Source organism: Pseudactinotalea terrae (assembly GCF_009733845.1).
Classification (GTDB): Bacteria; Actinomycetota; Actinomycetes; order Actinomycetales; family Beutenbergiaceae; genus Pseudactinotalea; species Pseudactinotalea terrae.
This window is the reverse complement of sequence record NZ_WNXZ01000004.1, coordinates 287,067-344,737: the sequence shown is the minus strand read 5'-3', so window position 1 is coordinate 344,737 and position 57,671 is coordinate 287,067. Positions and strand designations below refer to the sequence as shown.

Here is a 57,671-nt window from a genome sequence, read left to right as displayed (position 1 = left end):
ACGGGTGATGAGCGTGTCGATCTGCTGCAGCACGTCGTTGCCGAGCTGCAGGTGCCCGGTGCGGCGGTCGTTCGCCATCACGGGAAGCCCCTGCACGCGGATCGCTGCAGGATCAGGCTGCACCGGTTCGCCGGCCGCGTCGCGCTGCTCCACCTGCAGGTACTGGAAGCCGTGATAGCTGAAGCGAGGCTGCCAGGTGGTGTCGGCACCGTTGCTGGTGAAGGTGTCCCACACCTCCATGCCGATCGACTTCTGGTCGATGGTGCCGTCGTCCCAGATGAACTCCGCGGGCCGCAGCGTGAGGGACTCGCCCGCCCCCAGTCCGGTGACCTCCACGCGCGGGAACCCCGCGACGTTGTACCCCAGGTCCACGACGAACGACAGGTCGTGCTCGAAGGTGCGGACCGGGCCCAGCACCGTGAGGACCCGCATGCCGGGCGCCCGCCGGTCCCAGGGCTGCGGCCCGTCGGCCGGCGTGCCGACGACGGCCACGCTCACCCAGCCCTCGTCGTCGGAACCCTCCGGGGTCATCCAGCCATGCGGCTCGAGGCGGGCGTCGTAGTCCTCGCCGCCGTACCAGTGCGCCAGCGTGGTGGGCCCGAGCCGGGCCTGCCAGCTCGCGTCGGAGGCCAGCAGCCGCACCTGGTCCTCGTCCTCGATCTCGAGCACCACGCGCGCCCGCGGGCCACCCGCGGGGCTGCCGACGAACTTGGTGTAGCGCCCTGGCGCGCGCCGCACGTGGGCCGGGCCCTCGCCGAGCTGCACCACCAGCTCGTTGCTGCCCGCCCGCAGCAGGTCGGTGACGTCGTAGGACCGAGCGCTCACCCGCACGTCGAACCGGCTCTGCCCGGGTTCGAGCACGTCCTCGCTGACCGACACCCCGCCGATCGTCGCGTGCCACACGCCGAGGCCCAGCACGTGCAGGGTGGCGCGCCGTGGCAGCCTCTCGAGGGTCCAGCGGGTGCGGAGCGTCGGCTGCTCCCACGGCGGGTCGTCGCTCGCCCACGCCGGGTGCGTGACCCAGTCGCCGTGCGTCGTCAGGGCATCGCTGCTCATCGGACCGAGGATAACGATTGTTCACGTTGGCGTGGGCGTCGTGGGAGCCCCCGACTGCTGGCCGAGTGGTAGTCGGGTGACACAAAGTCGTGGCCAGATGGCACCACAGCCGGCTTTGTCGCCCGTTCGCCGCATCTGGCCACGAGTCTGTGTCACCTCAGCCGCGGGCCGGGGCGAGGCATCCCCGACCGGCTACGGGCGCGCGGGGAATCCCTCGACCTCGGCGACCCAGCCCTCGGGCAGCTCGACCCGACGAGGCGACCCGTCGCCGTCGACCCAGCCCGCGAACAGCAGCGCGGCGGCCATCAGCAGGCCGCCGTTTCCGGGCAGGTACAGCGGCATCCGGTGCGGGACCTGCTGGTTGTGCCCGTTCGCGAGGTAGGTGTTCTTGGCCTCCGGCCGCAGCAGCGCGTCGAGCGCGATGTCGGAGCGGTCGAGCCGGGTGGCACACATCGCGATCATCGGGAAGTCCCAGCCCCACGCGCTGCGCCAGTCCCATTGCTCGCAGGCGCGCTCGAGGGTGCGCAGCATCGCGTCGTGGTCGAGGACGCCGGTATCGGGCACCACGCCGAGCGCCCCGAGCATCGAGGGGTGGTCGCGATAGGCGGTGCGCGGCGGGTTCTGGACCGCGTCGTAGTGGCCGTCCTCGCTGATCACCGGCCGTAGCCCCTCGGCCACGGCGGCCCACTCGGCCGGCTCCTCGCGGCCGTCGGCCCGCCGCCACGCCAGCGCGGTCTGCAGCGCCCACCGCACGTACGCCACCTCGAACAGCGGGTCCCACGTCTCGCGCGCGCCGTACACCTCCTGCGCCGGCATCAGCGGCGGGGGCAGGTGGAACGCCCCCTCCTGCCCCGCGAACGCGAACGAGGCGAGAAACTCCGCGGTCTCGTCGACCAGCTCGCGGTAGCGCTCGCGCACGGCGCCGACATCCTCGGCACCCATCCGCAGCAGCTCGGCATAGCTGATCACGTGCGGCTGCTGCCACAGCAGCAGCGGCCCGATGACGTTCGGGCTCTCGATGCCCTCCGGTCCCACGTGCTTGGGCCAGCGGGCGCCACGGAAGCCCTGGTCGGCAGCGATCCGCTGGGCGACCGGGAGGATGTCGGCGTACCAGGCCAGGCTGCGCTCGAGCAGCTCGCCCCGACCCCAGGCCGGGAAGTGGGCCGCGTGCCACCAGTGCATCTCGAGATGGAACGTGCCGCCCCAGCTGTTGCAGATCAGGCCGGTCTCCTGCGGCGGCGTGCTGCCGGAGCTGTGCACCTTGGTCTGGTACTGCGACAGCACGATGCGGCGCTCGAGCTCGTGGGCGCGCTCGTCGGTGCTGCCACTGAGATCGAGCGCGGCGCCGCTGCGCCAGAAGGCCTCCCACCCACTCGCCGATCGCGCGAAGACCGCCTCGGCGTCGACCAGCACGTCCGCACCCAGCGCCGGGGCGAGCTCGACCACGGCATGCAACGCATCGCCGGCGGCGGTCAGCCGCCAACGGTGCCCCTCCCCCGAGACCACCACGTCGCCCGCCGCGCGCACCTGGTAGCTGGCGTCGTCGATCCGGCGGTCCCACACGTGCGCGTCGCCCTCGCGGCGCAGCGTGGTCGTGTGCGCCTCCGGCTCGTCCCACACCGGCGGTGCCTCGAAGCTCTCCTCGATGGAGGGGAAGGCGATCTCGACGGCGAGCCGGCCGCCGTCGAGCAGGTCCGAGGAGATCGCGAACGCGATCGCGTCGCGCTCGGGGTCGACGGCGGTGCGCACCTCGACCGGGACGCCCACCACCTCGAAGCGGCTGGTCACGATCCCCGTCCAGAGGTCGTGCACCTGCGAGCGCACCACGACCTCGCCCCACTCGGGGGTGCGGCCGTCGAGGAGCAGGCCGATCTTGGCGAGGTGCAGGCGCTGCGGGTTGACCCAGTAGTAGTAGCCCGCAGCGCGGCCGGAGGCTGCCGACTGCTCGCGGTCCTCCATGTAGTCGTAGGCGGTCGGGTACGAGATCGGGCCGCGTGGGCTGTCGAAGCTCTCGAGGGTGTCGCTCAGCTCGTGACCGGGGTTGGGCTCCCAGTGGTAGCCCCACTGCGCCTGAGTGCCGAGCGGCATCGCGACCTCGCCGCGAGCGCGCGCGGCGTTGCGCTCGTAGCGGTCGGCGAAGGTCTGCAGCCCGGTGTGGTCGACCGTGAACGCCAGCTCGCCGTTGCCGACCGAGAGCGGCGCCTCGGGGCGCGGGCTCTCGTACCGGATCGTGTGGCGGCGGACGACGGCTGCTCTGTCGATCACGTGCGCTGGCTCCAGTTCTCTCACCATGACCTCTGGTGAAACGTTTGTGTTGGGTGCTTGCCCACGCTATTACGATCCAGGGATGGTGACGCTACGAGATGTGGCCGGGCACGCGGGCGTGTCGGTCTCCGTCGTGTCCCGCGTACTCAACTCGGACCCCTCGATCAGGATCCGACCCGAGACGCGGGAGCGAGTGCTGGAGTCCGCCCGGCTGCTGCGGTACGCCCCGAACATGGCGGGGCGGTCGCTACGGCGCTCACGCACCAACCTGCTCGCCCTCGTGGTGCCCGATGTCACCAATGCCACGTTCACCGATCTCGTGGCCGGCGTGGAGTCCCGCGCGCTCGACAAGGACTACTCGGTGCTGCTCGCCTCGAGCCCCCGCATGCAGCCCGGCAGCGACGGCTTCACCCGGCTGCTGAGCGAACGACTGGTCGACGGCGTGCTGCTGCAGAAGGGCGACGACGCCCCGATCGACCTGGTCTCGCGCGCGCTCTCCCACCCCGAGCGCACCGTGCTGATCAACTCCGGCCCCGTGCCCGGGGTGTCGACGATCGCGATCGACGACGTCGCCGCGGCCACGCTCGCCACCCAGCACCTGCTGGACCTCGGCCACCGCACGATCGGCTACATCGGTGGCGTGCCGACCTCGGACTCCAACGACAGACGACGCAGTGGCGTCGAGAAGGCCCTCGCCGACGCCGGGCTGACCCTGGCTCGGGAGCACACCACCTCGCTCGGCTACACCTACCGCTCTGCCCGCGACGCCGCCCGGCTCCTGCTGAGCCGCCGCAACGCACCGACGGCGCTCGTGGTCGGCAACGTCAACGCCGGCATCGGGACGATCACCGAGGCCGCCGAGATGGACGTACGGGTCCCGGACGACCTCTCGGTGGTCGCGATCCACGACATCTGGCCCGCGATCACCTGCGCCCCGGCGCTGACCACGGTGCGGCTGCCGATGAAGCGTCTCGGCGCGACCGCCGTCGACGTGCTCCTCGCCGGCATCGACAAGGCAGAGCCGAGCGCCCGCACGGTCGACGACCCGGCGCCCGAGCTGATCGTCCGCGACTCGACCGCTCCGCCTCGTTCCTGAGGCTCAGCCCGTGGTGAGCCTGTAGAGCGAGTGCCCGGCGGTGACGTACCAGCCGCCGGGGTACGGGGTGAGGTTGGAGACGGGTTCGCCCACGTCGACCGCCTGCCGCAGGTCGCCGTCGGGCGCGTAGACCCGCACCTGCGTGCCTGCGGAGGTCCAGATCAACCCGGCGGGATCCACGCGCAGCCCGTCCGGGAAGCCCGGGTCGATCTCGGCGAAGACCTCGCCGGTGCCGGTCGCGAGGTCGTAGACCCGCAGGTGGTGCGGACCGTGCGGGTCCCAGACGCGCGCGGAGTCGGCCACGTACAGCCGCGTGAAGTCGTTCGAGAACGCCAACCCGTTGGGGTGCACCATGTCGGTGATCACGGGAACCGCGACGCCGTCGGCGTACCTGAACACGTAGCAGCCCTCGTACTCCTGCTCGCCGGGGTAGCCCTCGCGGCCGGAGGGGTGCAGCCCGTACGGCGGGTCGGTGAACCAGATCGCGCCGTCGGCGGCGACCACGACGTCGTTGGGCGAGTTGAAGCGGACCCCCTCGCCCCAGGTGGACACCACGGTCGTGGTCACGCCACCGGCCACCCGCTCGACCGCGCGGCGCCCGTGGCTGCACTGCAGGATCATGCCGTCCAGGTCCAGCGTGCGGCCGTTGGGGTACTCGGCGGCGTCGTCGACCACGGTCATCGACCCGTCGGCCGGGTCGATGTCGAGGATCCGGTTGTTCGGGATGTCGCTGAGGCGCACCCGACCGGTGCTCGCCAGCCACAGCGGCCCCTCGGCCCACTCGGCTCCGGACCACACCTGCTCGACCTGCATCGTTGCTCCGTTCATCCAGCCAGCTCCGCGAGGCGCCGCGCCGCCGTGTGCATGTGCGCCGCCATCGTCGAGGCGGCGGCGTCCGGGTCGCGGGCGGCGATCGCAGCGGCGACGGCCGCGTGCTGCTCGATCGCCTCCCGTGCCTCCGCGGGACTCTGCGCGGCCCGGTCCGCCCAGACCCGCAGCAGCGAGCGGATGGTCTGCAGCAGCTCCAGCAGCACCTCGTTGTCGGTGCCCTGCGCGAGCTCGAGGTGGAACTGCAGGTCCGCCTCCACGAACGCGGGCAGATCCTCCTCCGCGCCTCGCATGGCGTCGAGGTGCTCGCCGAGCCGCGCGACGGCGGCCTCGCTCATCCGGGTCGCGGCCACCCGGGCGGCGTAGATCTCGAGCGCGCTGCGCACCTCGATCAGCTGTTCGGTCTGCCGCGCCCCGAGCGCCAGCCCCCAGCTGAGCGTCTGCGGCAGCAGCTCGCTCGTACGCCCGCGCAGATACGTTCCTGCGCCCATGCGCACGGTCACGATGCCGAGCATCTCCAGCGCAGCCAACGCCTCGCGCACGGCGGACCTGCCCACGCCGAGCGTGGCGGCGAGCTGCCGCTCCGGGGGGAGCCGGGTGCCGGGTTCGATCTCGCCCGTGGTGAAGATCGCCAGGAGCCTGCTCGCCACCGAGGTGTTCGCGCGCGAGTCGACGGCTCCGATGCTGGCCGCGATGTCCGCGGTGACGTCGTCTCGGAAGGCGGGCATGCCGGTAGCGTAGCCGCGATCTAGAACCTATCAACCGGTTGCTAGGATCGAGTCGATGAGCATGATCGGCCTCGGCAGCTACGCCTACTTCTGGCGCCACCGCGCGGGCATGTCCCTCGAGGACGCGTTGCGCGACACCGCCGCACTCGGCGTGCCGCTGTTCCAGATCTGCGACTACCCGCCGATCGAGACCGCCGACCTCGGCGCCGTCCGCGCGGTCGCCGACGAGCTGGGTCTGGTGCTCGAGCTCGGCACCCGTGGGCTCGAGACCACACACCTGCGCCGCTACCTCGAGATCGCCCAGACGCTCGGAGCAGGCCTCGTCCGGTCGATGGTCAACACCCCGGCGGAGCAGGCGCAGCAACTCCTCGAGGCGATCGAGCCCGAGCTGGCCGCATCCGGCGTCACCCTCGCGCTGGAGAACTACGAGCAGATCCCGACGGCGGAGCTCGTCCGTCTGATCAGCGGCCGGGAGCACGTGGGCATCTGTCTCGACCCCGCGAACAACGTCGCGGTCCTCGAGCACCCGGATGCCGTCATCGACCTCGCCGCCGAGCACGCGGTCAACCTGCACATCAAGGACTTCGCCTTCACCCGCACGGAGGGGTGGGTGGGATTCAGCCTTGCCGGCGCCCCGCTCGGTGACGGCCTGCTGCCGCTGCAGCACCTGCTGCAGGCAGCCCCGCACCCGAACCGCGTCGTCGAGCACTGGCTCCCCTGGCAGGGCGACTCCGAGACCAGCTGCGAGCGCGAGCGCGCATGGACCGACCACAGCATCCGAGTACTCAAGGAGAACGCATGAGCACCCTCACGATCGCCCTCATCGGCGCCGGCGGCAAGATGGGCTTCCGCGCCGGCGACAACCTGGTCGAGACCGATCACCGGGTGCTCTGGGTCGAGAGCTCCGAGACCGGGCAGCAGGCACTGGCCGCGGTCGGGCGCACCGTGGCACCCGGCACCGAAGCGGTCGCCGACGCCGACGTCGTGATCCTCGCCGTCCCCGACCGCGCCCTCGGGCCGGTCTCCCGCGAGCTGGTGCCGCACTGCACGTCGGGCGCGATCGTGCTGACGCTCGACCCGGCCGCGGCCTACGCGGGGCTGCTCGCCGAGCGCGACGACGTCGTCTACGCCAGCGCCCACCCCTGCCACCCGTCGGTGTTCCTGCAGCGCAGCACGCCCGAGGAGTGGGCCGACACCTTCGGCGGGATCGCGGCCCCGCAGGATGCGATCGCCTCGGTCGAGTCCGACCGCCAGCAGGACCGCGACAACGTCGAGGCCGTGGTCCGCGCCATCTACGCCCCGGTGATCGACGTCCACTGGGTCACCCTCAAGCAGCTCGCCCAGCTGGAGCCGACGCTCGTAGAGACCGTCGCCTGCATGATCGGCGGCCTGCTGAACGAGGCCCTGCAGGAGACCGTGAAGCTGGGCGTCCCGGAGGCGGCTGCGCGCAGCATCCTGCTCGGCCACACGCAGGTGGCCCTCGCCAACGGGCTGCGTGGCGACAACCCCTTCAGCGATGCCTGCCTCATCGCGATGGACTACGGCCGCGAGTCGATCATCAAGGACGACTGGAAGAAGATCTTCCGCGACGACGAGCTCGACGGCGTCCTTGCCCGGATGCTGCACCTGGACGCGATCGAGCGCTGAGGTAGCCGGCGCTCAGGGCAGCGGGTGGCCGCCGGCGCTGCTCGAGGAGTGAGCGGCCTCGAGCACGGCCATGGTGCGGAGCACGTCGGCCACCGACGTCGGCAGCGTCTCCGACTCCCCGGTCACGAACCGCTGCAGCACGCCCATGGAGGAGATGAAGGCGTCCGGGAACCAGGAGCCCTCGACCTCGATCGACTCCCACCCCGAGCCGCGACTGATCTCCAGCAGGTCCGGGCCGCCGCGGGGGTAGTCGAGCAGCAGCCCGAGCTGGGTCCGGATCGCGCCGTCGGTCCCGTGCCAGAGCACCGTGGCCTCCTGGTGCTCGGGGCCGTAGGTGTGGTCGTGGTTGGTGGAGATGGTCACCCGCAGCGGCCGCTCGGCGTAGTGCAGCAGGTAGGCGGTGCGGGTGCTCGCGAGATCCGGCTTGGCCGGGTGCCCCACGGTGACCGCGCTGACGCCGCTCGGGTCGCCGACGAAGGAGCGCACCAGGTCCACGTAGTGCACCGAGTGCATCGGCATCTCCATGCGCTCCAGGCCGAACACGCTCGGGAACAGCTCCCACCGCGTCTCGACCCGCACGAGCACCTCGAGGTCGATGAGGTCGCCGATCGCCCCCTCCGCGATCAGTCGCCGCGCCGCCGCGACGTGCGGCGCGAACCGCAGCTGGGTGTTGACGGCGGCCGTGAGGTTCTTCCGCGCCACGATGGCCGCGAGCTCGGTCGCCTGCGCGTACGTGTAGCCGAGCGGCTTCTGCAGCAGCACGGCGGCGCCGTCGGGGAGCGCCTCGAGGATCGCGACGAACGCATCGGGCATGACGGCGACGTCGTAGATCACCTCGGTCCCGTGCGTCGCCACCGCGTCGGCGATGTCTGTCAAGGTCTGCTCGACGGCGAAGCTCGCCGCGAGCTCGGAGGCGCGGCTCTCGTCACGGTCCACGATGGCCACGACCGGGAAGCCGGCCTTGGCGTAGGCGGGCAGGTGGGCATCGCGGGCGATGCCACCGGCACCGACCAGCACGATCGGCCGCGGCGCGCTCGGCGGCCCGGCGAGGTAGGCGGGATCGGGCTCGCGCTCGGGTGCGACCATCAGGCCAGCCCGTAGACCCGGGTGGCGGTCCGGGTGCGCAGCGACTGCGCCTGCTCGGCCGGCAGCCGGTCGACCGCCTCGACCAGCGCCCGCAGGTTCGGCTCGTCGCCACCGAAGATCGTGGAGACCGGCCAGTCGCTGCCCATCAGCAGCCTGTCGTGGCCGAACGCCGCGAGGGCGGCCGCCAGCACGGCGTCCAGCTGCTCGGCGCTGGGCACACCCGGCTCGTCGCGGCGGTAGATGCCCGAGACCTTGGCGACCACGTTCGGCAACCCGCCCAGCTCGGCGAGCTGGTCCTCCCAGCGCGACCAGTCGCCGTCGGACATCCCCACGGGTGGGGTACCGAGGTGGTCGAGCACGAAAGTGAGACCGGCGTGCCCGCGTGCGAGCGTGACCAGGTTCTCGAGGTGCCGCGGCAGCACGGCCACGTAGTCGAGCGGTACGCCGGCTGCCTCGATCAGCTCGATGCTGCGGCGCTGCTCGGCGCCGAGGATCCAGTCCGGGTCCGGGCGGTCGTGGGTGAGGTTGCGGATACCGACGAACCCGGGGTCCTCCGCGAGCGCCGGCAGCTGCGCGGCGACCACGTCGGGAGCCTCGAGCGGCAGGTAGACCACCGCGCCCACGACCCGCGGGGCGGCGGCAGCCAGTTCCAGCAGGTACGCGGTCTCCTCGAGCGTCTCGTCGGCCTGCACCAGCACGGCCCTGTCCGCACCGAACGGCGCGAGGGCCGCGAAACCCTGCGCGAGCGAGTGGTCGGCCTGCAGGTGCTCGGGCGCGCCGTCGAGCCAGGCGTAGCGGGACCGCGAACGATCCCAGGTGTGCAGGTGGGCGTCGATCACGATGTCAGCTCCGCTTGTTGACCACGTACAGGTGCACCAGCGACAGCACCGTATCCCCGTCCTGGTTCGTCACGGTGACGCGTTCGTCGACGCGGCCCAGCTCGGGGCGTCGCGGGTGGTCGCTGACCTCGGTGATCTCGGCCTTCACGGTGATGCTGTCGCCGATGAAGACCGGCTTGATGAAGCGGATCCGGTCGTAGCCGTAGCTCATCGCCTGCGGGTTCACGTCACCCGCGGTCATGCCGACGGCGATCGACACGATCAGCGTGCCGTGCGCGATGCGCCCGCCGAGGCCGGCCTCGATAGCCCACCGCTCGTCCATGTGGTGCGGGAAGAAGTCGCCGGTCTGCCCGGCGTGCAGCACCACGTCCGCCTCGGTGATCTGGCGGCCCAGCGTGCGGCGCACCTCACCCACCTGGTAGTCCTCGAGGTAGCGGTCGACGACGTTCATCCACGATCTCCCAACGAGTCGAACATCCGGTCCAGGTCCGCCAGCACAGGGGCGGCGACCTCACGGCCGGTCAGGGCGCGGTGCACCCGCTCGCACGCCGCGTCCTGCACCTCCATGAAGCCCGGGTGCTGCGGGCGCAGGCTCGCGGCCTCGAGCGTGGCGCGGGTGCCCGTGAAGAAGTCGTTCGTGAGCGCGTTGAGGTCGCTGTCCTGCCACGCCGCCACGTGACCGGGCTGGCCGCCGCCGAGCGCGTAGACGCCGCGCTGCACGTCACCGGTCGCCGCCCAGGTGGCGAACGCGATCGCCTCCTGCGGGTGTGCGCTCCGCGAGGAGACCGCCAGCCCGGCGCCACCCAGCATCGAGCCGCGCGGCTCGCCGTCGATCTCGGGGATGTCGGTCCACCGCAGCAGGTGGTCCCGGAAGCCCTCCCGCGCGTAGTTGCTGTACCCGTAGAGCAGCGGCGCGTAAGCCCAGCGGTCCTCGGTTGCCATCCGATCGGCGGTCTCGATCGGGTTCGCGCTCAGGCACTCGGCGGGCACGAGGTCGCGCAGCCGGCCCAGCAGGTCCCAGGCCTCCGCGAAGGCGGCCGGGTCGCCGAAACCCGATCGACCGGCGTCGGACCCCTGCAGCCCCGAGGTCAGCGTGAAGGTCGAGGCGAGCGCGTCGATGGGCTTGCTCGGCCACAGCACGGCCCCGTCGGCTGCCAGGTCCAGCACCTCGTCCCAGGTGCGGGGCGGCTCGGCGATAAGATCGGGGCGATAGGCCGCGACCTGGGCGGCGGCGTCGATCGCGAGCCCGTACTGCGCGCCGTCCCAGCGATAGCTCTCGTAGGAGCGACCGACGAACGCTGCCGGGCCCTCGCCGTCGGGCAGCGCGGCCAGCAGGCCGGCGTGCGCGGCGTGCGGTATGTGCGGGTGATCGATGACCAGCAGGTCGTAGGACGCGGTCAGCGATTCCAGCCCCTGGTCGGCGAACGCCTGCAGGGACCGCGCCTCCCAGGTGATCTCGACGTCGTGGCTCTCGGCGTACGCGCGCGAGGCGGCGACGACGCTGCCGCGGCCGCGCTCGTGGTCCCAGGTGATGCCACGGAGCCGGGTGGTCACGACACCACCTCGGCGGCAGGCCTGGTCAGCTCGGTGCGCACCGCTTCGGTGTCGGCCCCGAGCGTGGGGGCGGCGGCCGAGCCCCAGAGTCGCTCGCCGTCGAAACGCATCGGCAGCCGCGTCGTGGTGACCTCGGTCCGGGAGCCGTCGACCTCGTCGCGCTGCAGAGTCTGCACCATGTCGATCGCGCGGAAGCCCTCGTGCTCCACCAGCTCGTCGACGGTGTGCAGCGGCGCGCACCAGACGTCGGCAGCGTCGAGGACCTCGAGCCACGCGGCGGTGGTGCCGGTCCGGAGCCGAGCGGCGAGCAGCGTCTCGATGCGCCCACGGTGCTCCCACCAGCTCTCCGGGTCGGCGAGCTCGACCAGCTCGGGGATCTCCAGCAGCCGGCCGAGCTGCGGCACCGGGTTCATCGCGATCGAGAGGTAGCCGTCGGAGGTGGGGTACACGCCGTACGGCGCGGGCAGGTAGGTGTGCGCGCTGTGCGGGCCGCGCGGGCGGGGGTTCACCGCATCCGGCTCGGTCATCCGCACCGAGAGCATCTCGAACTGGAGGTCGAGCATGCCCTCGAGCAGCGAGGTCTCCACCTGGCCGCCGATGCCGGTCCGCAACCGGCGCAGCAGCAGCGCCGTGATGCCGTGCGCGAGGTGGCACGAGGCGAGGTGGTCGGCGATCGAGAGGCCGAACGGGCTGGGCTCGGGGTCGGCCTGCAGCCACGGCAACCCGGAGATCGACTGCGCGAGCAGGTCCTGGCCCGGGCGGTCCCGCCAGGGGCCCTCGTTGCCGTAGCCGGTGATCGACCCGTAGACGACGCCGGGGTTGACCTGCTTCACGGTCTCGTAGTCCAGGCCGAGCCGCTTCATCACACCCGGTCGGAAGTTCTCGACGACGACGTCGGCCTGCTCCACCAGCTCCCTCACGAACGCGAGCTGCTCGGGATCCTTCAGATCCGCCGCGACGCTCTGCTTGCCGCGGTTCATCGCGTGGAACGAGACCGTGTCGGTCCCTGCCCTCGCACCCGCGAACGCCAGCCCACGGCCGATGTCGCCGAAGCCGGGGCGCTCGATCTTGATCACGCGGGCACCGAGGTCGGCGAGCCGCAGCGCCGCTACCGGGCCGGCCAGGAACTGGCTGAAGTCGAGGACCAGGAAGCCCTCGAGAGGTCGAGGGAGTCCTGGCTGAGAGGCGGTCATCGGTGCTGCTCCTGGGAGAGATCAGGGCCCAGACGCACGGTCTGGCCGGACTGGAGGTCGAGGTCACGCTGGTGCGAGCGGTGGACGAGGTGAAGGGTCTGGGCGGCGGGGTGCTCGGAGGTGATCCGGGCACCGGTGAGCGCGCCGTCACGCCACTGCAGGTCGACGACGAGACCGCCGCGTCCACGCAGTCCGCGCACCTCGCCGTCGGGCAGGTCGGGTGGCAGGGCGGGCAGCAGCTCGAGGCTGCCCCCGTGCGAGCCCAGCAGCGCCTCCGCGAGTGCGGCGACGACCCCGAGGTTGCCGTCGATCTGGAACGGCGGGTGGGCCGAGAACAGGTTCCGGTAGAGCCCGCCGCGCCAGCGACCGCCGGTCGGGCCGGGTGCCACCTCGATCGCGCGCCGCACGAACAGGTCGAGCAGTCGCTGCACGCCCGCGCCGTCGTGCAGGCGCGCACGCATCGCCATCTTCCAGGCCAGCGACCAGCCGGTGCCGTCGTCGCCGCGCGCGTCCAGGCTGGCTGCGGCTGCGGCCGCGATCGCGTCCGAGGGCCCGGCGTCCGTGGGGTGCATCCCGACGAGGTGGGCGAGGTGCCGGTGCCGGGGGTCGACCATCTCCTCGACGTCCGCCCACTCGCGCAGCAGGCCCGCGCTGTCGACGCCGACCTCCTTGATCCGGGGCAGCGCCTCGGCGGCCTCCTGCAGGATCTCCTCGTCGGTGAAGCCGTAGACCTCCGCGACCCGCAGCAACGAGCGCAGCAGCTGCCGGGAGAGCTCGAGGTCCATGGTCGAGTCGGCGGCGACCGAGGAGCCGCGTTCGGTGCCTGGGACGACGAACCGGTTCTCGGGCGAGGTCGACGGCGAGGTGCCGAGCGTGCCGTCGGGGCGGGGCTCGAGCCAGTCGAGCACGAAGCGTGCGGCGCCCACGAGCGTGGGCCAGAAGCGGCGGGCGGCGACCTCGTCGTGGCTGAAGGTGACCCGGTCCACCAGGTGCGAGGTGAGCCACACGCCGGCGAACGGCCAGAACGCCCAGGAGGGGTCGTGCGTGCCGTCGCCCATGGGGTCGACGAACGCCCACACGTCGCTCGCGTGGTGGGCCACCCATCCCTGCGAGCCGTAGATGCGCTGCGCCGGCTCGCGGCCGCGCTCGGCGAACGCCTCGACGAGGTCGAGCAGCGGCGCGAGGCACTCGGTCAGGCCGGTGGTCTCGGCGAGCCAGTAGTTCATCTCGGTGTTGATGTTCATCGTGAAGTCCGAGCTCCACGGCGGCTGCATCTGCTGGTTCCAGATGCCCTGCAGGTTGGCGGGCGTACCGCCGGGGCGTGAGCTGGAGATCAGCAGGTAGCGCCCGTACTGGAACAGCAGCGCGGTCAGCTCGGGCGCGAGGCCCGCCCGTGCGGTGTCCCCCTGGGCGACCGAGGCCAGCAGCGCGTCGGTGTCGGCCGGTGCATCGGCGGCCGGCTCGGCGCGGGTGCCGAGCCGGAGCTCAGCCCGGTCGTAGAGGTCGCGGTGCGCGGCCAGGTGGTCGGCTCGCACGCGCTCCACACCTGCGGTCACGGCCCCCTCGCACAGGGCACGAGCCTGCGCGAGCGCCTCCTCCGGGTGCCCCGAGGGGTCCTGCCCGAGCCGGGTGAAGGTGGTCCGCACCGCCAGCACCAGGGTGGCGCCGCCGTCGACCTCGATCACGATGCCGTGCGGCGCCGTGCGCGTGCGCACCGCGCCACCGACGGCGCGCAGGACGACCGCGGCCTGGACCCCGCGGGGGTCGTCCGCCCAGCGGATCGGGTCGGGTTCACGCTGGAAGGAGGGCACCACGTCGTCCGGGGCGCGCAGCACGACCCAGGCCTCGCCGTCGGCGGCGCCGGACTCCTCGAGCCGCAGCGGCGAGTCGAGCGTGAAGGCGACCGGGCGGTCCGTCTCGACCTCGAGCACCATCACCTGGTGGGGCGCGCTCACGAACGCCCGCTGCGCGACCGGCCCCGACGCCGTCTCAGCGCGGGTCCAGGCCTGCGCGGCCCTCAGGTCGAGACCGCGGGCGTAGTCGCCCGGAGGCGTGTCCACGGCATCGTTCGCGGGCACGACCTCGGCCTGCGGCGCGGGCTCGGGCGCCGCACCGAGGGTGCGGCGCAGGCGTGCCACGGGCTGGAACGACTGCGGGTAGGAGTACTGCAGCGCCTGCAGCGCCGTCTCGGCCGCGACGGGGTCCCCCGCTGCGATCGCCTCCCGCGAGGCGGCGATCGCCGCGGCAGCGATCTCAGGCGTCACCGGATGCGGCTCCGGGCGTCGCGGCGGTCCGGACCAGACCGACCCGTCGTTGATCCAGATCAGCTCCGTCGCCGCGCCCCCGTACACCATGGCGCCGAGCCGACCGTTGCCCAGCGGCACGGCCTCGACCCACTCGGCGGCCGCGCTCGAGAACTCGAGCCGGTGCGCCGGGTGGCCGGCGAGCATGGGCTGTGACGACTCTGACAACTCTGTCGCTCCGGAGAATCGATTTTACTGGGTGGTGCTCACCATAGACTGATCGACCACCCTTCCTGCAAGGGCTACGCACAATCCCGCCGCATCTAGGGCGAAGACGGGGTTGCGCCTCACGGTCAGACGTGGTTAGCATCCAGACAAACGATTCACCTGACGACGAGGTCACAGGTGCGCACGCGCCCGATCGGCACAGCGCAACCGGACCTGAAGCGGAGAGGACCTTCAGGAGTGCAGACACGGGCACGAGGGACGCGATGACGCCGGCACCCCTGCCGGCGGCCGCGGCCACCCGCGCGACAGCAGACGTCCGCGGCAGGCCCGGCAAGCTCCGGAAGTCCATCCGACGGCGCTGGCAGCTCTACCTGCTGGTGATCGCGCCCCTGGCGTACTTCCTCATGTTCAAGTACGTGCCGATGGTGAACGGCATCATCGCGTTCAAGGACTACAACATCATCGCGGGCATCTGGGCCAGCGAGTGGGTCGGCTTCGAGTACTTCGAGCGGTTCTTCTCGAACCCGATGTTCACCACGGTGGTCAGCAACACCTTCCTGCTGAGCCTGTACGCACTGATCGCCAGCTTCCCGATCCCGATCATCCTCGCGCTCGCCCTCAACGAGGTGCGCGGTCGCCTCTTCAAGCGCACGGTGCAGATGGTCACCTACGCGCCGTACTTCATCTCCACGGTGGTGGTGGTGTCGATGGCGATCCTCATCCTGTCGCCACGGATCGGGCTCGCCACCGACATCCTCGGCTTCTTCGGGGTGCCGCCCACCGACTACCTGGCCCAGCCCGACTTCTTCCGGCACGTGTACGTGTGGACCGAGGTCTGGCAGACAGCCGGCTACTCCGCCGTCATCTACCTCGCGGCACTGTCCGCCGTGGACCCCGGTCTGTACGAGGCCGCAAGGGTCGACGGTGCGAACCGGCTGCAGAAGATCTGGCACGTCGACCTGCCGAGCATCATGCCGACCATCGTGGTGGTGCTGATCCTCTCGGTCGGCAGCATCATGGCCGTCGGGTTCGAGAAGGCGTTCCTGCTGCAGAACCCGCTCAACCTGTCGCAGTCGGAGATCATCGCGACCTACACCTACAAGCTCGGCATCCTCAACGCCGACTTCAGCCTCGCCACCGCGGTCGGCTTGTTCAACTCGGTGATCAACCTCGTGCTGCTGGTCAGCGTGAACGCGATCTCCAAGCGAGTGACAGGAAACGGACTGTGGTAGCCGCCGTGACCGAAGACCGTACCGAGCGCTCGGAGCGGCCCGTCCGCACGGTCCGCACCTCCCGACCTGCCCGGAAGCGCGAGACCCTCGTGGACCGCATCTTCCTCATCGGGGTCTACGCGCTGCTGATCACGTTCCTGCTCGCGGTGCTGCTGCCGCTCGTCTACATCGTGGCGAGCTCGCTCAGCAGCCCGGGTGCGGTCTCCTCGGGGCGCGTGTTCCTGTGGCCGGTCGAGTTCACGCTGCGCGGCTACGAGGTCGCGCTGTCGAGCCCGAAGATCCTCCGCGGGTTCGCCAACTCGCTGTTCTACACGGCGGCCGGCACGCTGATCAGCGTCACGCTCACGGTGATGCTCGCCTACCCGCTCTCGCGCGCTGACTTCGTGGGTCGCCGGGTGCTCACGGGCGCCGTCGTGTTCACCATGCTCTTCGCCGGCGGGATGATCCCGACCTACCTCGTGGTGCAGGCGATGGGGATGCTCGACACCCGCTGGGCGCTGCTGATCCCGAACGCGGTCGCGGTGTGGCCCGCGATCCTGGCGATCACCTACTTCCGCACGGCGATCCCCGACGAGGTGCGAGAGGCCGGCGAGCTGGACGGCGCCAGCGACATCCGCATCCTCTGGAAGCTGGTGCTCCCGCTCGCTACGCCGATGCTCGCCGTGATCGCCCTGATGTACGCGATCGTGCAGTGGAACTCGTACTTCGACGCGCTGATCTACCTGCGCGACGAGAGCCTCTACCCGCTCCAGCTCGTGCTGCGGAACATCTTGATCCTCAACACCGACGGCGGTGGCGACGCCACCTCCTCCCTCGAGCGGCAGCAGCTCGCCAACCTGCTCAAGTACTCGCTCATCGTGATCTCCACGATCCCGGTGATGCTCATCTACCCGTTCGTGGCGCGGTACTTCACCAAGGGTCTGACCTTGGGCGCTGTGAAGGGCTGACCCACCCCACCCGACGTCGCCAACCCGGGCGACGTCACCCTCACGACGAAGAGAGGCAATACATGACACGCCGACTGAGGCACTCAACGACGGCGATCGCCGTCGGTGTCAGTGCGGTAGCACTCACGATCGCGGCTTGCGCGCCCGGTGGCGGCGGAGGCACCGGAGGAGGCGACGGCGACGGCACCTTCCAGGGCGGCGAGGATGACGGCGTCATCACGATCTTCAGCCAGCAGGGTGTCGACTCCGACCTCAACACCAACGAGTTCACGCTCTTCCTCGAGGAAGAGTTCGACGTCGACCTCCAGTTCGAGACCACGACCTGGGATGCCGCCTCGGCCGCCGAGGCTCGCCAGATCACGCTGGCCAGCGGGGACTACCCCGACGCGTTCCTGCTGATCCCGTGGGTCAACCAGTTCACGCAGGCCGAGCTGATCAAGCTCGGCGGCCAAGGCGTCATCCGCCCGCTCAACGACCTGATCGCGGACAACGCGCCCAACCTGCAGGCCGCGTGGGAGACCACCCCGGAGTGGGAGGCCCTGTCCACGGCGCCCGACGGCACCGTCTGGGGCCTGCCGCAGTGGAACGACTGCTTCCACTGCACCTACCCCTCCAAGCTGTGGATGAACTCCGCCTGGCTCGAGGCGGTCGGGCTGGAGCAGCCGACCACGCCCGAGGAGCTCCGCGAGGTGCTGACGGCGTTCAAGAACGAGGACCCCAACGGCAACGGCCAGGCCGACGAGATCCCGATGTCGGGCTTCAACAGCGCCGTGATGCCGTACCTGATGAACCCCTTCGTCTACATGGCCACGGGTTCCACCGGCGGCGTGGTGCCGGGCTCGCTCGCGCTGCAGGGCGACACCGTGACGCTGCAGCCCACGCTCGACGGCTGGCGCGACGGGCTGCGCTACGTGCACTCGTTGCACGAGGAGGGCCTGCTCGACGGCTCGACCTTCACCGCGAACCAGGACGCGATCCTGGCGCTCGGCGACCAGGCTGGTGACCCGATCCTGGGTTCGACCGTGGTGGGGCACCCTGGCGTGTTCGTCACGATCGGCCAGGAGGACGGTCGGGACAAGGACTATGACCCGGTGCCGCCGCTGACTGGTCCGAACGGGTCCCCCGCTTCTGAGCTGCTGTCCTCTGTCGGCGGCGCCACGTTCGTCGTCACCAACCAGGCGAGCGACGACGAGGCCGCGAAGATCACGCAGATCGTCGACTGGATGATCGACTTCGACAACCACCTGCGCGCCGAGTGGGGCGAGGAGGGCGTGGCATGGGACTACCCCGGTCCCGACGACGTCGCGCTGGACGAGTCGATGGATCCCCTCTTCATCCGCTACCGCTTGAGCGGCGCGGAGGCGACCGAGAACGCCAACGTCGCCTGGGGCCCGCTCGCGCAGTACTACGGCAGCGCCGAGTTCCGCGGTGGCCAGGTCGTGCCCGAGGACATCTACGACCTCGCCGGGTACGAGCGTCGCCTGTTCGAGGCGACGATCCCGTACGCCGAGAACAGCCCGGCCGAGGTGTTCCCGTACTGGAACCTGTGGATCCCCGAGGAGCAGTCCGCCGATCTCGCGACCGCGCAGACCAACATCGAGAACCTGGTGCTGCAGGCCAACGCCGAGTTCGTCACGGGTGTCCGCGACATCGACGACGACGCCGACTGGCAGGCGTTCCAGGACGAGCTCGCCGCCAACGGCGCCGAGCAGTACGTGCAGATCTACCAGGACGCCTGGGAGGCGTCGAAGTAGCGTCAACGACGCCTTCTGAACGGCGGCGGTCCGGGTGCGTGAGCATCCGGGCCGCCGCTTTGTGTGTGTTGGGTCACACTTGGTACTTAGCACTACCGAGTATCGGTACTTAGCGTTACTGTCTACCAGTACTTAGCGACACCGAGTAAAGGAGGTGGGACATGCCGAACCAGATGACGGAGATGCTCAAGGGCACGCTCGAGGGCATCGTCCTCGCGATCTTGTCCGAACGCTCCGCGTACGGCTACGAGATCACGGCCGAGCTCCGCGAGGCCGGCTTCGCCGATATCGCTGAGGGCACGATCTACGCGCTGCTCGTCCGCCTGGAGCAGAAGGGCCTCGTCGACGTGGAGCGGGTGCCCTCGGAGAAGGGCCCGCCGCGCAAGGTCTACTCGCTCAACGCGAGCGGGCGTGACCAGCTCGCCGAGTTCTGGAGCACCTGGAGCTTTGTCGCCACGCGCATCGAACAGCTCCGACACACCGACCAGCAGCACACCGAAGGAGCATGACCATGGCCGCACGATGGATCGAAGCACTCACCGGCTCGCTCGAGCAGAAGAAGCAGTACAAGTCTGACGTCGCCCGTATCGACGTACTCCCGGAGCCCTACCGGGCCGCAGCCAAGGCGTTCCAGCGCTACCTGATGCAGACCGGCGGCATCACCGACGGCGACACCTTGGTGAGGATGTTCACCGACTTCGCCGACCTGTGGGAGCGCTCTGCCGCCGACGGGACGCCCGTGGCGGACGTCGTCGGCGACGACCCGGTCGAGTTCATCGAGAGCTTCATGCAGGCCTACCAGGCCAAGCACTGGCTCGACAAGGAGCGCGCTCGTCTCGTCCAGGCGATCGACGACGCGAAGCGAGGTGACCGATGACCACCGCCACTGCGACCGCAGCGATCGAGGTGCGCGGTGTCACCAAGGCGTTCGGGGACCTGCAGGTGCTGCGAGGCGTCGACCTCGACGTGCAGCCAGGCAGCATCGTCGCGCTGCTCGGCTCGAACGGCGCAGGCAAGACCACCCTGGTCCGCATCCTGTCGACGCTCCTCCGGGCAGACGGAGGCACCGCCGTCGTCGACGGGTTCGACGTCGCGAAGGCGGCGAACCACGTGCGCCGGTCCATCAGCCTGACGGGGCAGTTCGCGGCTGTCGACGAGGTACTCACCGGACGGGAGAACCTCGTGCTGGTCGCCCGGCTCAGGCACCTGAAGAATCCTGGTGCCATCGCCGACGACATGCTCGCCCGGTTCTCGCTGACCGAGGCCGGGAGCCGCCCTGCCGCCACCTACTCCGGTGGTATGCGCCGCCGTCTCGACATCGCGATGAGCCTGGTCGGCGATCCGCCGATCATCTTCCTCGACGAGCCGACCACCGGGCTCGACCCGCAGGCTCGGATCGACGTGTGGCAGACCGTGAAGGGGCTCGCCGAGGGCGGCACCACCGTGCTGCTCACGACGCAGTACCTCGATGAGGCCGAACAGCTCGCCGACCGCATCGCGATCCTTCACGAGGGCACGATCATCCGCAGCGGCACCCTCGCCGAGCTGAAGAAGCTGCTGCCGGCGGCGAAGGTCACCTACGTCGAGAAGCAGCCCACGCTCGAAGAGGTGTTCCTGGCACTCGTCGGTGGCACCACCAGCACACCCGAAGGGAAGGAGCCGCGATGACCACACACGCGCTCACCGACACCCGCGTCCTCACCGGCCGGTCGCTGAAGCACATCCTGCGCAGCCCCGACACGATCATCACCACCGCGGTCACGCCGATCGCGCTGATGCTGCTGTTCGTGTACGTGCTGGGCGGGGCGATCGACACCGGCTCGAACGAGTCCTACATCAACTACATGCTCCCCGGCATCTTGCTCATCACGATCGCCTCCGGGATCGCGTACACCGCCTATCGGCTGTTCCTCGACATGCAGGGGGGGATCTTCGAGCGCTTCAAGTCGATGCCGATCGCACGTTCCAGCGTGCTGTGGGCGCACGTGCTCACGTCGCTGGTGTCCAACATGATCTCGGTGGCGATCGTCATCGGGGTGGCGTTGCTGATGGGGTTCCGTACCAGTGCGTCCATCGGCGCCTGGCTCGCGGTGGCCGGCATTCTGATCCTGTTCACGCTCGCCCTCACGTGGCTCGCCGTGATCGCAGGACTCTCCGCCAAGACGGTCGACGGCGCCAGCGCCTTCAGCTACCCGTTGATCTTCCTGCCCTTCATCAGCTCGGCGTTCGTGCCCACCGCCACGATGCCGGGACCGGTGGCCTGGTTCGCGGAGCACCAGCCGGTGACCTCGATCGTCAACACCATCCGCGCCCTGTTCGCCCAGGAGCCGGCCGGAACCGACATCTGGATCGCGCTGGCGTGGTGCGTCGGCATCCTGGCCGTGGCGTACCTGGCTGCCGCGTCGATCTACCGGAGCAAGGTCAGCTGAACCGCAACGTCACCACCTGGAACGGCGCCAGCGTGAGCGCGAGGAGGTCGCCGTCGCGCGTCACGGACGTGAGCGCGGCGACCTCCTCGTTCGGCCGTTCGTGCAGGTCGGTGATCTGCACCCGCGCCACCGGGATCCCGAGCCGCAAGGTCGGCCGACGCCGCGCCCCGGTGGCCTCGTAGCACCGGACGACCAGGTCGCCGGAGCGATCGGTTGCGAGCTTGACGGCGGTCACCACCACGCCGGGGTCGTCCACCTGCACCAGGGGCGCGGCGGGCGAGCCGCCACGAACCGTGCGCTCGGGTATCGCCGCTGCGTAGCCCTCGCGGACCGTGTCGACCAGGTCCGCCCCCACCAGCAGGGCATACGAGAACTCGTGCTCGCCCTGGTCGGTCTCGGGATCGGGGTGCACAGGGCTGCGGAGCAGGCTGAGGCCGACCCTGGTCGTGCCGGCGCCGCGGGCGTCTCCCGTGCTCGAGCCACGACCCACGTCGTGGCCGTACGTGCCGGTGTTGATCAGACTGACCCCGTAGCCGGGCTCGGGCACGTACACCCACCGGTGCGCCACGGTCTCGAAGCGCGCCGCGTCCCACGAGGTGTTGACGTCGGTCGTGCGCCACACGTGGCCGAACTGCGTCTCCGCGGCGTAGCGCTCCGCGTGCAGGTCGAGGTCGAAGGCAACCTTGAGCAGCGTGTGCTGCTCGTGCCAGTCGACACGGGTACGCAGGTCGATACGGGCGGCCTCCGGGGCGAGGCTGATCTCCTGGACGGCGGTCGAGCCCCGCCCGAGGTGGCGTTCGACTCGCACGTGCGGGACGCCGTCGCGCATCCCGGTGGTGACGACCGCGTTGCGGTCGGTCAGCGCACGGCGGCTGCCGACGTAGAAGGCATCGATGTCCCAGGCGTCGAAGTTGTTCGGGGTGTCCTGGTAGGTCTCCAGCACGTTGCCGTGGCTGCCGGCGCTGAGCACCTCCCGGTCCGCAGCCAGGTCGTGTGCGCTCCGCAGCGTGCCCTCGGGGCCGACGACCACCCGCAGGTGGGCCGAGGTGAGCACGTGGTCCTCGCCGTGCTGCGCGAGCGTGACCGGCGTGCCGTCGGATCCGCCCGGCGCCAGGGACAGCGCGGTGGCCGCGACGCCCCGGCGTTCGTGCGGCGCCGGGTTCGCGACCAGCTCGCGCTCCCCCTCCCCCGCGAGCGCGTGCAGGGCACGCACGATCAGCGCCTCCGCCCGCTCTCCGAGGTCCCGGTACTGCTCCCGAGCCTCACGGTGCACCCACGCGATCGAGGAGCCCGGGAGGATGTCGTGGAACTGGTTGAGCAGCGTGCCGCGCCACAGCTGCTGCAGCTCGTCGTAGGGATAGGCGGCGCCGGTGCGCAGCGACGCGGCCGCCGACCACGCCTCGGCCTCGGCCAGCAGGTGCTCCATCCGGCGGTTGCCCTGCTTCATCGCGACCTGCGAGGTGAAGGTGCCGCGGTGGTACTCCAAGTACATCTCGCCGCGCCACACCGGCGCGTCAGGGTTCTCGGCGATCGCCCGCTCGAAGAACTCGGCGGGACGGCGCTGGACCACCCGCGGCGAGCCCTCCAGGTCACGCGTGCGCCGCGCCACCTCGAGCATCTCCCGGGTGGGCCCGCCGCCGCCGTCGCTCCATCCGAACGGCAGCAGCGCCGTGCCCGAGGGGCCGAGGTCCCGGTGATCGCGCACCGATCGCGCCAGGTCGGACCCCGACAGCTCGCTGCCGTAGGTGGCGGCCGGCGGGAAGTGTGTGAACACCCGGGTGCCGTCGATGCCCTCCCACCAGAAGGACGAGTGCGGGAACGTGTTCGTCGCGTTCCAGCTCATCTTCTGCGACAGGAACCCCCTCGAACCCGCCAGGCGGCAGAGCTGTGGCAGCGCGCCGGAGTAGCCGAAGGAGTCGGGCAGCCAGGTCTCCTCGCACTCGACGCCGAGCTCGTCGGCGAAGAAGGACGCCCCCTCGGTGAGCTGGCGGACCAGCCCCTCCGAACCCGGCATGGTCGTGTCGGACTCGACCCACATGCCGCCGACCGGCACGAACGCACCCGAGGCCACGCCGTCGAGCAGACGGCGCCACAGGCCGGGCTGGGTCTGCTTGACCCACTCGTACTGCTGCGCCGACGAGCACGCGAAGACGAGCTCGGGGTAGCGCTCCGCCAGCTGCAGGACGTTCGCAAAGGTGCGGGCGCACTTGCGCTTGGTCTCGCGCACGGGCCACAACCAGGCGGAGTCGATGTGGGCGTGACCCACCGCGGTGACCTCCACCTCGGTCGGCTGCGCCGGGGAGTCGAGCAGCGGCGCGATCGCCTCGCGGCATCGGGCGGCGCTGGCTGCGACATCGAGAGGGTCGAGAAGATCGAGCATCGCGCCGAGCCCGTCGACGATGCGCCTGCGCCGTAGCGTCCGTTCCGGCAGCTCCAGCGCGAGCTCGAGCAGGACCTGGACGTCGAGCGCCAGGGACCAGACCTCGCGGTCGAAGGCGGCCAGCCAGGCGCCCGTGAACACGTACAGCGGCCGCTCGTCCCTGGTGCGGACGTCACCGTTCGGTGTGGGCAGCGGACCGGGGATCCGGGGGTTCGCGGCTGCCTCGACGAAGAAGCGGACCCGCTCGCCGGCGCGCAGCCCTGCACCGAGCGGCAGGTGTGTCGTGCGCGGTTCCACGCCCTTGACGACCGCGCCGCCCTCGTCGTAGGCCAGGCCCTCGGCCTGGAAGCCCGGGCCCCCCGTGTTGAAGCCGAGGTCGACGAGCATCTCGACCTCTCGACCGGCGAACGCAGCCGGCACCTCGGCCTCGACCCGCAGCCAGGACGTGCTCCAGGCCGGCCCCCAGGGGGAACCGGGTGGGAAGGGCTCGAACGTCCTGGCCACGGCGTCGTGGAACGGCTCGGGTTCACCTGGAAGGTGTGTGACCGTGACGTCGGCGGGGACCCGCTCGGCGTGCACGGCGGGCCGCAGCCGCAGCTCGAGCGCCCTTCGGATACGCAGGATGTCGTCGGCGATGTCGCGATGCACGGGGCCTCCTGGACCACTCCGTCTGGGATCGATGCCAGACCAGCCTAGTCAGATGCGGCATGCTCTTCACCTGGCCGGCATCACGGGACGGTCACGATTGTTGTGCGCGCTGGGTGGACCCTTGTCCCCTGCGGCCAGGTCCGGTAACGTCCCCGATGTGGGATGGTTCCCACATCAACAGACGGGCACGACCGACAGCTACGACGCTGCCGGGTGGCTTCCCCCGAAGGGACATGCAATGAAGCACGCAAGGAAGACGTTCCTCGCAGGAGTCGCGACAGCGAGCCTGCTCGCGGTCGCAGCCTGCGGGGGTGGTGACAACGAAGGTGGCGGTGGCGGCGGTGGCGGCGACGAGCCCGAGTTCTCGACCGACATCTCCGGCTCCCTCGAGCTGTGGGGTTTCGAGAACGCCGACGAGGTGGCGCAGTCGCGCATCGATCTTGCCGAGGCGACCGTGGGTGAGTCCGATGTCACCGTCGAGACCGACAACTCGGCTTTCGACGCACAGAAGTTCACGACGCTCGCAGCCAGCGGCAACCTGCCGGACATGGTGCTGATGGACCGCCAGTTCGTCGCCACCTACGCGGCGCAGGACCTCATCATGCCCCTGGACGCGTGCTTCGACGCGCAGGGTGTGGACCCGACGTCGTACTGGTACCCGCAGGTCGTGGACGACGTGTCCTACCAGGGCGAGGTGTGGGCGGTCCCGCAGTTCTACCAGCCGCCCGCGATCATCCTGAACATGCGCGTGCTCGACGAGGTCGGGGTCACTCCCGACCAGCTCGATGCCTCCGACCAGGAGGCCATGATCGAGGCCGCGGAAGCGATGACGGTGCTCGACGGCACCACGCCGTCCCGGATCGGGTTCGACCCGCAGGGCGTCGCCAAGGCGGCGCTGTGGATGCTCAGCTTCGGCGGCGGCATCATCGACGACGAGGGCAAGCCGATGCTCGACGACCCGGCGAACGTCGAGGCCGTGGAGTTCCTCACGCGCTTGTACGACGCGCAGGGCGGATACGCCAACGTCAAGAGCTTCGTCGACAGCTTCGACGTGTTCGGCGACAACAACTCCTACGTCGCGGACCAGGTCGGCGCCGCACTGTTCGACCAGTGGTACGTCAACGTGCTCACGCCCTACGTGGACCAGATCGAGATCAGCGGCATGCCGCTGATGGCGCAGACCGGTGAGCCGATCACCGCCGCGAGCGGCTCGTCGTTGGTCATCCCCACGGCGTCCGACAACCCGTCAGCTGCATGTGCGTACCTCGTCGCACTGACCTCGCTCGAGGCCTGGGAGGCGGCAGGCGCGGCTCGCGCCGAGACCACGGCGAACGACCCGGACCGCAACGGGATCAACGCGGGTCTGTTCACAGGCTCGCCCGAGGCGGACCAGTCCATCCGCGAGCAGTACGTGCTCGACACCGAGTACACCGGCTTCAACGAGACGATCGCCACGTACTACGAGGTCGCCTCGAGCGGCCAGTCGTTCGGCTCGTCGCCGGCTGGTCAGCAGATCCAGACCGAGGTGCAGAACGCGGTGACGTCTGCACTGCTCGGCGAGCAGGAGCCTGCGGCAGCTCTGGCCGCAGCGCAGGAAGCCGCGATGCGGACCTACGAGCAGGCGGCAGCCGGCCAGGGGTGACGCAAGGGCAGTCGCAACTTCCTGCGTGAGCGTCGGGGGGCGCACAGCCAGACGGATGGCTGAGAGGGCGGGCACCGACCGGGTGCCCGCCCTCTGGCGTGCCCGACACCTTCCTCGACCGCGTTGCGCGCTTTCCTCACCCGGCGACAACCGGGGATGTCCGGCTCGCTGCTCATGACCGGGCGTGGACGGCGCGTCGCAGGGCGGGTCGCGGTCAGGAGAACGGAGCTTCGCCGACCGTTGTGCAGGTTGCAGAAACCGACCTCGTGGTCAACTCCGCAACGCTGCGAGCGGGGACAGGTTGCAGAACCCGACACCGTGGTCAACTCCGCAACGCCGGCCAGAGCGCCCGGCGCGACGTACGGCAGGTGGAGCACTCACCGACCTATCCCCGCGGCTACGTCCGCGTCCGGAGACCATCGTTACGGCACCAGCTCGTTGTCGCACGCGACAATCTCGTTCCGAGGCCGACGATCTCGTAGGCCCCGGGTGTCTCCCAGGCCCACCGCAGCGGCCGGCGATCCCACTCGGCGGCGGATCAGCCCTTGCGACCCTGGGTGGCGATGCCCTGGATGAAGTACCGCTGCCCGAAGGCGAAGAGCACGAGCATCGGGAGGGTGACGAGCAGCGAGGCCACCATGACGTACTGGTAGTCGCCGTGCCCGCCAGCCGTGGGGCTGTACTTCACCATGGCCGAGGCGATGCCGAGCGGCACCGTGTACTGGTCCGGCGAGCCGGCGTTGAGGTAGATCAGCGCGGCCTGCAGGTTGTTCCAGCTGGCCTGGAACTCGAACAGGAAGATGATGATGAACGACGGGACCGAGAGCGGCAGCGCGATGCGCCAGAACATGCCCCAGTAGTTGAGTCCGTCCATCCGGGCTGCTTCGAAGGTCTCGCGGGGCAGGCCGAGGAAGAACTGCCGCTGCATGAAGATGTAGAAGGCGCTGCCGAAGAGGTTCGCGCCCCACAGCGGCACGTTGGTCCCGACCAGGCCGAGGTTGTTCCAGATCAGGTACTGCGGGACCAACGTCACCGCGCCCGGGAGCATCATCGTGGCGAGCACGAGCCCGAACAGCGGGCCGCGCAGCGGGAAGCGGAAGTAGGCGAACCCGAAGGCCACGATCGAGCTGGACAGCGTCACGAGGAGAGCGGCGAGCAGCGCGATGTAGATGCTGTTGCCGATCCAGTTCAGCAACGGCAGCTCGTCGAAGACCCTGGCGTAGTTCTCGGGCTGCCACGTGAGCGGGATCAGGCGGTTGTCGAACACCTGACCGCGCGGCTTGAAGCTCGCAGCGAGCAGCCACAGGAACGGGTACATGAACATGAAGGTGATGCCGATGAGCAGCACCCACCGTACGGCCTGACCCACCTTGCCGCCGGTGCTCAGCGGGGCGTCGTCGCCGCGCGCGATCCGACGACGGCGCCGCGGTGGTGGCGGCGTCGTCGGGTCGGTCAGCTCGCCCGCTGCGGCAGGGACCCGATCCTTCGTGGTGACCATCAGCGCTCGCTCTCGTAGTACACGAACCGGTTGCCGAGCCTGACCTGGATCACCGAGATCACCATGATGATCACGAAGATCAGCCAGGCCATGGCTGACGCGAACCCGAAGTTGAACTGTCGGAATGCCTGCTGGAAGAGGTACACGCCGTAGAACAGCGAGGCGTCGGGGGCGGCCATCGCCGTGTCACGGTAGAAGAGCAGGTACGCCTGGTCGAACACCTGCAGCGCGGCGATCGTCAGCACGATGAAGTTGAAGAAGAGCGCCCCCGAGATCATCGGCGCCGTGATCGAGAAGAACTGCCGGACCTTCCCGGCGCCGTCCAGCTCGGCGACCTCGTACAGCTCCCGCGGCACGTTCTTGAGGGCCGCCAGGAAGATCACCATCGTGCCGCTCACGGCCCACAGGGTCATCAGCACGATCGACGGCTTGATCCAGTCCGGGTCGAGCAACCACTGCGGACCCTGGATCCCGAACAGGGCCAGCCCCTTGTTGATCGCACCCTGGTTGCCGTTGAGCAGCAGCAGGAACACCGACGCGGTCGCCACCGCCGGCGTCATCTTCGGCAGGTAGAAGACCGTGCGGAAGAAGCCCGAGCCGAAACGCACGCTGTTGAGAAGCAGCGCCAGTGACAGCGCCACGATCAGCTCCAGCGGGACGGCGAGCACCGCGTAGAAGAGCGTGTTCCCCAGCGCGAGCATGACCTTCGGGTCCTCGAACAGCAGCTCATAGTTCGCGAAGCCGGCGGGTACCGCGGTGTTCGTCGCCAGGTTGTAGTAGCTGAAGGAGATGTACAGGCTGTAGATCATCGCGCCGAGCGTGAAGATCAGGAACCCCAGCAGCCAGGGCGAGATGAAGGCGAGCCCGGCCAGCGCCTCTCGGCGGTTGTACTTGCGGTTCTTGATCGGTGGCCGCGTCGGCTGCTCGCGCGTGCCGCTCGCCGGTGCAGCGGTCATCGGGCTGCTCGCAGCCGGTCTCGGTGAGCCTTGGTGCCGACCATCTGTCACCCTCCTAGGACTGCCATGTCCGCACGAATGTGGTAACGATGCCACATCGACGCCTCGACTATAAGCGCGGGCACCGCGTGGCGCAACCACCGTTGACCACGACGCACCGCCCTGGGTACGTTCTCACCCCTCATGGGCACATCGACACCGCACCGGACCGCATCCCGTCTCGACGTCGGCGGAGCGTGGCGATGAACGAGGTCCTCGTGGTCGGCGGGACAGCAGGCGGGGTGTGTGCCGCCGTGGCGGCCGCCCACGGCGGTGCGGCCGTCACGCTCGTCGCCGACGGCCGCCACCTCGGCGGCATGATGTCGGGCGGGCTGGGGTACACCGACGTCGGCGACGTCCGCGCGCTCGGCGGGCTGGCCGCGCGCTTCCGGCAGTCGATCGCCGAGCACTACCGCGTTCCGGTCGGGCGGTACGCGGGCCCGGAGCCCCACGTCGCCGAGGCGATCTTCGTGTCGTGGCTGGAGCAAGCCGGCGTCGAGGTGGTTCTCGATGCGTCCGTCGCGCAGGTTCGGCGCGAGGGCACCTGGGTGACCGAGGTGGTGCTGAGCGACGGCACTGTCGCGAGCCCCGCCGTCGTCATCGATGCCACCTACGAGGGCGACGTGCTCGCGCTGGCCGGCGCCACGACGCGCATCGGGCGAGAGTCGCGCAGCAGCCACGGCGAGCAGCTCGCGGGCCGGCGTGAGATCCGACCCGGGCGGCACTCGATGCCCTGGGGCGTCGACCCGTTCGACGACGGCGGGACGCCGATCGCGCAGCTCTCGCCTCGACCGATGGTCGAGGTGGGCGAGGGCGACGGCGAGGTGATGTCCTACGGGTATCGGCTGTGCCTGACCAGGGCCGCCGATCGCGTCGAGATCACCGAGCCGGAGGGGTATGACCCGGCCTACTGGGAGGTCGCGCGCCGGGCGATCGCTCGCCTCGGCGAACGCCCCGCAGGCTGGTTCCTCGGGCTGGAGGAGAACCTTCCCGGCGGCAAGTGCGACGCGAACTCGCTCGGCCCCACCTCGCTCAGCGTCCTCGACGGCACCGCCCGGGGCTGGGCCGAGGCCACGCCGCTCGAGCGTGAGCACATCCGCGCGCACCACGAGCGGCACGCGCGCTCCTTCCTGTGGTTCCTGCGACACGACCCCACCGTGCCGCGGAGCGTGCGCCAGGAGATCGCGCGCTGGGGCTACGCGGCTGACGAGTTCGCCGACACGGCTCACCTGCCGCACCAGCTCTACGTCCGGGAGGCGCGCCGGCTCGTCGGCGAGACCGTGCTGACCGAGCAGGACCTCCGCGCCGGGGCCGTGCCGGCGGACACCGTGGCGCTCGGCTCCTACCACCTCGACATCCGCGAGGTGCAGCGCAGCTGGGTGACCGCGTGGGAGCACCCCGACCCCGAGCACCATGTCGTCAACGAGGGATACCTCTCGGTCGCGGTCCCGATCTACGGCATCGGCTACTCCTCGTTGCTGCCGCGACGAGAGGAGCTGAGCAACGTCCTCGCCGCCGTGTGCGTCTCGGCCTCGCACGTGGCGTTCTCCTCGATCCGGATGGAGCCGCAATACCAGATGCTCGGCGAGGCAGCGGGCACGGCTGCGGCGCTCGCCCTCCGCACCGACCGGCGGTTGCACGATCTCGACGTGACAGCGCTCCAGGAGCACCTGCGCTCCCATGGAGCAGTCCTGGCCCCGCCGCCCTGACCGGTTCTACACCGACTCGCTGGCTTCGTCGTGGCTGCGAACAGGAGGTTCTGCCCGGAATGGAGCCGCGATCCGGGCAGCACCCCCTGGTCGGCGGAGAGAACCGGGGCGGGGGAACGCGACATTGCCCGGCTCGACCCTCCGGCGGGAATGGACTGCCGACGTGGCGCGAGAGTCACCGAGTTCGGCCGACCGCGCCGCCGGTTGAGTTCGGCGCACCCGTGTGGGAACGTTGTCAGCAGGAGGTGCACGATGACGACACTCGAGGCGATCGCCCGCCCGTCCGGCGGCTTGGCGATGGTGGCGATGGACCAGCGCGAGAGCTTGCGGCACATGTTCGACCAGGCCGGGGCCGGTCGACCGGAGGACGAGGTGCTCGTGCGCTTCAAGCGCGACGTGGCCGGCGCGCTCGGTGACCTGGGCTCGGCGTTCCTCGTCGACCGCGATCTCGGCGGGCTCGACATCCTTGCCGACGGCCTGCTGCCGCCCAGCTGCGGCTTCATCCTCGCGGCCGACGCGCTCGAGCAGCAGCCCGGCGGGCCGGTCGAGGAGACCGGTCTCGATGAGGGCGCCCTCCAGGCGATCCGTGAGGGCGTCGACGCGATCAAGCTGCTGCTGATCTGGCGCCGCGACGAGCGGCGAGCGCAGCGCGTCGAGCTCGCCCGGCGCTTCATCGACGCCGCCCGCGAGCACGGCGTGCTCTCGGTGCTCGAGCCGGTCGTGCGCGCCACCCCCGCCGAGCTCGACGACGGCAGCTGGGATCTCGACGTCGCTATCCGTGAGGCTGCCGCCGAGCTCAGCCCGCTCCGGCCCTCGCTCACCAAGGTGCAGGTGCCGCTCGCCGGCGCGGGTGACGCCAGCGAGCAGCAGCGAGCGAGCGAGGAGCTCGCCCGGGTGATCACAGGACCGTGGGTGGTGCTCTCGCAAGGCGTCCCGCAGGACCGGTTCGCCGCGGCCGTCGAGGCAGCCTGCCGTGCCGGCGCGAGCGGCTTCCTCGCGGGCAGGGCGCTGTGGAGCGACGTCGTCGGTGCACCCGACGTCCCTGCCGCGCTCGCCGAGCGCTCGCGCCCGCGACTCGAGCGACTCGTGGAGATCGTCGACACCTACGCCCGCCCCTGGCACGAGGCGTGAGATCGATGCGCATCGGCTTCGTCCACACGGTCCCCGCCCTCGCCGCCGCGTTCGAGCGCGACCTGCAGGAGCAGGTGCCGGGCGCCGTCGCGGTCCACGTGGTCGACGCCGACCTGCTCGCCCACGCCCGGCGCACCGGGGTCGACGAGGCCGTCGTCGACCGGCTCGCCTCGCACATCCGCCACCTCCGTGAGGACGCGGTGGACGCCGTGCTGGTCACCTGCTCGACCCTGGGCGACGCGACCGAGCGCGCCGGATCCGGTGAGGGCGCTCCGGTCGTTCGGGTCGACGCGGCGATGGCCGAGCACGCCGTGGCTCTCGCTCAGGAGCGCGCGGCCGACCGGCCGCGCGTGACCGTGCTCGCGACTGTGGCCGCCACCATGGGGCCCACCACCGGCATCCTGCACCGCGCCGCGGCGGCCCGCGAGATCGAGATCGAGATCGACGTCCACGTGCTGGGCGAGGCGCTGGCCGCCCGCGAGTCCGGCGACCAGGCCCGCCACGACGCGCTGATCGCTGAGGCGGTGGTGCAGGCGGCGGTGAGCGCCGACGTCATCGTGCTGGCCCAGGCCTCGATGGCCGAGGCCGCCGCAGCCGCCGCGACCGACGTGCCGATCCTCACCTCGCCGGCCTCGGCTCTCGGCCGTGTCATCGAGGTCGCCAGAGGTCAGCGATGAGCGCACGCGGCGTCGGCCTGCTGACCTACGCCGACCGCCTCGGCGGCGATCTCACGGGTCTGCACGGGCTGCTGGACGGACCGCTCGCCGACTTCTCCGGCGTCCACGTGCTGCCGTTCTACACACCGTTCGACGGCGACGACGCCGGCTTCGACCCCATCGACCACACCTCGGTCGATCCTCGCCTGGGCACCTGGACCGACGTCGCCGCGATCGCGTCCGGCCGCGAGGTCGTCGCCGACATCATCGTCAACCACGTCTCCTCGTCCTCGGCCGAGTTCCTCGACTGGTGCGCCCGCGGAGAGGCGAGCCCCTACGACGGGATGTTCCTCACGCTCGACACCGTGCTGCCCGACGGTGCCGACGAGGCGTCGCTCACCGCGTTCTACCGCCCTCGGCCGGGGCTGCCGCTCACCCCGGTGGCAGTGGCCGGCCGGCGCCGGATCGTGTGGACCACCTTCGAGCCCACGCAGATCGACCTCGACCTGCACCACCCCGCGGCGCTCGCCTACCTCGACCGGGTGGTGGCGGCGCTCGTGAGCGGCGGCGTGCACGTGGTCCGGCTCGATGCGGTCGGCTACGCGATCAAGACCCCCGGCTCGGCGTCGTTCATGACGGCCGCGACGCTCGAGTACGTCGCTGCCCTGACCGCCCGGCTGCGGGCAGCCGGCCTGCGGGTGCTCGTCGAGGTGCACGCGCACCACTCGCTGCAGCAGCAGATCGCCCCGCTCGTGGATCTCGTCTACGACTTCGCGCTGCCGCCGCTGCTGCTGCACGGGCTGGGCACGGGCGATGTCGAGCCGCTGCTGCGCTGGCTGGAGATCCGCCCCGAGAACGCGATCACCGTGCTCGACACGCACGACGGGATCGGGGTCATCGACGCCGGCCCCGCGGCCGACCGACCTGGGCTGATCGACCACGAGCAGATGCGCGGCATCTTCGAGCGCGCCGCGCGCGCCACGGCCGGGCACAGCGCGATCGCCTCGGTGGTGCCGCAGTGGGCGGAGCTGCCCCACCAGATCAACACGACCTTCCCCAGCGTGCTCGACGACGACGCCGCCTACCTGCTGTGCCGTGCGGTGCAGCTGTTCCTGCCCGGCGAGCCGCAGATCTACTACGTCGGACTGCTCGACGGGCGTGACGACGTCGAGCGGTTCCGCGCCACCGGGGTAGGCCGGGAGGTCAACCGGCACCGCTACGAGCCCGCCGAGGTCAGGGAAGCGCTCGCGCGGCCGGTCCCGCAGGCCATCCTGGGGCTGGTCCGGCTGCGCCGCGACCATCCCGCGTTCGCCGGTCGGTTCAGCTGGACCCGCACGGGGCCGGCAGCGCTGCGCCTGACCTGGGCGGACGACGACGGCGCCGCTCGCCTCGATCTCGATGCTGACCTGGGCGGGGCCTCCTTCGCGATACGCAGCACCCGCGGCGGAGCCAGCGCCGTCGCCACCACAGCCCTCGAGCTCGCCACGATCGCCTGAGGCACCCGCGCGCACGATCCGACGGGGCGCGCGCCCGACACACACGGCGCGTAGTGGCGCTCACCCCCCAGTACATGGGATCGTTGTCACTCAGGGAGGACGGATGTCAAGACGGCGGCATCCATCGGGACCGGCAGCGAGCGCCCGACCGGCGCGGCTCAGTCCCGGTGCACGCGAGCTCCGGCGAGCCCAACGGGCCACTGGGGGCGGCTGCCCCGTGAACGAGACCATTCGCCTTCGCCTGCGCCCGCGCGGCGCCGCGACGTCGAGCGCGGGCGCCGTCCATCTTCCTCACAACTGGTCTTCCTAGTGTCATCCACCTCAGATCCGACGACGGCGCTCCCGGAGCCCCTGACCTGGCTGCCTGCACCCGACCTCGTGGTGCGCACGGCCGACTACCAGGCGCGCGTTCCCGGCGGTGTCGAGAGGCTGCGAGCGCGGCCGTACATCGAGATCGCCGACCCCGACGGCCGGCGCTGGTTGCAGCTCTGCCTGATCGCGAGCGCCGAGACCGCGATCTCGCGTGACGAGACATGGCAGATCGAGCACGCGAGTGTTGAGCAGGAGGCCGGTGACGTTGTCGTCCGCCTCGACGCCGCGAGCACCGCCTGGCGGCGCAAGCAGGTCGAGCTCCGCCTCACCCCGACCGGCGTCGAGCTCCGCCTGCACGTCGAGGGCAGCGGCCGGCTCGGGAAGGTCACCCTGCTGGGCGGCCACGCCGCCCTGCCCACCGGGGCCTCGGGGACCTTCCGGACCGGGTTCGAGGCGGGCTCGCTCGCGGTCCCGGTACCCACCGAGCCCGTGGCGTTCATCCGGTCGCCGCACGCACCCGCGCAGCTCGGCGTGGTGGGCGACGCCGACCCGGGCCGGCTGCACGGCATCTTCTCCCCGCCGCCGTTCGTGCTCACGCTCGGCCGCGGCGAGGCGACCTCCGCGACGGCGCCACCGCCCGGCGACTGGCTCGGACTCCACCTGCGAGCCGCGCCCACGGCGTGCGGGTTCACCCAGCTGCGGTGGCTCCCGCTCGACGGCGGTGCGGTCATCGAGCTGGACCACGAGCTGCAGACCGTGGTCGACGGCGCCTGGTCCTCCCCCACCCTCGCGATCGGCCCCGCGCTGGACCCGACGGCGGCGGTCCGCGATCACGGTGACGACCTGATGGCCCACGGGCTGGCGCCCGCAGGGCCGCCCCGTGCCCGGCAGGACTGGTGGCACGAGCCGCTCTTCTGCGGCTGGGGTGCCCAGGTCGAGCGCGGCGATGCCGCCCGGCAGTCCGCCCGAGCCGGCTACGACGAGTGGCTGGCCATCCTCGCCGAGGCCGGGCTCGAGCCGGGAACGGTGGTGGTCGACGATCGCTGGGAGTCGGTCTACGGCTCGGGCATCCCCGATCCGGAACGCTGGCCTGACATGCGCGCATGGATCGCCGAGCAGCACCGCCAGGGCCGGCGGGTGCTGCTCTGGTGGAAGTGCTGGGACCCCTCCGCCGCTCCCGTCGCGGAGTGCATCACCACCCCGGCCGGCGACCCGATCGCCGTCGACCCGGCCAGCCCCAGGTACCGGGCGCGGTTGCGCGACCTGGTGTCCGCGATGCTCGGGCCTGACGGCCTGGACGCCGACGGCTTCAAGGTCGACTTCAGCCAGCGCGCCCCCAGCGGCGCCACGCTCCGACGCGCGCCCGATGCCGACACCGACGCCTGGGGCGTGGCGGCGCTGCACCTGCTGCTGCGCGAGCTCTACGACGCGGCGGCCGCCGTCAAGCCCGACTCGCTCGTGGTGACGCACGCCGTGCACCCCGGTTTCGGCGACTGCGCAGACATGATCCGCACCAACGACGTCCTCGAGCGAGACCTCCGCGGCGAGCCGGTCGCCGTCGCCGACCAGCTGCGCTCGAGGGTCGCGATCGTGCGCGCCAGCCTGCCGACGCACCTGATCGACACCGATCAGTGGCCGATGCCGAGCCGCGCCGAGTGGCTCGCGTACGCCGACGCCCAGGTGGATCTCGGCGTGCCGGCGCTCTACTACGTCGAGGCGGTCCAGGGCGAGCCGGTCACGGAGCAGGATCTGCGCCGCGTCGCGGCCGGGTGGCACCGCTACCGGGAGCAGGTGGGCTCATGATCGAGATCGCCGACGGCGTGTACCGGGTACCCGACACCGCTCACGTCTACCTGATCCGCAGCGAGACCGACCCGCGCGCGGGGATCTGCATCGACTTCGGCTCGGGCGAGGTGCTCGACCACCTGGCCGAGGTCGGCATCGACCGCATCACCGACGTGCTGATGACCCATCATCACCGGGACCAGGGCCAGGGCCTGCCGCGCGCGGTCGAGCACGGTGCCCGGATCCACGTGCCCCCGGTCGAGGTCGAGCTGTTCTCCGCCGTCGAGGAGATGTGGCAGACGCGCCAGCTCGACAACGACTACAACCTCCGGCAGGACTGGTTCTCGCTGACCGCCTCCGTGCCGGTGGCCAGCACGGTCCCCGAGTACCGCACCGCGGACTTCGGCGGGGTCGCCATCACCACGGTGCCCACGCCTGGCCACACGGTCGGGTCCGTGTCCTACCTGCTGGACCGGGACGGCCGTCGCCTCGCCTTCTCCGGCGACCTCATCTACGCCCCCGGCAAGGTGTGGTCGCTCGCCGCCACCCAGTGGACCTACAGCGGGCGCGAGGGCCCGAGCTACCTGGCGGTCAGCGCGGTGCTGCTCGCACGCCGCGCTCCCGATCTGCTGCTGCCCTCGCACGGCGAGCCGATGGCGGACCCGCAGGCTGCTCTGGCCTTGCTGGCGGAGCGGATCGGCGAGTACGCCGACAGCCGCAGCGAGCACGACTACGACGGGCTGGCCAAGCTCGACGACCCGTTCGTCGCGATCACCGACCATCTGCTGCTCAACACCTCCTCGTGGATGTCGTCGAGCTACGTGCTGCTCTCGGGCACCGGCGAGGCACTGCTGATCGACTACGGCTACGACATGTTCTTCGGGACCGCCTGGGGCAACGACCGGGCCTCCCGGCGCCCCTGGCTGGAGTCGCTGCCCGCCCTGCGCGAGCGGTACGGGGTCACCCGGATCAGCGTGGCCGTGCCCACGCACTACCACGACGACCACGTGGCCGGCATGCCGCTGCTGCGCGACGTCGAGGGCACCGAGCTGTGGATGCCCGCCTCGGTGGCCGACATCCTCGCCGACCCGTGGGCGCACGACCTGCCGTGCCAGTGGTACGACCCGATCCCCGCCGACCGGGTGCTCCCGGACGACGGCACGTTCACGTGGAACGAGTACACGATCGGCGTCCACCCCCAACCGGGCCACACGCTGTACGCCGTGGCCTACAGCGTCAGCGTGGACGGTATCGACGTCGTCTTCACCGGCGACCAGCAGGAAGGCGTGGGCGGTCCGGACGGTGCGCGCGGCACCCACGGCCGGGACGTCCTCAACTACCAGTACCGCAACCGCTTCCGGATCGGCGACTACGTCGCGTCCGCCCAGCTCTACCGCCGCCTCGCTCCCGGGCTGCTCGCGAGCGGCCACTGGCAACCACGTACCGTCACCGCCGCGTACCTCGACTACCTCAGCGAGGAGGCTGACGCGCTCGACGCCAGGCACCGGGAGCTGCTGCCGCTGGAGGACCTGGACCTCGGTGCCGACAGCGCAGCAGTCCGGCTCAGCCCGTACCGCGCCGCCATCCTCGAGGGCGAGGTACTGGCGATCACCGTGCACGTCCGCAACCCTTACCCTGAGTGGGCCGCCATCCTGGTGCGCCTCGTGCCGCCGGCAGGATGGCGAGTCGTCGAAGGCGAGCAGAAGCTCGAGCTCGACGGTCAGGACGACGGGGAGGCGGTGCTCACGGTCGTCGCCACGACCGCGGGGCGCAGGCAACCGGTCGCGGTCGACGTCACGATCGGCGACCTGAGGCTCGGGCAGCATGCCCACGTCGTCGTCGATGTCCAGGAGGCAACCGCGTGAACACCCACAGCAACACCCTGCGCCGGGCGACGATCAAAGAGGTCGCCGAGGCGGCCGGCGTGTCACGGTCGACGGCGTCGCGCGCGCTCTCCGGGACCGGTTACGTCGCGGAGAACGTGCGCTCGCGGGTCCGCCAGGCCGCCAAGGAGCTCGGCTATGTGGTCGACGCGACGGCACGCAGCCTCAAGCAGCAGTCGAGCCGGCTGATCGGTGTGCTGGTCAGCGACCTGCGGAACGCCTTCTACTCGGCGTTCGCCGCCGGCGCGGCGCACGCCTGCCGATCCGAGGGCTACACGATGGTGCTACTCGACGACCGCGGTCACGGCGACGAGGAGACCTCGGCGGCCGAGACCTTCGTCGCGCTTCGGGTCGCGGGGGTCGTGGGGACGCCCGTGTCCGCCACGCTGTCCGAGTACCTCGGGCGGCACCGGATCCCGCTGGTCGAGGCGGACCGGCGCTTCTCCGAGGCAAGCGTGTCGGCGGTCGTCGTCGACAACCGGGCGGCCGCGCGAGCCACGACCGAGCACCTGCTCGCCCTCGGGCACCGCAGGATCGCGCTGCTGCTCGACGAGACCGCCTGGACCACCGGCCGCGAGCGTGCCGCCGGGTACGCCGACGCGTTGCGCGCCGCGGGCCACGACGTCGACCCGACCCTGACGGTGCCGACGGGCTGGGACGTCGACGCGGCCTCGGCGGCCTCGCGCACGCTGCTGCAGCGGGACGACGCCCCGACGGCGGTCTTCGCGGCCAACAACCTGCTCGCCGAGGGCGCCTGGCGCGCCGCCGCCGATCTCGGGATCTCGATCCCCGACCAGCTCTCGCTCGTGGCGTTCGACGACGCCCCCTGGATGTCGATGGTGAAGCCGGGGATCACCGCGGTCTCCCAGGACGCGGAGGCGGTCGGAGCGGCTGCCGTGGCATCCCTCATCGCCGAGCTGCGCGGCACCCAGCGCGCACCTCGCACGGTCACCATCCCGACCCGGATGATCCACCGCGGTTCGACCGCGATCGCGACTCGCCGCTGAGCTGAGCGGCCCGCGCTCGGAGGTTGACCACGGTCGACCCTGTCCCTACGATGTGGGAACGATGTCATAGCGCTGGGGTGTGACGACGAGGGACGAGATGAATCACGAGATCGCCGTGCTGGCACTGGACATCGGGGGCACCAAGCTCGCCGCCGGCGTCGTCGATGACGCCGGCGCCCTGCTCGCCCATCTTGTCGAGCCGACCGACCGCGAGCGTGGCCAGGATGACGTGATCATGCGGATGCTGGCTCTCGGCGATCAGGCGGTTGAGGCGTCCGGGCGCACGATCGAGGCTGTCGGGATCTCGAGCGGGGGCCCGTTGGACTCGAGGAGCGGGATCCTGCACGCACCGCTTCACCTGCCCGGCTGGCATGAGGTCCCGATCGCGCAGATCGCCTCGGAGCACTACCAGGTGCCCGCCGTCGTTGAGAACGATGCCACCTTGGGGATGCTCGGTGAGCATGCCTTCGGAGCAGCACGCGGAGCCACGACCGCCCTGTACCTGACGATCTCGACCGGGGTCGGCGGCGGCGCCGTCATCCACGGTCGGCTGCACCGTGGCGCCACCGGCAACGGCGGCGAGTTCGGACACATCACCGTGCGCCCCGGCGGCCGGCTCTGCAGCTGCGGCCGCCGAGGCTGCCTCGAGGCCTACGCCTCCGGCACCTCGATCGCCGAGCGTGCGCGGGAGGCGATCACCAGCGAGCCGAGCAGCCTCACCGCCCTGCCGCTCCCCCGCGCCGAGGACGTCGTCGCGCACGCGGCAGCCGGCGACCAGGTGGCGGTTCGTCTCTGGGACGAGACGACCGCGCTGCTCGCCCAAGGCGTCACCGACCTGGTGAACGCCTTCGAACCCGAGGTGGTGGTGCTCGGCGGTGGCGTCACACGCGCGGGCGCGGTCCTCCTGGACCCGGTCCGCGACGCCGTCGCCACCACCGCCATGGACCCGATCGCTCAGACCTGCCGGGTCGTGCTCGCCGAGCTCGGCGACGCCGTGTGCGTCGTCGGCGCCGGAGCACGCGCCCACGAGATCCTCAAGGAGACCCGACGTGCCCCAGCCTGACCACGTGCCCACCTGGATGACATCCCAGCTCGCCGAGCACCGCGAGGTGGCGGCTTCGATGACCGATCTGCTGCCGGCGGCCGTGGCGGTCGCCGAGCGCCTGATCGAGGCGTACCGGGGCACCGGGGTGCTGTACACGCTGGGCAACGGCGGCAGCGCGGCGGACGCGCAGCACCTGTCCGGCGAGCTGATCGGCCACTACCGGCGCGATCGCCGCCCGTTGCCCGCGGTCACGCTGACCACGGACGCGACCGTGAGCACCTGCATCGCCAACGACTACAGCTTCGACGAGGTGTTCAGCCGGCAGGTGCGCGCGCTCGCGCGGCCCGGTGACGTGGTGGCCGCCTTCACGACGAGCGGCCGCAGCGCCAACGTCGTCGAGGCGTTGCGTGCCGCGCAGGCCAACGGCGCGACCACGGTGCTGTTCGGGGGCGGCGACGGCGGCCCCGCGGCCTCGTACGCCGACCTCACGCTCATCGTCCCGTCCGACCAGACGCCCAGGATCCAAGAGATGCACACCTTCCTGCTGCACGTGATCTCCGAGATGCTGGATGCATGGGCGGAGCAGGAGGCGACGGCGTGAGCGCGGGCACGGGCATGAGGGCACCACTGTCGAACGCACCCTCGGGTGCGCAGCCGCCGGGGCTGCCGCCGGACGTGCGGCCGGCCGCCACCCCCGAGCGCACCCTGCACATGATCGGCAACGCCCACCTCGACCCGGTGTGGCTGTGGCCGTGGCAGGAGGGGTACGCCGAGGCGCGCGCGACCTTCGCCTCCGCCATCCAGCGGATGGAGGAGTACCCCGACTTCGTCTTCACGTGCGACCAGATCGTGCTGCTCTCCTGGGTCGAGGAGTCGGACCCCGAGCTGTTCGAACGGATCCGCGAGCGGGTCGCCGAGGGCCGCTGGGTCAACGTCGGCGGCTGGTGGGTGGAGCCGGACTGCAACATGCCGATGGGTGAGTCGTTCGCCCGCCAGGGGCTCGTGGGCCAGCGCTACCTGGACTCCCGCTTCGGGAAGATGGCCGACGTCGGGATGAACGTCGACCCGTTCGGTCACCACGCGATGCTGCCGCAGATCCTGCGCCAGCAGCGCATGGACGCCTACACGTTCATGCGGCCCGGCCCTCACGAGGCCGACGGCTCAGCCCACACGTTGTTCTGGTGGGAGTCGCCCGACGGCTCGCGCGTGCTCGCCTACCGGATCCCGTTCGAGTACTGCAGCCCGCCCGGAGACGTCTCGGGGCAGACCGAGAAGGCGATCGCCCAGCTCGACAGGGGTCTCGGCGAGGCGATGGTGTTCTACGGCGTCGGCAACCATGGTGGCGGCCCCACCAAGGCGAACATCGACTCGATCCACCGGTACGACCGGATGGGCTCCTTCGGAAGGATGCGGATGTCACACCCGCGCGCGTACTTCGACGAGATGACCGCCCGGGGCGAGCAGTTCCTCGACTCGCTGCCGGTGCGGCGCGACGACCTGCAGCACCATGCGCCGGGTTGCTACTCGGCGCACTCGGGCATCAAGGCGTGGCAGCGCAAGGCGCAGCAGACGCTTCTCTCGGCCGAGCGGTGGGCGGCGGTGGTCGCGTTCCACGACGGTCTCGACTATCCGCGCGGCGAGCTCGAGCATGCCTGGAAGCAGGTGCTGTTCAACCAGTTCCACGACGTGCTGCCGGGCTCGGCGATCGAGTCCGCCTACGACGACGCCCGCGACCAGCTCGGTGAGGCGATCGCGATCTCCAAGCGGATCATCACGCGCGCCCACAACGTGCTCTCGCGCCAGATCCCGATCCCGCTCGTCGAGGGCACGCAGCCGGTGCTGGTCTTCAACCCGCACCCCTGGCCGGTCAGCGCCGACATCGAGCTGCAGTACGGCGTGCAGCCCACCGGGGTGCACCTGGTCCCTGAGGACGACGGCGTGCAGGTGCCATCCCAGACCACCCAGTCCGTGGCGACGACCTCCGACAAGGGACGAGGCGCCGTCGTCTTCCGCGCCGAGGTGCCCGCACTGGGCTACCGGACCTACCGGATGCGCTCCGGACCGGGCGCGCCGCCGCCGACCGGGCCGCTGACGGTCACCGAGACCCTGCTCGAGAACGAGCACCTGCGGATCGAGCTCGACCCGGCCACCGGTGACGTGGCATCGCTGCTCGACAAGCGCGCCGGCATCGACGTCGTCGGGCGACCCGAGGGTGCGCACACCCAGGTGTGCGAGGACCCGACCGACACCTGGGGCCACCGCGTGATCTCCTACGCGTGGGAGGGCGCCCCGATGCAGCTCGACCGCATCGTGGTGCGCGAGGAAGGGCCGTTGGGAGCACGCGTGCGGATCGAGCGCAGCTGGGGTGCGTCCCGGCTGATCGAGGAGCTGTTCCTCGGGCACGACGCGACGACGCTGCGGGTGGACGTCACGCTCGACTGGCGCGAGCAGGCGCACCTGCTCAAGCTGCGCTTCCCCACCGCGCTCACCGATCCTCGCGCGACCTACGAGATCCCCTACGGCGAGCTCGAGCGAGGCGTCGACGGCGCCGAGGAACCCGCCCAGACCTGGGTCGACCTGACCGGCACGGTCGAGGGCGCGGCGGCCGGGCTCACCGTGATCGCGACCAACAAGCACGGCTGGGACGTCTCGCCGGACGCCTCGATCGGGATCACGGCCGTGCGCAGCCCCGTGTACTCCTGGCACGACCCGCGGCTGCTCGACCCCGAGGGCCTGTATGCGTTCCAGGACCAGGGCGCGCAGCGCTTCAGCTACGTGATGGCCCCGCACGCGGGCGACCACCACGAGGGCGAGCCGACCCGCCGCGGCCTCGAGCTCGGGCACGCGCCGCGCGCGATGCTCGAGTCCTCGCACGAGGGTCACCTGCCGCTCAGCCACTCCTTCGCCGACGACGGCGGCTCACCGGTCATGGTGACCGCCGTCAAGGGTTCCGAGGACGTCAGCGAGGAGGGTGAGACCGAGCTGATCGTGCGCGCGGTCGAGACCCGCGGCGTCGCGACCCGGGCGAGCATCGCCGTCCCGCTGCTGGACCGCACGATCGAGGCCGACTGGGGGCCCTACCAGGTGCGCACGTTCCGGGTGCCGCGCGAGGGCGAACCGGTGGAGGTCGACCTGCTCGAGCTGCCGCTGTCGTGACCGCGCCACCGGCACTGCAGGTCGAGATCCTCGATGCCGACCCGGCGGCGTTCGAGCTCGCGCAGACCTGGCGCGAGACCACGAACGGCTGGGACGTCGAGGTCGAGGTGACGGCGCTGCGTGCGGTGAGCGCCGCCGTCCGGCTCTCGGTCGCACTGCCCTCGACCGACCCGCACGTGCTCGTGCCCGGTGCCTTCTACGGCGAGAACAGGCCTGCGGGCAACGATCGGACCTTCCCGCGGTTCGAGCTCGGGGCGGGCTCCGCCGTCGACCACGAGGGCCTGGTCAGCGACGAGTGGCACCTCCGGGTCGACCGGGCCGCGGCTCCGCTGGTGATGGCGTGGACCGGGCCGGGCGAGGGTGGCCTGGCCCTCGCGACCGAGGAGGTCGGCGACCTCGGCGAGCAGTCGCTCGGCTTCGCCGCGCGGGGCGGGTTGGTGAGCCTGTCGGTGACCGCCCCGCTGCGGGAGTTCCCGGTGCGCTACCTGGGTGACGGCACCCCGCACGAGCCCGAGGTCCGCCGTCACGCGTTCGCGGCCGGCGAGCGGGTCCGGCTGCGGGCACGGCTCTACCCGATCGGCTCCGACCGGCACGACTACGACCGGCTGCTGCGGCAGCTGCACACCGGGGTCGAGCCGCCGGCGCCGTGGGTCGACCTGCCGGAGGCCGCAGCGATCGCGGCCGAGGGTCTGGTGAGGTGGCACTTCGACCCGGACCCGGGGGTGCTGCTGGAGACCGTCGGCTTCGACCGGGGCATCGGGGGCAACGACGGCAAGCCGGTGGACCGGCAGGCGATGCACGTCGGCTGGGTGAGCGGGATCCCGTGGGCGTACGCACTGCTGGCCCACGCGGCGCGCACGGGTGACGGCGACGCCGAACGGGCGGCGCGTGCGGTGATCGACTTCTGCTGCGCCGAGCTCTCGCCCTCGGGCACCTTCTGGGGTGTCTGGTACCGCGGCCGGGGCTGGACGCAGAGCTGGTCGCCGCTGCCGCGCGGGCTGCACGGCCGCACGCTCGGCGAGGCGACCGACTTCCTGCTGCGGGCGCTCGAGCTGCACGAGGTGCCTGCGTGGCGCGCGGCAGCACGATCGAACCTCGACGCCATGGTCGAGCGGCAGCGGGGCGACGGCAACCTCGGGCTCGTGCACCACGCCGAGAGCGGGGAGGTGCTGTCGTGGGCGGGCTCGGCGTCGCTCGCGTGGGTGCCGGCACTGCTGCGAGCGCGGGAGTGGGACGAGCGGTACCTGCCCGCAGCGGTGCGGGCAGGCGAGTTCTACGCGCGGTTCGTCGAGGAGGAGCTGCTGCACGGCGCGCCCGAGGACGTCGACCTCGCCCCCACCAGCGAGGACGGGTACGTCGCCGTGATGGCCTACATGGCGCTGCATCGCGCGACCGGGGAGCAGCAGTGGCTCGACCTCGCGCGCCGGGCCGCGGAGTGGACGTTCACGTTCCGTTACACCTACGACGTGACCTTCGGGCCGCGCACACCGCTCGGCGTCTACGGGTTCCGGACCACCGGCGCCGACCAGGCGAGCTCCTCGAACCAGCACGTGCACGCGTACGGCCTGGTGTGCACCGAGGAGCTGCTGGAGCTGAGCGATCGCACCGGTGACGACTGGTACCGCCGGCGCGCCCTCGAGACCCTCGCCTGCTTCCGGCAGCTGCTGCCCGTGCGCGACGGCGACCTCAACTCCTACCGCGGCATGATCCCCGAGCGGTACTACCAGACCGACTGCTTCCAGCCGAAGGGCATGGTGCTCGGGCTCTCGCACGCGTGGAGCGCCGGCGTGCTGCTGCTCGGGTGCGAGCAGGCGATCGCGCGCGGGCTCAGCTGAGGCTGTCCACAGGTGCACGCCGATGCACCGCCGTCCACAGCAGGGGTGCCCGACGGCGGTGCGCCCGCGCGTAGCCACGTCACCCTGGCGGCATGCGGACCCGGTTGAGACAGCTGACGACGCTGCTGGTGCTCGCCGCGCTCGCGACCGCCGTGGTGTGCGTGGTGCCGTTGTGGTGGGCTCGGGTGCGGCCGGTCCCGGCCACACCTGTCGACGCCGCCAGGGTGTCGGCGGCGCGGGCTGCGCTGCAGGCCGTGCGGGTCACCGAGCCGCTGCCGCTCGAGGGCTACCAGCGGGAGTTCTTCGGGCAGCCGTGGGCCGATGTCGACGGCAACGGCTGCGACACCCGGAACGACGTGCTGGCGGCGTGGCTGACCGATATCGCCGCCGACCCGACCCGGCCGTGCCTGATCGCGTCGGGGACGCTGCGCGACCCGTACACCGGGCACCTCGTCGACTTCGTCCGGGGGCCGGAGACCAGCGCCGAGGTGCAGATCGACCACGTGGTGGCGCTGGCGGACGCGTGGCGCAAGGGTGCCGCCGACTGGCCGGCCGACCTCGCGCTCGCCTTCGCCAACGACCCGGCGAACCTCGTGCCGACCGAGGCCGCGGTCAACCAGGACAAGAGCGCAGCCGACGCGGCCGGCTGGCTGCCGCCGAACCAGGGCTTCCACTGCGCCTACGCGGTGCAGCAGGTCCTGGTGAAGTCGAGCTACGGGATCGGCGTCACCAGCGAGGAGGTCGCGGCGCTCTCGAACGCTCTCGCACGCTGCCCGCCGCAGCCCGCTGCTGCCGGGCTGTCAGCCCTGGGCGTTAATGTCACGAGCGACACCCGGGCCCACCCGGTGAGCACGACGACCAGAGGAAGGAGCGGCCGTGTTCGCACTCGACGACGACATCGTCATCTCGGCCACCGACCTCACCGTCGCGCTCACCTGCGAGTACGCGCTGCTGCGCCGCGTGGACGAGGTCCTTGAGCGCGCGCCCCGGCTGGTGACCGAGAACGCGATGCGCGATCGTGCGGCCGCCCTCGGCGATGTCCACGAGGAGCGCGTGCTCGAGATGTTGCGCGAGCGGTTCGGTGCGGGTGTCCTCGAGATCGAGCCGGTCGCGGAGTGGACCCGCGAGGAGCTGCGGCGCCAGCACGATGCCACGATCGCCGCGCTGGTCTCCGGCGCGCCCGTGGTCGCCCAGGGCGGGTTCTTCGACGGCCAGTTCCACGGCCGCGCCGACTTCCTCGTCCGCGAAGGCGAGGATGAGGCCGGCCGGCCGAGATACGCCGTCGTCGATGCCAAGCTCGCCCGCCGCGCGAAGGGCACGGCGATCCTGCAGGTGGCCGCCTACGCCGATCAGCTGCTGCGGGCGGGCGTGCCGGTCACGCCGCTGACCCACCTGCACCTCGGCAACGACGCCGTCACCGACCACAGCACGCGTGACAGCCTCGCCGTGCTCGGCGAGGTGCGCTCGCGGGTCGATGTCCTCCTCGAGCAGCACGCCGCGGGCGAGCACCAGGTCGCCTGGGGCGATGACCGGATCACCGCCTGCGGGTGGTGCGACTACTGCGCCGATGCGATCGACGCAGCGCGTGACGTCCGGCTCGTCTGGGGTCTGCGCGCCCGCACGCGCGAGGCCCTGCGCGCCGCGGGGATCACCACGATCGACGCGCTCGCCGACTCCGAGGGGAGCCTCGAGGGCGTCAACCCGGCCGCGCTCGAGCGGTACCGGACGCAGGCCCGGATGCAGGTGGCCCAGGAACGGGCGGAGGCGGCCGGGACCACCCCGGCGATCTCGGCACGCGTGCACTCGCTCGCCCCCCTGGACGCGTTGCCGGCACCCGACCCCGGGGACCTGTTCTTCGACTTCGAGGGCGACCCGATGTGGGTCGACGACAACCGCGACGAGTGGGGGCTCGAGTACCTGTTCGGGATCCTCGAGAACCCCCACCAGGCCGCCCCCGAGGGCAGATACGTCACGTTCTGGGCGCACGACCGGCCCTCGGAGAAGCAGGCGCTGCTCGACTTCCTCGACTACCTCCGGGAGCGGCGCGCCGAGCATCCGGGCATGCACGTCTACCACTACGCGTTCTACGAGCCCGCCGCCCTCCGGGCGCTCGGCGCGCGGCACCGCGTGCCACGCGAGGAGATCGAGGATGCGCTCGAGACCTTCGTCGACCTGTACGAGACCGTCAAGCGAGGCGTGCACGTCTCGCAACGGTCGTACTCGATCAAGAAGCTCGAGCCCTTCTACATGGGCGAGCACCTGCGCGACGTCGACGGCGTGACCGACGGCGGCGCCTCGGTGGTGGCGTATGCGGAGGCCACGGCGCTGCGCGATGCGGGCGATGTCGCCGGCTGGCAGGAGCGGCTCCAGGCGCTCGCGGAGTACAACCGGTACGACTGCGAGTCCACGCTGAGGCTGCGGAACTGGCTGCTGGACCTCCGCGACGAGGCGCACCGGGAGGGCCTGCAGGAGGCGGTCGCCCATGCGGTGGCAGCCCTCGGCGGCGACCCGCTGATGGAGCTCGACGCGGTCGAAGAGCCGGCCCTGCTGCCGGAGCCCGAGCGCGGGGTGCGGCTGCGGGAGAACGACGTGCTGGCCCGGCGGGTGCGCGCGCGCAGCGAGGACAACCCCGATCCGGCGCTGCCGCTGCTCGCCGCGGCGCTCACCTACCACCGCAACGAGGACGAGCCGTTCTGGAAGGCGCACCGGGCACGCCTCGACGCCGGGGCACCGGACTGGTTCGACGAGCGCGACGTTCTCGACGTCCACCACGCCGAGGCCGGTCCCTGGGAGCTGGGGCCGACCGGGCGGTGGCGACGCAAGCTAGCGCTCGAGGGCCGGCTCGGCGCCGGCAGCTCGATCGACGCGGGCGCCGAGGTGTTCTGCGTGTACCGGCCGCCGCTGCCGCACGGGATGAGCGCCCGCGCCGGTCAGGCCCGCGCCACCAGCTATGCCGCGCTGCTCTCCCGTGCGCGTACCGAGAGCGGCCTCGACGTGCTCGAGGTCCGGGAGCGGCTGGACCAGGATGTGCAGCCCCATTCGCTGATGCCGATGCTCGTGGCGCCCGGCGCACCGCCGCGCACCAGCACCCTCGTCGAGGCGATCGGCGCCGTGGCGCGCGGCGTCCTCGGTGACAGCGAGCCCGTCGCCGGCGCTGCGCTCGACCTGCTGCGGCGCACCCCACCCCGCCAGAAGGGCGGGCGGCTGCCTGCCGATGTCACGGCGGCGCTGCTCGACTCCGACGACTCCTACGTGGCCGTGCAGGGCCCACCCGGGACCGGGAAGACGATGCTCGGCGCGGAGGTGGTGGCCCGGCTGGTCCGCGAGCACGGCTGGCGGGTCGGCGTCGTGGCGGCGTCCCACACCGTGGTGGAGCACATGCTCGAGAGGGTGCTGGCGGCGGGTGTCCCGGCCGAGCTGGTGGCCAAGCGAGGTGGCGGCGGCGACTGGCGCCGACTCAGCGGAACCGGCCACCTCGACTTCGTGAACGGTTCCGAGGGCGGCTGCGTGCTCGGCGGCACCACGTGGGACTTCGCGAACCGCAACCGGGTGCCGGTGGCTTCGCTCGACCTGCTGGTGATCGAGGAGGCCGGTCAGTACGCGTTGGCCAACACGCTCGCAGCAGGGACGGCAGCCCGCCGGCTGCTGCTGCTCGGTGACCCGCAGCAGCTCCCGCAGGTGAGCCAGGGCCGCCACCCCGCGCCCGTCGATCGATCCGCACTGGGCTGGTTGATGGACGGTGCTGACGTGCTGCCCGCCCACCGGGGCTTCTTCCTCGACCGCACCTGGCGGATGCATCCCGAGCTGTGCACCGCCGTGTCCGAGCTGTCCTACGCCGGCCGCCTCCACAGCGCCCCGCCCGCGGCGGCGCGCTCCCTGGAGGGCTTCGCGCCCGGCGTGCACGAGGTGCTCGTGGAGCACCACGGCAACCTCGCGCGCTCGCCCGAGGAAGCAGCCGCGGTCGTGGCCCAGATCCAAGGACTGCTCGGGCGTGCGTGGACCGACGAGCGTGGGCAACGGCCGCTGACCCAACGCGACGTGATCGTGGTCGCCGCCTACAACGCGCAGGTCCAGACCATCCGCGAGCAGCTCGACGCCGCGGGCCTCACGGCGGTGCCTGTCGGCACGGTCGACCGGTTCCAGGGACAGGAGGCGGCGGTCGTGGTGCTGTCGCTGGCCGCGTCCACCGCGCGCGAGGCCGCCCGCGGGCTCCGCTTCCTGCTCGATCGCAACCGCATCAACGTCGCGCTCTCGCGCGGCCAGTGGGCCGCTGTGATCGTCCGCTCCCCCGCGCTGACCCGCACCATGCCCACCGCACCCCGCGAGCTCGCCGATCTCGCGGCGTTTCTCCGGATCGGTGAACACGCCTCCCGCGAGGTGCGAGCGCCTATCGTGTGATGAGGCGTGAGGAGCCATCATGACCGGGGACCGCACCACCGACAACGAGCTCGTTGAGATCTACCTCAGCGATCACGCCGCCGCAGCGCGCGCCATGATCGGCCGGCTCCGGCGGATGGCCGACAGCTACGACGGCGAGCTGGCCGCCGTGACGGCACAGCTGGCCGAGGCACTGACCCGGGAGCGTGACTGGATCCTCGAGGTGATGGCCTCGGACGGGCTGTCGGTGAGCCGGTGGAAGGCCACCGCCACCACGCTCGGGGAGCTCGTCGGCCGGCTCAAGCTCAACGGCCGCCTGTTCCAGACCTCACCGCTGACGCCGCTGCTCGAGCTCGAGCTCCTCGCATCAGGCTTGCGCGGCAAGCGGTCGGGCTGGCGAACCATGCGCGAGTGGGCGGTCGAGCTCGAGCTCGACACCGACCAGCTCACCCGCTGGCAGGCCGACGTCGAGGAGCAGATCGAGCAGGTCGAGGCGCTTCTCGCGAAGCAGCGGCTCACGGCGTTCAAGCCGCGCTGACGGCGTCCTGTCGACCCGCGCGGCGCATGAGCAGGTAGATCAGCACACCCACCACCAGCAGAGCGCCGCCCAGCGTCCACACCGGCAACGCCTGCTGCGTCGCGAGCACCACACAGCTGACGATGCCGAGGACAGGGATGACCACCGGGACACGGAAGTGCTCGTGCTCCACCCGGTCCTTGCGGAGCACGAGCGCGGCACCGTTCGTCGACAGGAACACGACCAGCAGGAACAGCACCACGGTCTCGGCCAGCAGCTGCAGCGTGCCGAAGACCGCCAGCACGGCCGACAGCCCGGTGGTGACCGCGATCGCGACCCACGGCGTCCGGCGACCGGGCAGCAACCGTGCGAGTACGGCAGGGAGGAGCCGCTGCTCCGCCATGCCGTACGCGAGCCGCGAGCTCATGATCGAGGTGAGCAGGGCTCCGTTGGCTATCGCGACCAGGGCCACCAGCGCGAACAACCAGCCGGGGATCTGCACACCGGAGGCGCCCAGCACGTCGAGCAGCGGTGCCGAGGAGTCGCTGAGCTCCTCGGGGGCCAGCAGCGAGGAGGAGCCGACCGCGATGAGCAGGTAGATCGCACCGGCGGCGGCGAGCGAGCCGAACAGCGCACGCGGATAGACCTTGCTGATGTCCTTGACCTCCTCGGCGACGTTGGCCGAGGTCTCGAACCCGACGAAGCTGTAGAACGCGAGCAGCGCCGCGCCGAGAAGGGCGAAGACGGGCCCGTCGACCGGGGGTTCGGTCAGGCGTCCGAGATCGCCCAGACCGCCGGCCAGCGCGACCGCCGACACCACCACGACGAGCACCAGCCCGCTGACCTCGATCGCGGTCATCACGACATTCGAGCCGACCGACTCCTTGATGCCGCGCAGGTTCACGGCTGCGATCAGGAGCAGGAACACCGGCGCCACCAGCGCCACCGGCAGCGCGACCAGCTCGGTGAGGTAGTCGCCCGCGAACGCGACCGCCAACCCCGCCACCGAGACGATGCCGGCGCACAGCATGCAGTAGCCGACAAGGAAGGCCACGATGGGCCGCCGGTACGCGCGCTTGGCGAACACAGCCGCACCGCCGGCCTTCGGGTACTTGGTGACCAGCTCGGCGTACGAGCCGGCGGTCAGCAATGCCATCCCGAGCGCGATCAGCACCGGCACCCAGGTCATCCCGCCGGCCTCCCCGGCGAGCTCACCCATCAGCGCGTAGACACCTGCGCCCAGCACGTCGCCGAGGATGAACACGAACAGCAGCCCGCCGGTGATGCCGCGGCGGAGCGTGACCTTCCCGGCGTCGGCCATGTCAGAGCCTCACCGGCCGGATGACAGCGGCATCGAGCCGTTCTCGGGTGGCTCGCACCAGCGACAGCTCATCGGGCGCCAGGGCGGCATCGAGGCGTTGGTGCGCTCCGAGGAAGGTGGGCGGCAGCCCCGGCACGGTCCAGGGCCGGAGGATCTCGAGGAGCTGGGCGGCCACGGCCTGGGCGGCAGCCGGGTCGGCACCGGGCGGCAACGGCAGGATCGCGCTCAGCAGCCACCGGGCGCCCGCGAGCGTCGTCACGCTGCCGCGGCGTTCCACGTCGAGCGCACCACCGAGCAGCCTGGCCCCGAGCAGCACGGCCGGTCGGCCGGCCTCGCTGCCGTGCCAGGCGAGCACGGCGTCGATCGCCTCGTCGGGCAGCTCGGCGAGGGCGACGCCCACGGTGGCGCTGGCGCCCGCATCACGGGGGTCCTGCGTGATCGCCGGGATCTCCGCGACATCGATCGGTCCGAAGGCGCTGGCCGTGGCGCCCCCGACGATGCCCGGGTCGAGCACCCCGAGATCGCCGTCGAGGCTCAGTGCCTGCACGGCGAACCAGCTGCGCCCGCGGATCGCCTCGGGCAGGAACGGCAGGTCGGGCATACGCACCGAGCTGAGGAAGATGTTGAGAGAGGCCGGGACATCGGCGTCGCGCACGGCGCGCCACGTCGCCGGCCCGGCCTCGGTCGGGAAGGTGGCGGTACCGGCGGCGAGCGCTGGCGCGCGCACGAGATCGACCTCGACCGCCGTCACGATCCCGACGAGGCCGCCTGCCCCGCGCAGCACACGCATGAGATCGGCGTCGCTCTCGTCGTCGACCCAGCCGTGCTCGCCGCTCGGTCGCAGCAGCTCGACCCGCCTCACCGTCTGGGCGGAGAGCCCGACCTGTCGCGCGAGCCAGCCGTGGCCGCCGCCGAGCACGAGCGGCACCAGCGACACGTCGGCGCTGGTACCGATGGCCGGCACCAGACCCGTGCCGGCCAGTCGCGTCAGCAGCGCCTCCGACGTCACGCCGGCCCCGACGACCGCTGTCGCGGTCGCCTCGTCGACCTCGATCCGGTCGAATGCACCGAGGCGGACGAGGATCGACCCGGTGAGATCCTCGCTGGCGCCATGGCCGTGTGCCTGGGTGGCGACGGTGAGACCGGCCGCGCGCGCAGCATCGAGCACCGCACGCAGGTCGTCGACCGAGGTGGCGTCGACCACGGCGGCGGGATTCTGCTGCACGGCGAGCTGATGAGCCTGGCTGTGCTTCCCGAAGTCGGGATCGCCCGGTCGGAGCACACGGCCGCGGATGCTGGCGAGGTCGGGTTCGCTCATTCCCGAAACGCTACAACTGGCCCCCGACACGGGCCAGGAGTTCAGCGCCCGGTCAGCCGCGTGGCGTGTCCCAGGTGCTCGTCGGACCGTTGGAGGGCTCGTCAGCGGTCCCGGCCGAGGGCGCGGCGGATCCGCCGGAGCCGCCACCGGCGAAGCGCTCCTTGACCATGCTCGCGACCTGGTCGGTGACCTTGGCACCCTGCTCGCGCACGACGTCGTTGATCTTCTCCTCGGCCTGCGCGACCTTGTCCTTGACCGCCGGGTGCTCGAGCGCCGACCTCGCGCTCGCCTTGATCTTCTCGAACTGGTCGCGACCGGCGCGGGTGCCGAGCACGTAGCCCACGGCCGCTCCGACGATGAATGCCGCCTTGCCCTTCATGGTGAACCTCCCGGGTCGTGGTGCGGCTCCCAGTCTCGCACGCGCACGCTCAGCCCGCGGCGCGGACCGTGCGGGCCGCCGCGACGAGGTGCTCCAGGCTCGCGACGGTCTCCTCGTAGCCACGGGTCTTGAGCCCGCAGTCGGGGTTCACCCAGAGCCGCCGCGCACCGATGGAGGTGAGCGCCGCCCTCAGCAGCTCGGTGATCTCAGCGGTGGAGGGAACCCTGGGCGAGTGGATGTCGTACACGCCCGGCCCGATGCCGCGCTCGAACCCCGAGCCGGCGATATCGGCGAGGATCTCCATGCGCGAGCGTGCGGCCTCGATCGAGGTGACGTCGGCGTCGAGGCCGTCGATCGCATCGATGATCTCGCCAAACTCCGAGTAGCACAGGTGCGTGTGGATCTGGGTGGCATCGCTCGCCCCCGAGGTCGCGAGCCGGAACGATCGCACCGACCAGTCGAGGTAGGCCTGCTGCTGCTCGCGGCGCAGCGGCAGCAGCTCGCGCAGCGCGGGCTCGTCGACCTGGATGATCCCGATGCCGACGGCCTGCAGGTCGGCGATCTCGTCCCGCAGCGCCAGCGCCACCTGGTTCGCGGCCTCGGCGAGCGGTATGTCGTCGCGCACGAACGACCAGGCGAGGATCGTCACCGGCCCCGTGAGCATGCCCTTGACGGGTGCGTCGGTGAGCGAGGCGGCGTAGCTCGACCAGGCAGGCGTGATCGGCGCGGGCCGCGACACGTCACCCCACAGGATCGAGGGGCGCGTGCACCTCGACCCGTAGGACTGGACCCACCCGTTCTGGGTGGTCGCAAACCCGTCGAGGTGCTCGGCGAAGTACTGCACCATGTCGTTGCGCTCGGGCTCCCCGTGCACGAGGACGTCGAGGCCGAGGCGTTCCTGCAGCGCGATCACCTCGCGGATCTCGGCCTTCATCGCCTCGGCGTAGGTCGGCTCGTCGATCTCACCCTTGCGCAGGCGAGCACGCGCGAGCCGCAGGTCGCCGGTCTGGGGGAACGACCCGATCGTGGTGGTCGGCAGCGGCGGCAGATCGAGCACCTCGTCCTGCGCCGCGACCCGGGTCGCATAGTCGCCCCGGCTGAAGTCCGCCTCGGTGAGCGCGGCCGTGCGCTCGCGCACCGCATCGACCGAGACGCCGACGGCGCCCGCTCGGCTGGTCATGGCAGCCCGGTTGGTCTCGAACAGCTCGGGCGCCGCCTCCTCGCCCGCGGCGAGGGCGAGCACCTCGCCGACCTTCTCGTCGGCGAAGGCGAGCCAGGAGCGCAGCTCGGTCGGCAGGTCCGGCTCGTCGGTCGTGGTGTGCGGCACGTGCAGCAGCGAGGTCGAGGTCGAGATCGTCACGTGCTTGGCGCCGACGGGAGCGAGCGAGGCGAGGGTGCGCTGCGCCGCGTCGAGATCGGTGCGCCAGACGTTGTGCCCGTCGACCACGCCGGCGACGAGCGTGACGTCACCGATCCCCTCGACGTCGCCGTCCGGGATCTCGCCGCGCACCAGGTCGACGCCGATCGCCTCGACCCCGGCGGTCGCGAGGTCCCGGATGGCACAGCCGATCCGGTTGTACGGGGCTGCGACGAACAGGCCCGGTCGGCCGCCCGAGGTGACGGGCGGCTCGGTGAGCACCGAGTAGGCGCGCCGCACCGCGGCCTTCACCTCCTCGCGCGGGGTGTCCCAGGTGTCCGAGACCAGGGCGGGCTCGTCCAGTTGCACCCAGGTCGCACCGGCCCGTGCGAACGCGGCGAGCAGCTCGGTGTAGACCGCGACGACGTCGTCGAGCCTGCTCAAGGGGTCGAAGCCTTCCGGTGCGTCGTCGGCCGCCTTCGCGAGGAGGAGGAAGGTCACGGGACCCACGAGCGCGGGCCGCGTCAGCACGCCGTCGGCCAGGGCCTCGGAGAAGTACGCCACGGACGCGGTCTCGACCAGCCGGAAGTCGGTGTCCGGCCCGATCTCGGGAACGAGGTAGTGATAGTTGGAGTCGAACCACTTGGTCATCTCCAGCGGAGCGAGATCGCCCTCGCCGCGGGCGGCCGTGAAGTGGCCGGCCAGGTCGAGGGAGCCGAGCACGCCGTCCCTGCTGGCACGCAGGTGCTCGAACCGCTTCGGGATCGCACCGATCTGCGCCGCGATCGACCACACCTGGTCGTAGAAGGTGAAGTCCGAAGGGATCGAGGCGTCGTCGGTGCGGAGCCCCAGCTCGGCGAGCCGGGTCCGGTTCCGGCGGCGGAGGTCTGCTGCCGCCCTCGTGAGCGTGGCGGCGTCGGAGCGACCGGCCCAGTACGACTCGATCGCGCGCTTCAGCTCGCGCCGGGGCCCGATGCGGGGGTAGCCGAGGATCGTGGCGGCGGGGAACGGGGCGGCAGTGGGCGTGCTCATCGGTGGATCTCCAGGTGCTCGAGTGCGCGGAAGGTGTCGTCAAGGCATGCCGAACGGGGTGGTGACCGGAGCCCGAGGGCACCGGGCCCGGGCAGGCAGGGCTCAGTGGGTGTCGGCGGCGGTGCGGATGCCGGCGGCGGCGAGCAGGTCCAGTGAGGGGCCCGCCGAGTTGAAGGTGTAGACGTGCAGGCCTGGGGCACCGGCGTCGAGGACGCCCCGCACCAGCGCGGCCCCCGCGGCGAGACCGCGGGCGTACCGCTCCTCGGGGTCCGTCGCCGAGTCGAGGTGATCGAGCAGTGACTGCGGCACCGGCACCCCGGTGAGCGACTCCAGCCGGCGCAGTCGCCGTGGATCGGTCAGCGGGATGATGCCAGGCACGATCGGGATGTGGATGCCGGCATCCCGCGCGGCCTGCACGAACGCCGCATAGCTGGCGGGTTCGTAGAAGACCTGCGTGATCGCATAGTCGGCACCGGCATCCTGCTTGGCCCGCAACGCCTGGATCGTGTGAGGCTCGATCAGCGGGCGGCCGGCCTCGTCGTAGCTGCCGCCCGGATAGGCCGCGACCGCGATGCTCAGCGGGCTCGCCGTGTCCTCGCTGCCCGCGAGCTCGCGCGCCTCGACCCGGCGCAGCAGCGCGACGAGCTCGCTCGCCGTCGTGTACCCCGCGGGGTGCGGGCGCCAGTCCGGCTCCCCCTCGGGCGGGTCGCCGCGCAGCGCGAGGAAGTCGCGCACGCCGATCCTGATGAGGCCGGTGACCACCTCGTCGAGGTGCTGCTCCGAGGCCCCCACGCACGTGAGGTGGGCGATCGGCGCCACGCTGGTGTGCTCGAGGATGTGGGCGAGCAACGCTCCGGAGGTCTCGGCCGTCCTCCCGCTCGCGCCGTAGGTGACCGAGAAGAACTCGGGCTGCACGGCGGCGAGCCGCGCGACCGTCGCGGGCAGCGTCTCGGCACCGCGCGGGGTGCGCGGCGGGTACAGCTCGAACGAGACGGTCGGGCTGACGGCGGGCACGGAGAAGAGGCTAGCCGTGCTCATCGGGGGGCCTCGCGGACGAGGCAGACAGTGGTGGCCATGGGGACTCCATCGGTCCTGGCGTTAGCACCCTTCCCTCGGCAGGCCTGCCACTGGGGGTTGCTGCGGCGTCGACGAGCCAGGACTCTCGGCCGCTCTGGATGGGATGTGGCAAGCGTAGGAGCTGCCCGCCTGGCGGTCATGCTCGCTCATCATCTGGACCACATGTCGAGACGCGACGCGCGGTCGCATGCTTGGGTGGACCGATGGGTGATCGCCTCGACGCCGCGTTCGCCGCCGCCCGGCGGTCGTGGTTCCTTCCTGAGGGCGCGCGGGTTCGCGCGGCCTTCGACGGTCCCATCCAGATCGGCCACGAGCAGACGTGCTCGCAGCCGCGCACCGTGCGCGACATGCTCGCGCTGCTGGATCCGCAGCTGGGTGACTCGGTGCTCGATGTCGGCTCCGGCTCGGGGTGGACGACGGCGTTGCTCGCCGAGCTGGTGGGGCCCACCGGCCGCGTCCGCGGGGTCGAGCTCGAGCCCGCGCTCGTCACCTGGGGGCAGACCAACCTCGCCAAGGGCGAGTGGCCCTGGGCGAGCATCGAGGCCGCCCGGCCGGGCGTCGTCGGGATCCCGGAGCACGGCCCGTACGACCGGATCCTCGTATCCGCGGAGGCGCGCGAGATCCCGCGCGACCTGTTGGGCTCCCTCGCCGACGACGCCCGGCTCGTGGTTCCCGTGCGCGGCACGATGACCCTCGTCGACCGCCGGGGCGGGGTCGACGAGGTCACCGAGCACGGGAGCTATCGGTTCGTGCCGCTGCGATGAGCCCGGCGACGCTGACGACCGTCAGCCGCTCGGCCAGATGGACCGCAGCGGTCCCATCCCTTCGTCGACGTAGTCGGCGATCGGGCGGGTGCTGCCTTCGTCGAACCAGCGCTCGAGGGCCGCGAAATACCCGAAGGCGAGCGCATGCGTCACGACGTGCGCCTGGGTGGGACTGAGCGTGCGCTCGGCAACGAGCAGCGGTGCGAGGCGCTTGGCAGCGCGGTCGAGCGTGGCGAGCACGGCGGCGCGCACCGAAGGCTCGCTGAAGAAGTAGCGCACCCGACGGCGCGATGTCGGTTCGCCGGCCTCCTCCTGACCGGGGTCCTCGTACCTGAGCACCGAGCCGAGGAGGCTCCCGATCGGGTCGGTCGGGTCCACCAGTGACGCGAGCTGCTCATCGGTGAGGGTGTCGAAGTCATCGGCGACGAGGAGTCCTTCCTTCGTCCCGAAGTAGCGGTACACCGACGACGGCGACACCTCGGCTGCCGCCGCGACCTGCTCGATCGTGACGGCGTCGAACCCTCGCTCGTCGAACAGGTCGAGCGCACGTTCCTGGATGGTGCGCATCGCAGCGTGGCGCCACTGCTCGCGGAGACCTGCCATGTCGCCCATCGTAGCAAGCAGGAAGTAACTCTCTGAATGGCATTGACTCGCTGGCAATCGCGATGGCACAGTGAAGTGCAAGCAGACAGTCACTGTCTAAACCACCAGGGACGGAGGTCCACATGACCACGACGACTCACCCGACTGCCCCGCGCCAGCGCCGCGCCTTGCCTGCCCTGTGGGCCGGGCTCGCCCTGACCCTCGCGGTCGGCGCCTATGCGCTGATCGACGTGTCCACGACCCAGGTGCTCGCCGATCACCTGCGCGCGACCTATCCGACCTTCGGCGCCCGAGAGGTCGAGGCAGGCGTGCAGGCGTACGTCGCGATCCTGTTGACGGTCACCGGACTCGGTGCCCTGGGCTGGCTCAGCACGATCTGGGCGGCCCGATCCGGCAAGGCCTGGTCGGCATGGTTGGCGACGGTGGCGCTGGTGGCCGCTGTCGCCATCGCGCTGGCGGGGCTGACGACGGTCGATACCTCGGGCGAGGTCGGACTGGCGCCCGTGATGGGTTGGCTGCTGCTGCTCCCGGTGCTGCCCGGGGTCGTGGCGGTCGTCAAGCTGTGGCGACGGGACGCTCGCGCTTGAGCCGGTTCGCCGCACTGAAGCGCGCGCTGTACGCCG

General features: G+C 71.3%; 47 protein-coding genes and 1 riboswitch (2 of these 48 cut by a window edge). Of the genes, 28 read left to right on the top strand and 19 right to left on the bottom strand.

Features of this window, described 5'->3' with window-relative positions:
* Together GPA03_RS15315 and GPA03_RS15310 are read right to left on the bottom strand one after the other, a co-directional pair.
* Nucleotides 1-1,056 carry the 5' portion of a family 78 glycoside hydrolase catalytic domain gene (locus GPA03_RS15315; RefSeq protein ID WP_156252889.1) on the bottom strand. The gene continues 1,197 nt to the left of window position 1, outside the view, so 1,056 of the gene's 2,253 nt are visible here — the first part of the coding sequence; its start codon is at nt 1,054-1,056; its stop codon lies beyond the left edge, outside the window.
* Nucleotides 1,057-1,248: 192 nt separating this feature from the next.
* Nucleotides 1,249-3,321 carry a hypothetical protein gene (locus GPA03_RS15310; RefSeq protein ID WP_156252888.1) on the bottom strand — a complete coding sequence of 691 codons (2,073 nt, stop codon included), beginning with the start codon at nt 3,319-3,321 and terminating at the stop codon, nt 1,249-1,251.
* Between the two features lie 82 nt (nt 3,322-3,403).
* On the opposite strand from GPA03_RS15310, the gene GPA03_RS15305 reads away from it, so the two are divergent.
* Nucleotides 3,404-4,417 (top strand): LacI family DNA-binding transcriptional regulator, encoded by a 1,014-nt coding sequence (locus GPA03_RS15305; protein ID WP_162458394.1) that lies wholly within the window; start codon nt 3,404-3,406, stop codon nt 4,415-4,417.
* A 3-nt stretch (nt 4,418-4,420) separates the two neighbouring features.
* Here GPA03_RS15305 and GPA03_RS15300 read toward each other — a convergent pair whose 3' ends face one another.
* Together GPA03_RS15300 and GPA03_RS15295 are read right to left on the bottom strand one after the other, a co-directional pair.
* Nucleotides 4,421-5,245 carry an SMP-30/gluconolactonase/LRE family protein gene (locus tag GPA03_RS15300; RefSeq protein ID WP_156252886.1) on the bottom strand — a complete coding sequence of 275 codons (825 nt, stop codon included), beginning with the start codon at nt 5,243-5,245 and terminating at the stop codon, nt 4,421-4,423.
* Complete coding sequence (locus tag GPA03_RS15295; protein ID WP_156252885.1) at nt 5,242-5,973, bottom strand: FadR/GntR family transcriptional regulator; 732 nt, start codon at nt 5,971-5,973, stop codon at nt 5,242-5,244. The genes GPA03_RS15300 and GPA03_RS15295 overlap by 4 nt, the downstream gene beginning before the upstream one ends.
* Nucleotides 5,974-6,028: 55 nt before the next feature.
* Here GPA03_RS15295 and GPA03_RS15290 point away from each other — a divergent pair, with 55 nt between their 5' ends.
* Together GPA03_RS15290 and GPA03_RS15285 are read left to right on the top strand one after the other, a co-directional pair.
* Entirely contained in the window at nt 6,029-6,775 is a 747-nt protein-coding gene (locus GPA03_RS15290) for a sugar phosphate isomerase/epimerase family protein (protein ID WP_338325735.1), read from the top strand.
* Entirely contained in the window at nt 6,772-7,620 is an 849-nt protein-coding gene (locus tag GPA03_RS15285) for a phosphogluconate dehydrogenase C-terminal domain-containing protein (RefSeq protein ID WP_156252884.1), read from the top strand. The genes GPA03_RS15290 and GPA03_RS15285 overlap by 4 nt, the downstream gene beginning before the upstream one ends.
* A gap of 12 nt (nt 7,621-7,632) precedes the next feature.
* On the opposite strand, the gene GPA03_RS15280 is transcribed toward GPA03_RS15285, so the two are convergent.
* Genes GPA03_RS15280 through GPA03_RS15255 form a run of 6 tightly spaced genes read right to left on the bottom strand, consistent with a single transcriptional unit; the run spans nt 7,633 to nt 14,742 of the window.
* Entirely contained in the window at nt 7,633-8,706 is a 1,074-nt protein-coding gene (locus GPA03_RS15280; RefSeq protein WP_156252883.1) for a Gfo/Idh/MocA family protein, read from the bottom strand.
* Nucleotides 8,706-9,545 (bottom strand): amidohydrolase family protein, encoded by an 840-nt coding sequence (locus tag GPA03_RS15275; RefSeq protein WP_162458393.1) that lies wholly within the window; start codon nt 9,543-9,545, stop codon nt 8,706-8,708. Before GPA03_RS15275 ends, GPA03_RS15280 begins: the two co-directional genes overlap by 1 nt.
* Nucleotides 9,546-9,549: 4 nt before the next feature.
* On the bottom strand, nt 9,550-9,996 hold the full coding sequence (locus GPA03_RS15270) for a MaoC family dehydratase (RefSeq protein ID WP_156252881.1): 447 nt from the start codon (nt 9,994-9,996) through the stop codon (nt 9,550-9,552).
* On the bottom strand, nt 9,993-11,099 hold the full coding sequence (locus tag GPA03_RS15265) for an extracellular solute-binding protein (RefSeq protein ID WP_162458392.1): 1,107 nt from the start codon (nt 11,097-11,099) through the stop codon (nt 9,993-9,995). The genes GPA03_RS15270 and GPA03_RS15265 overlap by 4 nt, the downstream gene beginning before the upstream one ends.
* Nucleotides 11,096-12,292, bottom strand: a complete 1,197-nt coding sequence (locus GPA03_RS15260; RefSeq protein WP_156252879.1) for a CaiB/BaiF CoA transferase family protein — start codon at nt 12,290-12,292, stop codon at nt 11,096-11,098. Before GPA03_RS15260 ends, GPA03_RS15265 begins: the two co-directional genes overlap by 4 nt.
* The gene (locus tag GPA03_RS15255) at nt 12,289-14,742 is read right to left on the bottom strand and encodes a glycosyl hydrolase family 95 catalytic domain-containing protein (protein ID WP_156252878.1); all 2,454 of its coding nucleotides are present in this window, start codon (nt 14,740-14,742) and stop codon (nt 12,289-12,291) included. The genes GPA03_RS15260 and GPA03_RS15255 overlap by 4 nt, the downstream gene beginning before the upstream one ends.
* Before the next feature lie 284 nt (nt 14,743-15,026).
* On the opposite strand from GPA03_RS15255, the gene GPA03_RS15250 reads away from it, so the two are divergent.
* From GPA03_RS15250 to GPA03_RS15220, 7 genes are all read left to right on the top strand, one after another.
* Nucleotides 15,027-15,995, top strand: a complete 969-nt coding sequence (locus GPA03_RS15250; protein WP_156252877.1) for an ABC transporter permease — start codon at nt 15,027-15,029, stop codon at nt 15,993-15,995.
* A gap of 5 nt (nt 15,996-16,000) precedes the next feature.
* Nucleotides 16,001-16,942, top strand: a complete 942-nt coding sequence (locus tag GPA03_RS15245) for a carbohydrate ABC transporter permease (RefSeq protein ID WP_206673587.1) — start codon at nt 16,001-16,003, stop codon at nt 16,940-16,942.
* A 62-nt stretch (nt 16,943-17,004) separates the two neighbouring features.
* A complete protein-coding gene (locus GPA03_RS15240) occupies nt 17,005-18,696 on the top strand; it encodes a type 2 periplasmic-binding domain-containing protein (protein ID WP_156252876.1) in 1,692 nt (563 codons plus the stop codon).
* A gap of 161 nt (nt 18,697-18,857) precedes the next feature.
* Nucleotides 18,858-19,205: a PadR family transcriptional regulator gene (locus tag GPA03_RS15235; RefSeq protein WP_156252875.1), complete on the top strand. Its 348-nt coding sequence runs from the start codon at nt 18,858-18,860 to the stop codon at nt 19,203-19,205.
* Nucleotides 19,206-19,207: 2 nt separating this feature from the next.
* Complete coding sequence (locus GPA03_RS15230; protein ID WP_156252874.1) at nt 19,208-19,573, top strand: DUF1048 domain-containing protein; 366 nt, start codon at nt 19,208-19,210, stop codon at nt 19,571-19,573.
* Nucleotides 19,570-20,364, top strand: coding sequence for an ABC transporter ATP-binding protein (locus tag GPA03_RS15225; RefSeq protein ID WP_156252873.1), 795 nt, complete (start codon nt 19,570-19,572; stop codon nt 20,362-20,364). Before GPA03_RS15230 ends, GPA03_RS15225 begins: the two co-directional genes overlap by 4 nt.
* Nucleotides 20,361-21,125 (top strand): ABC transporter permease, encoded by a 765-nt coding sequence (locus GPA03_RS15220; RefSeq protein WP_156252872.1) that lies wholly within the window; start codon nt 20,361-20,363, stop codon nt 21,123-21,125. Before GPA03_RS15225 ends, GPA03_RS15220 begins: the two co-directional genes overlap by 4 nt.
* Here the strand turns inward: GPA03_RS15220 and GPA03_RS15215 are convergent.
* A complete protein-coding gene (locus GPA03_RS15215; RefSeq protein WP_156252871.1) occupies nt 21,118-24,153 on the bottom strand; it encodes an alpha-mannosidase in 3,036 nt (1,011 codons plus the stop codon). The genes GPA03_RS15220 and GPA03_RS15215 overlap by 8 nt on opposite strands.
* 238 nt (nt 24,154-24,391) lie before the next feature.
* Here GPA03_RS15215 and GPA03_RS15210 point away from each other — a divergent pair, with 238 nt between their 5' ends.
* A complete protein-coding gene (locus GPA03_RS15210) occupies nt 24,392-25,795 on the top strand; it encodes an ABC transporter substrate-binding protein (protein WP_156252870.1) in 1,404 nt (467 codons plus the stop codon).
* A 538-nt stretch (nt 25,796-26,333) separates the two neighbouring features.
* On the opposite strand, the gene GPA03_RS15205 is transcribed toward GPA03_RS15210, so the two are convergent.
* Entirely contained in the window at nt 26,334-27,293 is a 960-nt protein-coding gene (locus GPA03_RS15205; protein WP_156252869.1) for a carbohydrate ABC transporter permease, read from the bottom strand.
* Complete coding sequence (locus GPA03_RS15200; RefSeq protein ID WP_156252868.1) at nt 27,293-28,249, bottom strand: carbohydrate ABC transporter permease; 957 nt, start codon at nt 28,247-28,249, stop codon at nt 27,293-27,295. The genes GPA03_RS15205 and GPA03_RS15200 overlap by 1 nt, the downstream gene beginning before the upstream one ends.
* A 242-nt stretch (nt 28,250-28,491) precedes the next feature.
* Here GPA03_RS15200 and GPA03_RS15195 point away from each other — a divergent pair, with 242 nt between their 5' ends.
* From GPA03_RS15195 to GPA03_RS15130, 14 genes are all read left to right on the top strand, one after another.
* Nucleotides 28,492-29,997: an FAD-dependent oxidoreductase gene (locus GPA03_RS15195; RefSeq protein ID WP_241681324.1), complete on the top strand. Its 1,506-nt coding sequence runs from the start codon at nt 28,492-28,494 to the stop codon at nt 29,995-29,997.
* Between the two features lie 252 nt (nt 29,998-30,249).
* The gene (locus GPA03_RS15190; RefSeq protein WP_156252866.1) at nt 30,250-31,128 is read left to right on the top strand and encodes a hypothetical protein; all 879 of its coding nucleotides are present in this window, start codon (nt 30,250-30,252) and stop codon (nt 31,126-31,128) included.
* A 5-nt stretch (nt 31,129-31,133) separates the two neighbouring features.
* Nucleotides 31,134-31,805 (top strand): aspartate/glutamate racemase family protein, encoded by a 672-nt coding sequence (locus tag GPA03_RS15185; RefSeq protein WP_156252865.1) that lies wholly within the window; start codon nt 31,134-31,136, stop codon nt 31,803-31,805.
* Nucleotides 31,802-33,280, top strand: a complete 1,479-nt coding sequence (locus GPA03_RS15180) for an alpha-amylase family protein (protein WP_156252864.1) — start codon at nt 31,802-31,804, stop codon at nt 33,278-33,280. The genes GPA03_RS15185 and GPA03_RS15180 overlap by 4 nt, the downstream gene beginning before the upstream one ends.
* Nucleotides 33,281-33,589: 309 nt before the next feature.
* The gene (locus GPA03_RS15175; RefSeq protein ID WP_156252863.1) at nt 33,590-35,395 is read left to right on the top strand and encodes a hypothetical protein; all 1,806 of its coding nucleotides are present in this window, start codon (nt 33,590-33,592) and stop codon (nt 35,393-35,395) included.
* On the top strand, nt 35,392-37,242 hold the full coding sequence (locus GPA03_RS15170; protein WP_156252862.1) for an MBL fold metallo-hydrolase: 1,851 nt from the start codon (nt 35,392-35,394) through the stop codon (nt 37,240-37,242). The genes GPA03_RS15175 and GPA03_RS15170 overlap by 4 nt, the downstream gene beginning before the upstream one ends.
* Nucleotides 37,239-38,267, top strand: a complete 1,029-nt coding sequence (locus GPA03_RS15165; protein ID WP_156252861.1) for a LacI family DNA-binding transcriptional regulator — start codon at nt 37,239-37,241, stop codon at nt 38,265-38,267. The genes GPA03_RS15170 and GPA03_RS15165 overlap by 4 nt, the downstream gene beginning before the upstream one ends.
* Nucleotides 38,268-38,364: 97 nt before the next feature.
* The gene (locus tag GPA03_RS15160; RefSeq protein WP_156252860.1) at nt 38,365-39,330 is read left to right on the top strand and encodes an ROK family protein; all 966 of its coding nucleotides are present in this window, start codon (nt 38,365-38,367) and stop codon (nt 39,328-39,330) included.
* Nucleotides 39,317-39,913 (top strand): D-sedoheptulose-7-phosphate isomerase, encoded by a 597-nt coding sequence (locus GPA03_RS15155; protein WP_241681323.1) that lies wholly within the window; start codon nt 39,317-39,319, stop codon nt 39,911-39,913. The genes GPA03_RS15160 and GPA03_RS15155 overlap by 14 nt, the downstream gene beginning before the upstream one ends.
* Entirely contained in the window at nt 39,886-42,468 is a 2,583-nt protein-coding gene (locus GPA03_RS15150; protein WP_156252859.1) for an alpha-mannosidase, read from the top strand. Before GPA03_RS15155 ends, GPA03_RS15150 begins: the two co-directional genes overlap by 28 nt.
* Nucleotides 42,465-44,303 (top strand): glycoside hydrolase family protein, encoded by a 1,839-nt coding sequence (locus tag GPA03_RS15145; RefSeq protein ID WP_156252858.1) that lies wholly within the window; start codon nt 42,465-42,467, stop codon nt 44,301-44,303. The genes GPA03_RS15150 and GPA03_RS15145 overlap by 4 nt, the downstream gene beginning before the upstream one ends.
* A 92-nt stretch (nt 44,304-44,395) precedes the next feature.
* Nucleotides 44,396-45,280 carry an HNH endonuclease family protein gene (locus GPA03_RS15140; protein ID WP_156252857.1) on the top strand — a complete coding sequence of 295 codons (885 nt, stop codon included), beginning with the start codon at nt 44,396-44,398 and terminating at the stop codon, nt 45,278-45,280.
* Complete coding sequence (locus GPA03_RS15135) at nt 45,180-48,701, top strand: TM0106 family RecB-like putative nuclease (protein ID WP_156252856.1); 3,522 nt, start codon at nt 45,180-45,182, stop codon at nt 48,699-48,701. Before GPA03_RS15140 ends, GPA03_RS15135 begins: the two co-directional genes overlap by 101 nt.
* Nucleotides 48,702-48,720: 19 nt before the next feature.
* Entirely contained in the window at nt 48,721-49,218 is a 498-nt protein-coding gene (locus GPA03_RS15130) for a hypothetical protein (RefSeq protein ID WP_156252855.1), read from the top strand.
* On the opposite strand, the gene GPA03_RS15125 is transcribed toward GPA03_RS15130, so the two are convergent.
* From GPA03_RS15125 to GPA03_RS15105, 5 genes are all read right to left on the bottom strand, one after another.
* Nucleotides 49,205-50,518, bottom strand: a complete 1,314-nt coding sequence (locus GPA03_RS15125; protein ID WP_156252854.1) for an APC family permease — start codon at nt 50,516-50,518, stop codon at nt 49,205-49,207. The genes GPA03_RS15130 and GPA03_RS15125 overlap by 14 nt on opposite strands.
* Nucleotide 50,519: 1 nt before the next feature.
* Nucleotides 50,520-51,836, bottom strand: a complete 1,317-nt coding sequence (locus tag GPA03_RS15120; RefSeq protein ID WP_156252853.1) for an FAD-binding oxidoreductase — start codon at nt 51,834-51,836, stop codon at nt 50,520-50,522.
* A gap of 52 nt (nt 51,837-51,888) precedes the next feature.
* On the bottom strand, nt 51,889-52,215 hold the full coding sequence (locus GPA03_RS22910) for a YtxH domain-containing protein (protein ID WP_194239530.1): 327 nt from the start codon (nt 52,213-52,215) through the stop codon (nt 51,889-51,891).
* Between the two features lie 49 nt (nt 52,216-52,264).
* Nucleotides 52,265-54,604, bottom strand: a complete 2,340-nt coding sequence (gene metE / locus GPA03_RS15110) for a 5-methyltetrahydropteroyltriglutamate--homocysteine S-methyltransferase (protein ID WP_156252852.1) — start codon at nt 54,602-54,604, stop codon at nt 52,265-52,267.
* Nucleotides 54,605-54,706: 102 nt separating this feature from the next.
* Nucleotides 54,707-55,618, bottom strand: a complete 912-nt coding sequence (locus GPA03_RS15105) for a methylenetetrahydrofolate reductase (protein ID WP_241681322.1) — start codon at nt 55,616-55,618, stop codon at nt 54,707-54,709.
* Between the two features lie 66 nt (nt 55,619-55,684).
* Nucleotides 55,685-55,786, bottom strand: a riboswitch (SAM riboswitch).
* Between the two features lie 98 nt (nt 55,787-55,884).
* On the opposite strand from GPA03_RS15105, the gene GPA03_RS15100 reads away from it, so the two are divergent.
* Nucleotides 55,885-56,445: a protein-L-isoaspartate O-methyltransferase family protein gene (locus GPA03_RS15100; protein ID WP_156252850.1), complete on the top strand. Its 561-nt coding sequence runs from the start codon at nt 55,885-55,887 to the stop codon at nt 56,443-56,445.
* 21 nt (nt 56,446-56,466) lie between these two features.
* Here GPA03_RS15100 and GPA03_RS15095 read toward each other — a convergent pair whose 3' ends face one another.
* Nucleotides 56,467-57,048 carry a TetR/AcrR family transcriptional regulator gene (locus GPA03_RS15095; RefSeq protein WP_156252849.1) on the bottom strand — a complete coding sequence of 194 codons (582 nt, stop codon included), beginning with the start codon at nt 57,046-57,048 and terminating at the stop codon, nt 56,467-56,469.
* Between the two features lie 122 nt (nt 57,049-57,170).
* Here GPA03_RS15095 and GPA03_RS22670 point away from each other — a divergent pair, with 122 nt between their 5' ends.
* Complete coding sequence (locus GPA03_RS22670; protein ID WP_206673586.1) at nt 57,171-57,635, top strand: hypothetical protein; 465 nt, start codon at nt 57,171-57,173, stop codon at nt 57,633-57,635.
* Nucleotides 57,632-57,671, top strand: partial view of a nitroreductase family deazaflavin-dependent oxidoreductase gene (locus GPA03_RS15085; RefSeq protein ID WP_206673585.1) — the 5' portion only. The gene runs 365 nt beyond the window's last position; 40 of the gene's 405 nt are visible here — the first part of the coding sequence; its start codon is at nt 57,632-57,634; its stop codon lies beyond the right edge, outside the window. The genes GPA03_RS22670 and GPA03_RS15085 overlap by 4 nt, the downstream gene beginning before the upstream one ends.

What these genes read in the sequence shown, in the direction of transcription:
- GPA03_RS15255 (WP_156252878.1), bottom strand. Translation starts at nt 14,742, where the DNA reads ATGCTCGCCGGCCACCCGGCGCACCGGCTCGAGTTCTCGAGCGCGGCC.
- GPA03_RS15170 (WP_156252862.1), top strand. Translation starts at nt 35,392, where the DNA reads ATGATCGAGATCGCCGACGGCGTGTACCGGGTACCCGACACCGCTCAC.
- GPA03_RS22910 (WP_194239530.1), bottom strand. Translation starts at nt 52,215, where the DNA reads ATGAAGGGCAAGGCGGCATTCATCGTCGGAGCGGCCGTGGGCTACGTG.
- GPA03_RS15160 (WP_156252860.1), top strand. Translation starts at nt 38,365, where the DNA reads ATGAATCACGAGATCGCCGTGCTGGCACTGGACATCGGGGGCACCAAG.
- GPA03_RS15240 (WP_156252876.1), top strand. Translation starts at nt 17,005, where the DNA reads ATGACACGCCGACTGAGGCACTCAACGACGGCGATCGCCGTCGGTGTC.
- GPA03_RS15100 (WP_156252850.1), top strand. Translation starts at nt 55,885, where the DNA reads ATGGGTGATCGCCTCGACGCCGCGTTCGCCGCCGCCCGGCGGTCGTGG.
- GPA03_RS15150 (WP_156252859.1), top strand. Translation starts at nt 39,886, where the DNA reads ATGGGCGGAGCAGGAGGCGACGGCGTGAGCGCGGGCACGGGCATGAGG.
- GPA03_RS15230 (WP_156252874.1), top strand. Translation starts at nt 19,208, where the DNA reads ATGGCCGCACGATGGATCGAAGCACTCACCGGCTCGCTCGAGCAGAAG.
- GPA03_RS15305 (WP_162458394.1), top strand. Translation starts at nt 3,404, where the DNA reads ATGGTGACGCTACGAGATGTGGCCGGGCACGCGGGCGTGTCGGTCTCC.
- GPA03_RS15270 (WP_156252881.1), bottom strand. Translation starts at nt 9,996, where the DNA reads ATGAACGTCGTCGACCGCTACCTCGAGGACTACCAGGTGGGTGAGGTG.
- GPA03_RS15205 (WP_156252869.1), bottom strand. Translation starts at nt 27,293, where the DNA reads ATGGTCACCACGAAGGATCGGGTCCCTGCCGCAGCGGGCGAGCTGACC.
- GPA03_RS15250 (WP_156252877.1), top strand. Translation starts at nt 15,027, where the DNA reads ATGACGCCGGCACCCCTGCCGGCGGCCGCGGCCACCCGCGCGACAGCA.
- GPA03_RS15095 (WP_156252849.1), bottom strand. Translation starts at nt 57,048, where the DNA reads ATGGCAGGTCTCCGCGAGCAGTGGCGCCACGCTGCGATGCGCACCATC.
- GPA03_RS15220 (WP_156252872.1), top strand. Translation starts at nt 20,361, where the DNA reads ATGACCACACACGCGCTCACCGACACCCGCGTCCTCACCGGCCGGTCG.
- GPA03_RS15300 (WP_156252886.1), bottom strand. Translation starts at nt 5,245, where the DNA reads ATGAACGGAGCAACGATGCAGGTCGAGCAGGTGTGGTCCGGAGCCGAG.
- GPA03_RS15120 (WP_156252853.1), bottom strand. Translation starts at nt 51,836, where the DNA reads ATGAGCGAACCCGACCTCGCCAGCATCCGCGGCCGTGTGCTCCGACCG.
- GPA03_RS15190 (WP_156252866.1), top strand. Translation starts at nt 30,250, where the DNA reads ATGACGACACTCGAGGCGATCGCCCGCCCGTCCGGCGGCTTGGCGATG.
- metE (WP_156252852.1), bottom strand. Translation starts at nt 54,604, where the DNA reads ATGAGCACGCCCACTGCCGCCCCGTTCCCCGCCGCCACGATCCTCGGC.
- GPA03_RS15125 (WP_156252854.1), bottom strand. Translation starts at nt 50,518, where the DNA reads ATGGCCGACGCCGGGAAGGTCACGCTCCGCCGCGGCATCACCGGCGGG.
- GPA03_RS15295 (WP_156252885.1), bottom strand. Translation starts at nt 5,973, where the DNA reads ATGCCCGCCTTCCGAGACGACGTCACCGCGGACATCGCGGCCAGCATC.
- GPA03_RS15280 (WP_156252883.1), bottom strand. Translation starts at nt 8,706, where the DNA reads ATGGTCGCACCCGAGCGCGAGCCCGATCCCGCCTACCTCGCCGGGCCG.
- GPA03_RS15225 (WP_156252873.1), top strand. Translation starts at nt 19,570, where the DNA reads ATGACCACCGCCACTGCGACCGCAGCGATCGAGGTGCGCGGTGTCACC.
- GPA03_RS15260 (WP_156252879.1), bottom strand. Translation starts at nt 12,292, where the DNA reads ATGACCGCCTCTCAGCCAGGACTCCCTCGACCTCTCGAGGGCTTCCTG.
- GPA03_RS15210 (WP_156252870.1), top strand. Translation starts at nt 24,392, where the DNA reads ATGAAGCACGCAAGGAAGACGTTCCTCGCAGGAGTCGCGACAGCGAGC.
- GPA03_RS15140 (WP_156252857.1), top strand. Translation starts at nt 44,396, where the DNA reads ATGCGGACCCGGTTGAGACAGCTGACGACGCTGCTGGTGCTCGCCGCG.
- GPA03_RS15285 (WP_156252884.1), top strand. Translation starts at nt 6,772, where the DNA reads ATGAGCACCCTCACGATCGCCCTCATCGGCGCCGGCGGCAAGATGGGC.
- GPA03_RS15130 (WP_156252855.1), top strand. Translation starts at nt 48,721, where the DNA reads ATGACCGGGGACCGCACCACCGACAACGAGCTCGTTGAGATCTACCTC.
- GPA03_RS15185 (WP_156252865.1), top strand. Translation starts at nt 31,134, where the DNA reads ATGCGCATCGGCTTCGTCCACACGGTCCCCGCCCTCGCCGCCGCGTTC.
- GPA03_RS22670 (WP_206673586.1), top strand. Translation starts at nt 57,171, where the DNA reads ATGACCACGACGACTCACCCGACTGCCCCGCGCCAGCGCCGCGCCTTG.
- GPA03_RS15195 (WP_241681324.1), top strand. Translation starts at nt 28,492, where the DNA reads ATGAACGAGGTCCTCGTGGTCGGCGGGACAGCAGGCGGGGTGTGTGCC.
- GPA03_RS15200 (WP_156252868.1), bottom strand. Translation starts at nt 28,249, where the DNA reads ATGACCGCTGCACCGGCGAGCGGCACGCGCGAGCAGCCGACGCGGCCA.
- GPA03_RS15290 (WP_338325735.1), top strand. Translation starts at nt 6,029, where the DNA reads ATGAGCATGATCGGCCTCGGCAGCTACGCCTACTTCTGGCGCCACCGC.
- GPA03_RS15180 (WP_156252864.1), top strand. Translation starts at nt 31,802, where the DNA reads ATGAGCGCACGCGGCGTCGGCCTGCTGACCTACGCCGACCGCCTCGGC.
- GPA03_RS15235 (WP_156252875.1), top strand. Translation starts at nt 18,858, where the DNA reads ATGCCGAACCAGATGACGGAGATGCTCAAGGGCACGCTCGAGGGCATC.